Origin of the sequence: Streptomyces griseomycini (assembly GCF_014203535.1) — a bacterium.
Classification (GTDB): domain Bacteria; phylum Actinomycetota; class Actinomycetes; order Streptomycetales; family Streptomycetaceae; genus Streptomyces; species Streptomyces griseomycini.
Genome location: NZ_JACHJI010000021.1, coordinates 1 through 57671 on the forward strand (window position 1 = coordinate 1; position 57671 = coordinate 57671).

A 57671-nucleotide genomic window follows, 5' to 3' on the forward strand; every position below is an offset into this window, starting at 1 on the left:
CGTACCCGTCCTCGGGACAGATCGGCTTCAACTACCTGGGCCGGTTCTCCGCCGCCGACATGCCCGAGCACCTGCGCGGACTCGGCTTCACCCAGATCACCGGCCTGGACCTCGCGGCCGACCTGGACGCCGACATGCCCGCCATGTCCACCCTGGAGATCAACTCCGCGGTCGTCGACACCGACCGGGGCCCCCGGCTCGACGCGGTCGTCGCCTTCCCCGAAGGCGTCCTGACCCGCGCCGAGGCCGAGGAGCTCACCGGCCTCTGGTTCGAGGCGCTCACCGCGCTCGCCCGGCACGCCGAGGCCCCCGGCGCGGGCGGCCGCACCCCCTCCGACCTGCCGCTGGTCGACGTCACCCAGAGCGACATCGAACGCTGGGAGCAGCAGTACCCCGGCCTCTCCGACGTCTGGCCGCTCACCGCCCTGCAGTCCGGGCTGCTCTTCCAGTCCCAGCTGCACGACGACGACGCCGTCGACGCCTACCAGATGCAGATCGCCTTCCACGTCACCGGCGAGGTCGACCCGGCCAGGATGCGGGCCGCCGCCCAGGCGCTGCTCGACCGCTACGCCAACCTGCGCACCGCGTTCGTGCACGACTCCGCGGGCCGCCAGGTGCAGCTCGTCGTCGACGGCATCGACGTCCCCTGGCAGCAGACCGACCTCAGCCACCTGCCGGAGGACGAGCGCGAGGCCGCCCTCGAGGCCTTCCTCGCCGAGGACCACCACCACCACTTCGACCCGCTCGTCCCGCCGCTGCTGCGGTTCGCCCTGCTCAAGCTGGGCCCCGAGCGTCACGAACTGGTGCTGACCGCCCACCACGTCCTGTTCGACGGCTGGTCGTTCCCGATCGTCATGACCGACCTGCTGCGCCTGTACGGCTCGGCCGGCGACGCCTCGGTGCTGCCCCGCACCCGCGGCTACCGCGACTTCCTGGTCTGGCTCTCGCAGCAGGACGAGAGCGAGACGGTCCGGGCCTGGGCGAACGAGCTCGACGGCGTCGACGAGCCCACCCTGGTGGTGCGGGGCGACGCCCGCACCCACGCCGGCGACGACGGCGACACCTCCGCCGCCGGCCAGGTCGACGTGGTGCTCCCCGCCGACGAGGCACGCCTGCTCAACCGGCGCGCCTCCGAACTCGGCGTCACCGTCAACACCCTGCTGCAGGGCGCCTGGGCGGTGCTGCTCGGCGAACTCACCGGCCGCACCGACGTGGTGTTCGGGGCCACCGTCTCCGGACGGCCGCCGGCCGTCACCGACGTCGACTCCATGGTCGGCCTGTTCATCAACACCCTGCCGGTGCGGGCCCGCTACAGCCCCGGCGACAGCCTGGCCGACATGCTGAAGCGGCTGCAGGGCGGCCAGGCCGCGCTGCTCGACCACCACCACCACTCGCTGGCCGAGATCCACCGCGCCACCGGCATGAGCACCCTCTTCGACACCCTGGTCGTCTTCGAGTCCTACCCGGTGGACCAGGAGGGCCTCAGCGAGGCCAACACCGCCGGCGGGATCTCCTTCAGCGGCATCCGGCCGTTCTCCGGCACCCACTACCCGCTGACCCTGATGGCCGACGCCGACCCGCACCTCAGGCTCGCCCTGCAGTACAAGGAGAGCGCCTTCGACCGGGCCACCGTCGAGTCGCTCGCCGACAGCCTGCAGCGCGTCCTGCGGCAGCTGGCCGAGGACCCCGGCCGCCCCATCGGCCAGGTGGAGGTCCTCCGGGCCGCCGAACGCGACCGGCTGCTGCACCAGTTCAACCACGCCGACACCCCCGCGCCGGAGGTGACCCTGCCCGAGCTGTTCGCCCAGCAGGTCGCCGCCACCCCCGACGCCGAGGCCGTCACCTGTGACGGCACCACGCTCACCTACCGGGAACTGGACGCCCGCGCCGACCGGCTCGCCCGCGAGCTGGCCGCCCGCGGCGTCGGACCGGAGACCGTGGTCGCGGTCGCCCTGCCCCGGTCGGCGGACCTGGTCGCCGGGCTCCTGGGCGTACTGAAGGCGGGCGGCGCGTACCTGCCGGTCGACCCGAAGTACCCCAGCCACCGCCTGGCGCACATCCTCGAGGAGGCCGCACCGGCCCTGGTCCTCACCGACACCGGGACCCGGTCCGTGCTGCCGTCCGCCGAGGTGCCGCACCTGTACCTGGACACCCTCGGCGAGACTCCGCCGGACGCCCCGCGGGCGCCCGCGCTGCGGCCCGGCAACCTGGCGTACGTCATGTACACCTCGGGCTCCACCGGGAAGCCGAAGGGCGTGGCCATCACCCACAGCAACGTCGTCAACGGCGTACTGCGGCTGGCCACCCGGATCGGCGCCGCCCCCGGCCGCCGGATGCTCGCCGGCACCTCGGTGAACTTCGACGTCTCCGCGTTCGAGATCTTCACCACGCTGTGCACCGGCGGCACCGTCGAGGTCGTCCGCGACGTCCTCGCACTCGCCGAACGGGACGGCTGGGACGGCGACGTCATCTCCACCGTGCCCTCGGTGTTCGCCGAGATCCTCGACCAGATCGCCTCCACCACCCGCCCCGACACCCTGGTCTTCGCCGGCGAGGCACTGCCCGCGGGCCTGGTCCGCCAGATCCGCGAGACCTTCCCCGGCGTCAGGATGGTCAACGCCTACGGACAGAGCGAGTCCTTCTACGCCACCACCTTCACCGTCCCCGACACCACGGCGGGCGACGCCTGGGACGGCTCGGGCAGCGCCCCCATCGGCTCCCCGCTCGGCCACGTCCGCGCCTACGTGCTGGGCCCCGGGCTCTCCCCGGTGCCGGTCGGCGTGGTCGGCGAGCTGTACATCGCCGGTGACGTCGGCCGCGGCTACCAGGGCCGGGCCGACCTGACCGCCGAACGGTTCGTCGCCGGACCCTTCGGCGCGGCCGGCGAGCGGATGTACCGCACCGGCGACCTGGCCCGCTGGAACAGCGACGGGCAGCTGGAGTACGTCGGCCGCGGCGACTCCCAGGTCAAGATCCGCGGCTTCCGCATCGAACCCGGAGAGGTCGAGGCCGCGCTCACCGCCCACCCCGGCGTCGCCCAGGCCGCCGTCGTCGCCCTGGAACGGCGCGGCGCGGGCAGACAGCTGGTCGCCTACGTGGTCGGCGAACGGGACGCGGCGCCCGACGCGGCGCAGTTGACGGAGTTCGCCACCGAGAAGCTGCCCGCCTTCATGGTCCCGGCCGCCTTCGTGGTCCTGGACCGGCTCCCGCTCACCCCCAACGGCAAGCTCGACCGGGCCGCGCTGCCCGTACCGGAGTTCGCCGGACAGGAGTACCGGGCGCCGCGCACCGAAACCGAGGAGGTCCTCACCCGGCTCTACGCCGACGTCCTCGGCCTGGAGGAGGTCGGCATCGACGACGACTTCTTCGCCCTCGGCGGGCACTCCCTGCTCGCCGCCCGCCTGGGCAGCCGCATCCGCGACCGCTTCGGGGCACCGCTGCCGATGCGGGCCCTGTTCCAGGCGCCCACCGTCGCCGAACTCGCCGGCCACGTCGAGCAGGCGCTGCGAACGGCCCGGGACGCCTCGCGGACGGGCGGGGACGACCCGTTCGCCCGGGTGCTGCCGCTGCGCACCGGCGGCGACAAGGAGCCGCTGTGGTGGATGCACCTGGCCGGCGGCCTCGCCTGGCCGTACCTCAACTACAGCGCCCACCTGCCCGCCGACCGCCCCTCCTACGGGCTGCAGGCCCGCGGCCTGGACGGCACCGGGGAACTGCCGGACCGGCTGGAAACCCTGGTGGACGACTACGTGCGCGAGATACGGTCGCACCAGCCCGAAGGCCCCTACCACCTGGTCGGCTGGTCCTTCGGCGGCGCGGTCGCCCACGCGGTCGCCGCCGCCCTCACGGAGCAGGGGCACCGGGTCGCCCTGCTCGCCCTGCTCGACACCGCCCCCGGCGGGCACTTCGCGAACGACCCGGACCTCGAGCTCGGCCAGGTACGCGCCCTGCTCAGGGACCACGCCGGCGAACTCGTCGGCGACGGCGAGGAACAACTGCTCGCCACCGCCTCCCGGCTCCTGGTCAACAACGTGGAGATGCTCAAGCGGTTCCGGACGCCGGTGTACCGCGGGGACGTGCTGTTCTTCAACGCCACCCACAACCCCGAGGCGCCCTACACCCGCCAGTGGGAGCCGTACGTCACCGGCACCCTGACCGTCCACGACGTCCCCAGCACCCACCACGAGATCTGCGCGCCGCAGCACGCGGCCGCCGTCGCCGGGGAGATCGCCCGCGCGCTCGGCGCACGGCGCCGGTCCTCCTGACCACCCGTCGGGGAGCGCGGCACGCTCCCCGACGGGTCGCCCCGCCCCGCCCTTCACCCGAGGATGTGCACCCGCATGTTCGTACCCGCCCCCTACCGCCGGCCCGACGGTTCCTGGATGACCGACCTGCTCACCGGGAACCCCCTCGCCCTGATGACCTCCAACGGACCCTCGGGGCACGACCCGTACGCCACGCACCTGCCCGTCATCCCCGACCCGGACATGCCGGGCGAGTGGTCCGAGGACCTGGCCGGCGGCCTGCTGCTCGGCCACATGAACCGGGCCAACCCGCACTGGAGGGCCCTCGCCGACGGCGACCCGGTGCTCCTGGTCTTCACCGGCCCGCACGCGTACGTCTCACCCACCGTCTACGGCGTCACGCCCGCCGCGCCCACCTGGGACTTCACCGCCGTCCACGTCCACGGGCGGCTGCACAAGCTGGAACCGGAGGAACCCGGCGACGCCACCCTGGCGGTGGTCAGAGCCACCGTGAGCGCCTTCGAGGGACGGTTCGGCGACGGCTGGGACATGACCGACTCGCTGGACTACTTCCACAAGATCCTGCCCGCCGTGGGGGGCTTCCGGATCGAGGTCACCGGCGCCGAGGGCATGTTCAAGCTCAGCCAGGAGCAGGACCCCCACGTCAGCGCCCGGGTGCGCGACTCCTTCGCCGCCTCCGGCTCCACCCGGCACCGCGAGACCGCCGCCCTCATGGACCGCCTGCCGGCCCGGGGCTGCCCGCACGCCGCCTGACGCACGCCCGCGCACCCTCGATTCCGAGATCTGAATTCCCGGCATTGCACAGGAATTGACGGACCGTCATCGGAGGACGTAATTTCTTGACCGCGCCGGGAAAATCAGACGAGAATCGTCAGCAGGAATTCGCGAAAAACCACCGGACGTCATCGACGGGAGATATCGCATGGGAACCAAGGCTGAGATCTACGACGTGGTGGGCGTCGGATTCGGACCGTCCAACCTGGCGCTGGCCGTGGCGCTCGAGGAGCACGAGAGCACCAGGAACGGGAACCCGCTGAAAGCGGCGTTCTTCGAGAAGCAGCCGGAGCTCGGCTGGCACCGCAACATGCTGCTGCCGTCGGCGAAGATGCAGATCTCCTTCCTCAAGGACCTGGCCACCTTCCGCAACCCGGCCTCCCGTTTCAGCTTCGTCTCCTATCTGCACGCGGCCGGCCGCCTCGCCCAGTTCGTCAACAACCAGGATTTCTTCCCGACCCGCCAGGAATTCCACGACTACCTCGAATGGGCCGAGTCGCATTTCTCCGACCGGGTTTCCTACAGCTCCGAGGTGCTCTCGGTGAAGCTTCCCTCCGGCCCGGGCCGCTCCCCGGCCGGGCACGTGGAGGTCGAGGTGCGCGACCAGCGGCTCGGCGGCCGCACCCGGCTGGTCAAAGCCCGCAACCTGGTGGTCTCCACCGGGCTGGTGCCGAGGATGCCCACCGGCGTCGAACGCGACAAACGGGTCTGGCACAGCTCGGAGTTCCTCGCCAAGTTCCGCGCCCTGGACCCGGCGCAGGTCAAACGGGTCGCCGTGGTGGGCGCCGGCCAGAGCGCCGCCGAGATCGTCCGCTTCTTCTACGACGAGCTGCCCGGGGCCACGGTCTCGGCGGTCATGCCGTCCTACGGCTACTCGATCGCCGACGACACCCCCTTCGCCAACCGCATCTTCGACGCCGACGCGGTCGACGACTACTACGGGGGCACCCAGCGGGCCAAGGACTCCTTCTGGCGCTACCACCGCAACACCAACTACGGCGTGGTGGACGACGAGGTGATCCGCGACCTGCACCAGCGCGCCTACGACGACGAGGTGCGCGGCACCCCCCGGCTGGACTTCCGCAACCTGTCCCGGGTGGACAGCGTGAAGCAGACCGGCGACGACGTCCGGATCACGATGCACTCGGTGCGCGACGACTCGACCCACCAGCTCGACGTCGACGTCCTGGTCTTCGCGACCGGCTACGACTCCATGGAGCCCTCCGGGCTCCTTGGCGACCTGGAGCCCCACTGCCTCCGTGACGAGCAGGGCCGGCTGCGCGTACAGCGCGACTACCGGCTCCTCACCGGCACCGAGGTGAACTGCGGCGTCTACCTGCAGGGAGGGACCGAGCACACCCACGGCCTGGCCTCCTCCCTCCTGTCCAACATCGCGGTCAGGAGCGGGGAGATCGCCGACTCGATCGCGGAGAGGAGGAGCTCCCGGCAGTACGACGCGGCGTGAACCCACGCCGCACGGTTTCTGGAGAGATGGAGTTTGCCCATGAACACCAACCCGTTCGACGACACCGACGGCCGGTTCTACGTCCTGGTGAACGAGGAGGAGCAGTACTCGCTCTGGCCCACCTTCACCGACGTGCCCGCCGGCTGGCGTGTCGCGTACGGCGAGGAAGGCCGCAAGGAGTGCCTGGAGTACGTCGAGCAGCACTGGACCGACATGCGGCCCAAGAGCCTGCGGGAGACCGCCGGCGCGAAGTGACCCCTCCCCCCGGTGCGGACGGCACGGACCGTCCGTACGGCGGGAGCCACCCCGAACGCACGACAGGAGCGACGAGGAGATGACGAGCGTGGGCCCGTACCGGCCGACGACGTCCGGAACGGGCCCGGCGCTCGGCTCCCCGCCCCTGACCCGCACCCCCGAGAACTCCGCAGTTCCCCCCGCACCGCCCCGCCATCCGCCCACCCCTCCCGGAGCCGTCATGACGTCCGTACCGGTGCACGACCGCAGGGCCACCCGCCGCCACTACCTGATGTGCCGCCCCGACCACCTCGGCGACGGCCGCACCCCCGGCCCCGGGACGGACCGGGCCAAGCCGGTCGACCCCGAACTGGCGCTGCTCCAGTGGGAGGACCTGTACTACCTCTACCTGGAGCTCGGCCACCGGGTGGACCTGGTCGCCCCGGTGCCCGGAGCGCCGCGGATGGTCCTCCTCGCGCACGGCGCCACCGTGATCGACGGCAAGGTGCTCGGGACCCGCTTCCGCGACCCCGCGCGGGCCGCCGGGGCGCCCACCCACCTGACCTGGTTCCGGGCCAACTGCTTTCCCGCGGTCCGCGAGGCGGACCACCCCGGCGAGGGCGAGGGCGACTTCGCGGTCACCGCCGACTGGATCCTGGCCGGCCACGCACCGGGGCCCGTCCCCGAGGGACACCGCGAGGCCCAGGAGTTCTTCGGCCGGCCGGTGATCTCCCTGGAGCTGGCCGACCCCCGCTTCCCCCGCCTGGACACCGCGCTGTGCGTGCTCGGCGGCGACGAGATCGTGTACCACCCGCAGGCCTTCACCCCCGCCGCCCGCGCGGTGCTCCTCCGGCTCTTCCCCCACGCACTGACCGCCGGCCGCGACGACGCGGAGGCGCTCGGCCTGAACGCGGTCTGCGACGGCCTGAACGTGGTGCTGCCCGAGTCCGCCCAGCGGCTCGCCGCGCAACTGCGCGCACGCGGCCTGCGCCCCCACACCCTCGACGTGTCGGAACTGCGCAAGGCCGGCGGCGGCATCAAGAGCTGCACCCAGGAACTGCGCTTCTGACCAGCACGCTCCGGCCGCGGCCCGGCCGGGAAGCACGGACCGCGGCGCCACCCGCACGCCGCCCGTGCCCGCGGGCGCCCGTCCCACCACCCCCGGGACGGGCGCCCGCGCACGCCCGTGTTCAACTGCTCAGCCTTGTGACGGCGTCACCGTGACAGCAGGCTGACGCCCATGGACCTGACCCCCTACCTCGACTCCCTGCGGCGCGAGCTGGCCACGGCCGCCCGCGCGGGGGGCGAGGACGCCGAGGCGTGCGCCGGCCGGCTGCTCGCGGCACTGGAACCGGCCACCCGGCTCACCCTGCTGCGCCTGCTCTCGGACGCGGCCGGGGAGATCAGCCGGGACCTCGCGCCCGGCACGGTGGAGGTGTTCCTGCACGGCACCGAACCCCGGTTCGCCGTCACCCGCCCCGACGCCCGGGACCTGCCCCCCGCGCCGCCCCGGGACGCGGACCCGCACCCGGTGGCGAGGGTCAGCCTGCGCCTGCCCGAGCCACTCAAGACCCGGGCCGAACAGGCCGCCGCCCGGCAGGGGAGCTCGCTCAACGCCTGGCTGGTCCGCCTGGCCCGCACCCACCTGGAGCGGCCCGCCCCGGCCCCCGCCCTCATCCGTTCCACCGCCCAAGGAGAGCCATGACCGTCATCGCGCCGGAGACCGTCGAGCTGACCTCCGAGCTGATCAGCGACCCCGAGCGCGGCTACACCGCGCTGCGCCGCCAGGCCCCGCTGGTGCGGGTGACCCTGCCGGGCATCGAGACACCGGTCTGGCTGATCACCCGCTACGAGGACGCCCGCGCCGCGCTCGCCGACCCACGCTTCGTCCGCGACCAGGCCAAGGTCCCCGGGTACGTGCAGGACGGGCCGAGCATCGCCCAGCAGATGATCGACGCCTACGGGCTGCCCGCCGAGTACCGCGACTACCTGGGCATCATGGTCCTCGTCGACGGCGCCGAGCACGCCAGACTGCGCGCCCTGGTCACCAAGTCCTTCACCGCCCGCCGGATCAACGCGCTCCGGCCGCGCCTGGAGCGGATCACCGCGGACCTGATCGCGCCGCTCGCCGCCCGGCGGGAGGCCGAACTCCTCGAGGACGTCGGCTATCCGCTGGCGTCCACCGTGATCTGCGCGCTGATCGGCGTCGACGAGCCCGACGTGGCGGACATGCGCACCTGGATCCGCGAGTACGCCTCCGGCGACCCCGAGCTGTTCGTGCCCGCCCTGCGCAACATGGTCGAGTACGCCAAGGGCCTGATCGCCCGCCGCCGCGTGCAGCCCGCCGACGACCTGGTCTCCGCCTGGATCGCCTCCGGCGACGAGGCGGACGGCGGCCTGACCGAGACCGAGATGGTCGCCCTGGTGCTGCTGCTCGTGAACACCGGCATCACCCCGCCCGCCCTGTTCATCGCGTCCTCCGTCCTGGCCCTCCTGGACCACCCCGACCAGCTGGCGCGGCTGCGCGCCGAACCGGGGCTGATCACCCGCGCGGTGCCCGAGCTGCTCCGCTTCACCTCACCGGTCCCGATGGGCGCGCCGCTGTACGCCACCGAGGACCTGGAGTTCGCCGGGATGCCGGTCCGCAAGGGCGAGGCGGTCACCAGCGCCCTGCTCGCCGCCAACCACGACCCGGAGGAGTTCGCCGCCCCCGAGGAGCTCGACATCACCCGCGAACTCGGGCGCGGGGTCGGCCACGTCGCCTTCGGCCACGGCGCGCACTACTGCATCGGGGCCGCGCTCGCGCGGCTGGAGGCCGAGGTCGTCCTCGACCAGCTCCTCGTGAAGCGTCCCGACCTGACCCTCGGGGTCGCCCGCGACGAGCTGGAGTACTTCGACCTGCCCGGCGAGGGCCGCCACCTGCGCGCCCTGCCCGTCCGCCTCTGATCCCCTCCCCGCCGAACCGGCCCGCACGGCGTCCCCCGCCGTGCGGGTCTTCGCGCTGCCCCGGGCCGGGACCCGAGCGGGCCGGACCGGGATCCCGGCGGGCCGGACGGAGGCCACAGCTCCGGTACAGCGTCCCTTGAACACCCCTGTAGTTCCGCTCGAGTCCTGCGGTACAACCGAACGGACGCCCCGGGGAGGCCCCGCCCCCCGCCCCTCACCCCGCCCCGGCCGCAGCGGCCGCCGGGGACAGCCGTCCGCCGTGACCGCCGCCCCGGTCCGCACCGGTGGCCGGTCCCCGCGCCGCCCCGCCCGCCGCCCCGCGCCGCCCGACTGGGAGGACTCGCCCGTGCCCGAGACCGTGCTGCCCGAGGCACCCCCCGCTCCCGCCGCCCGCCCCCCGGCCGGGGCCTTCGCGCCCCTCCCGGACGGCGCGGGCCCCGGCCCGCTCCTGGTGCTGCTGCTCGGCCCCGCCGGCAGCGGCAAGAGCACCGCGGCGGCCGCCTGGCCGGAGGCGGACGTGGTGACCCCCGGTGCCGTCCCGGGCCCGGCCGCCTGGTGGCCGTCGCCCGGCGCCACGCCCCTGCGGGAGCTGCACGCCCTGGTCACCGAGGTGGAGGGGCGCCTGGCCCGGGGCCGGACCTGCGTCGTGGACGCGGCGCTGACCGAGGGCGCCGACCGGGCGCGGCTGCTGGCCGTCGCCGAGCGGTACGGCGCTTTGCCGGTGGCCCTGGTGATGGGCACCCCGCTGGGGCTCTGCCTGGAACGCAACGCGGCGCGTCCGCCGCACCGCAGGCTCCCCGGGGGCACCGTGCGCGCACAGTACGCCCGCACCCGGGACGCCGTGCCCGGCCTGCGCGCCGAGGGATTCGCCCGGGTCGAGATCCTGCACGGCGGCTCCGCACACGGTTGAACGCTTGGGCGGCCCGCCCCTCCTGACGGACAGTCGTGCCGTCGCCGACCAGGAGGGGAACATGACAGTGCGGGTAGCGGTCGCCGGTGCCAGCGGCTACGCGGGAGGTGAGCTGCTGCGCCTGCTGCTCGGTCACCCCGGCGTGGAGATCGGCGCGCTGACCGGCAACTCCAGTGCGGGAGCACGCCTCGGCACGCTCCAGCCCCAGCTGGTCCCGCTCGCCGGACGGGAGGTGGCACCCACCACCGCCGGCGAACTGGCCGGACACGACGTGGTCTTCCTGGCGCTGCCGCACGGGCGGTCCGCCGCCCTGGCCCGCGAGCTGGGCCCGGACGTGCTGGTGGTGGACTGCGGCGCGGACTTCCGGCTGCGTGACGCGGCCGACTGGGAGAAGTTCTACGGCTCCCCCCACCCGGGCACCTGGCCCTACGGCCTGCCCGAACTCCCCGGCGCCCGGGCCGCGCTGGCCACCGCCACCCGGATCGCGGTGCCCGGCTGCTACCCGACCGCCGTCGCCCTCACCCTCTTCCCCGCCTACGCCGCCCGGCTGGCCGGGCCCGAGGCCGTGGTGGTCGCCGCCTCCGGCACCTCCGGGGCCGGCCGCACCCCGCGCCCGCACCTGCTGGGCAGCGAGGTGATGGGGTCGATGACCCCGTACGGCGTGGGCGGCGGCCACCGGCACACCCCGGAGATCGCGCAGAGCCTGAGCCAGGTGGCCGGGGAGCGGGTCACCGTCTCCTTCACCCCCACGCTCGCCCCGATGTCCCGGGGCATCCTCGCCACCTGCTCCGCCCCGGCCCTGCCGGGCGTGAGCGCCGAGGACGTCCGCACCGCCTACGCCAAGGCCTACGCCGACGAGCCGTTCGTCCGCCTGCTGCCCGAGGGGCAGTGGCCCGCCACCGCCGCCGTGCGCGGCGCCAACACCGCGCTGGTCCAGGTCGCCCTGGACGAGACGGCCGGCCGGATCGTCGCCGTCGGCGCCATCGACAACCTCACCAAGGGCACCGCGGGCGGCGCGGTGCAGAGCATGAACCTCGCCCTCGGACTGCCCGAGTCCACCGGGCTTCCCACGATCGGAGTCGCACCGTGAGCGTCACAGCAGCACGAGGGTTCACCGCGGCGGGCGTCGCCGCCGGGATCAAGGGCGACGGCAGGCCGGACCTGGCCCTGGTGGTCAACACCGGCCCGTGCCGCGCCGCCGCGGGCGTCTTCACCTCCAACCGGGTCAAGGCCGCACCCGTGCGCTGGTCCCGGCGGGTCCTGGCGGACGGCAGGCTGACCGCGGTGGTCCTCAACTCCGGCGGCGCCAACGCCTGCACCGGCCCGGCCGGGGAGCGCGACACCCGGACCACCGCCGAGCACACCGCGCGGCTGCTCGGCGTCGACCCCGACGAGGTGGCCGTCGCCTCCACCGGCCTGATCGGCGTACCGCTGCCGATGGACAGGCTGCTGCCCGGGGTGGACAGCGCGGTCGCCGCGCTCGGCCCGGACGGCGGCAAGGCGGCCGCCGTCGCCATCAAGACCACCGACACCGTGCACAAGACGGCGGTGCTGCGGAAGGACGGCTGGACCCTGGGCGGCATGGCCAAGGGCGCGGGCATGCTCGCCCCCGGCCTGGCCACCATGCTGGTCGTGCTCACCACCGACGCCGTCGTCGAGGCCGGCGAGCTGGACCGGGCGCTGCGCGCCGCCACCCGCACCACCTTCGACCGGGTCGACTCCGACGGCTGCATGTCCACCAACGACACCGTCCTGCTGCTCTCCTCCGGAGCCTCCGGCACCGTCCCCGACCCCGGCGAGTTCTCCGCGGCCGTCCGCACCGTCTGCGCCGACCTGGCCCGCCAGCTGATCGGCGACGCCGAGGGCGCCACCAAGGACATCCGGATCGAGGTCGTCGGCGCCGCCACCGAGGACGACGCGGTCGAGGTCGGCCGCGCCGTGGCCCGCAACAACCTGCTCAAGTGCGCCCTGCACGGCGAGGACCCCAACTGGGGCCGGGTGCTCTCCGCGATCGGCACCACCTCGGCCGCCTTCGACCCCGACCGGCTGAACGTCGCCATGAACGGGGTGTGGGTCTGCAAGGACGGCTCCATCGGCGAGGACCGCTCCCGGGCCGACCTGAGCGGCCGGGAGATCCACATCACCGCCGACCTCGCCACCGGCGCAGAGTCCGCCGTGATCTGGGCCAACGACCTGACCGCCGAGTACGTCCACGAGAACAGCGAGTACTCCTCATGACCGTACTGAGCCCCCTGACCCCCACCGGCCTGGCCGCGGCCCGCAAGCACACCGCGCTGCCCAAGGCCGACGCCCTGGTCGAGGCGCTGCCGTGGCTGGCCCGGCACCGCGGCCGCACCGTGGTCGTCAAGTTCGGCGGCAACGCCATGGTCGACGACCGGCTCAAGGCGTCCTTCGCCGAGGACGTCCTCTTCCTGTACCACGCGGGGCTGCGCCCGGTGGTGGTGCACGGCGGCGGCCCGCAGATCAGCCGCCAGCTCGACCGGCTCGGCCTGGAGTCCCGGTTCACCGCCGGCCTGCGGGTCACCTGCGACGAGACCATGGACGTCGTGCGGATGGTGCTGGCCGGCCAGGTGCAGCGCGAACTGGTCGGCCTGCTCAACCGGCACGGCCCGCACGCGGTCGGTCTGACCGGCGAGGACGCCCGGCTGATGACGGCGGGCAAGGCGTACGCGCGGGTCGACGGCGAGCAGGTGGACATCGGCCGGGTCGGCGAGATCACCGAGGTGGACGCCGGGGTGGTACGGGCCCTGCTCGACGACGGGCGCATCCCCGTGGTCTCCTCCATAGCCCGCAGCGGTGAGCCCTCCGACGCGGAGGGCGGGGGCGTCTTCAACGTCAACGCCGACACCGCCGCCGCGGCGCTGGCCACCGCGCTGGACGCCGAGATCCTGATGTTCCTCACCGACGTCGAGGGCCTCTACCGGGACTGGCCGCACAGCGACGAGGTGATCTCCCGGCTCACCGTCACCGAACTCGCCGCGCTCCTGCCCGGCCTGGCCAGCGGGATGATCCCCAAGATGCGCGGGTGCCTGGACGCGGTGGCCGGCGGGGTGCGCAGCGCCCGGGTCATCGACGGCCGGGTCCGGCACGCGGTCCTGCTGGAGATCCTCGCCGACGACGGCATCGGCACCATGGTCGTCCCCGACGACCCCGCGCCCGCCCGCCCCCGCCCCGCCGCGGACGCCCCCTGCGCGGACGCCCCTGCCCCGGACGCCCCCGCCCCGGCCGCCCCGGGCACGGGTCCGGGCGGCGAGGGCGGTACGGCCGTGATGCGGCGGGAGGCGGCGGCATGAGCGCGCCGTCCTCCCCGAAGGACACGGTCCGCGGGCCGTCGGCGCCCGGGCCCGTGCCCCCGCTGACGGAGCGCTGGCGCGCGGCCATGACGGACGCCTTCGGCACCCCGCGCCTGGCCCTGGTCCGGGGCGCGGGCACCCGGGTGTGGGACGACGCCGGCAAGGAGTACCTCGACCTGCTCGGCGGCATCGCGGTCAACGCCCTCGGCCACGCCCACCCGGCCGTGGTCGAGGCGGTCACCCGGCAGCTCACCACCCTCGGCCACGTCTCCAACCTGTACGCGGCCGAGCCGGCCGTGGCGCTCGCCGAACGGCTGCTCGCCCTGGCCGGCCGCCCGGGCCGGGTCTACCTCTCCAACTCCGGGGCCGAGGCCAACGAGGCCGCCTTCAAGCTGGGCCGGCTGACCGGCCGCCGGCACATGGTCGCCGCGCACGGCGGCTTCCACGGCCGCACCGCGGGCGCGCTCGCGCTCACCGGCCAGCCCGCCAAGCGCGACGCCTTCCACCCGCTGCCCGGCGACGTCACCTTCGTCCCGTACGGCGACGCCGCCGCGCTGCGGGCCGCCGTCACCGAGCGGACCGCGCTGGTGATCCTGGAACCGGTGCAGGGCGAGGCCGGGGTCGTCACCCCGCCGCCCGGGTACCTCGCGGCGGCCCGGGAGATCACCGCGGCCACCGGGACGCTGCTGGTCCTGGACGAGATCCAGACCGGGATCGGGCGGACCGGCCACTGGCTGGCCGCGCAGGCGGAGGGCGTCCAGGCCGATGTGGTCACCCTGGCCAAGGGGCTCGGCGGCGGGCTGCCGATCGGCGCCACCCTCGCCTTCGGACCGGCCGCCGGGCTGTTCACCCCCGGTTCCCACGGCTCCACCTTCAGCGGCAACCCGGTGGTGTGCGCGGCGGCGCTCGCGGTCCTGGACACCCTCGAGCGGGAGGACCTGCTCGCCCACGTCCGGCGCCTGGGCGACCGGCTGCGCTCCGGGATCGAGGAACTGCGCCACCCGCTGGTCGCGGGGGTGCGGGGCCGCGGGCTGCTGCTCGGCCTGGTGCTCTCCCGGCCCGTGGCCGGGCAGGTGCAGCACGCCGCCGAACGGGCCGGGCTCCTGGTCAACGCGGCCGCCCCGGACGTGGTCCGGCTGGCCCCGCCGCTGATCCTCTCCGACGCCGACGCGGACCTCTTCCTGGACCGGCTCCCCGTCGTCCTGGACGCCGCGGCGCCGCGCTGAACCCGCGCCGCACCGAACCGGGGGTTCCGTACGTCCCCGCCCCCGCACACCCCGCCCCGCACGACGGCCGGCTGCCGGACGGCCGGAACGCCAGGACCGGCACCGCCCCGGACGGTCCGGAACAAACCCCTGCGGAACCGGACAGGCGTGCGTCCCGCAGGTCCGGACCGGCCTCAGCGGGACCGGAAAGGGACTAGATAAAAAACCGCGAAGTTGGTTTGATAATTTCTGCGCAGTCCACTCCTGTCGGCTCCGGCTGCCGGAACCATGCCGCTCGAAAGGTTGAAAGATGGAAGAACGACACCCACGCCGCTGGCTCATCCTGGTGGTGCTGTGCCTCAGCACACTGGTACTGGTGGTCGACAACATGGTGCTCACGGTCGCGGTGCCGACGATCACCGAGGAGCTCGGAGCCACCGCCCAGGACATCCAGTGGGTCCTGGAGTCCTACATGCTGGTCTTCGCCGGCCTGCTGCTCACCGCGGGAAGTCTCTCCGACAAGTTCGGCCGCCGGAAGGTCATGGTGATCGGCCTGGTCCTGTTCGGCGCGGCCTCGGCCCTCGCCATGGAGGCCACCACCCCCGACCTGCTCATCGTCGGCCGCGTCCTGATGGGCGTCGGCGGCGCGCTGATCATGCCGAGCACCCTCTCCATCCTGATCACGGTCTTCGACGAGACCGAGCGCCCCAAGGCGATCGCCGCCTGGAGCGCGGTGGCCATGGTCGGCCTGGTCGGCGGCCCCCTCCTGGGCGGCGCCCTGCTCGCCCACTACTGGTGGGGCGTGGTCTTCCTGATCAACATCCCGATCGCCGCGCTCGCCATCGTCGCCGCGCTGGTCCTGATGCCGGAGTCCAAGGGCCCCTGGCGCAAGGCCGACCCGGTCGGCATGGTCCTGTCGGTGGTCGGCATGACCGCCCTGGTCTGGACGATCAACGAGCTGCCCAAGGGCGGTCTGTCCCACACCGGCACCCAGGTCTCCCTGGCGGTCACCGTGGTCGGCCTGATCGCCTTCGCCGTCTGGGAGAAGCGCCACCCCTCCCCGATGGTCCCGCTCGCCCTGTTCCGCGACCGCGTCTTCACCGGCGCCAGCTTCTCCCTGGTCCTGCTCACCCTCGCCAACGGCGGGCTGATGCTGGTCCTCACCCAGTACCTGCAGTTCGTCCTCGGCTACACCCCGACCGAGACCGGCCTGGCCTTCACCCCGCTCGCGGTGGCCACGCTGCTCTTCAACACCATCGGCGCCTCGCTGATCGCCAAGACCGGCAACCGCCCGATGGCCGTCACCGGCCTGCTCGTCATCGCCTCCGGCTTCGCCCTGCTGTCCACGCTGTCCATCGGTGACAGCTGGGTGGTCCTGGCCGGCGCGATGTGCCTGATGGGCGCGGGCAGCGGTCTGGCCATGCCGGCCGCCATGGCCGCCATGATGGGCGCCATCCCCGAGGAGCACGCCGGTGTCGGCTCCGCGCTGAACGACACCATCCAGCAGGCCGGCGCCGCCCTCGGTGTCGCCGCCCTGGGCGCCGTCCTCACCGGCGTCTTCTCCTCCAACCTGCCGGACGGCGCCTCCGAGGCGGCCCGGCACTCCATCGGCGACGCGCTGGCCGAGGCCGGGCAGGACAAGAGCCTGCTCGCCCCCGTCCACGAGGCCTTCACCCAGGGCATGTCCGCCAGCTTCCTCGCCGGTGCCGCCGGCGTGGTGGCCGCCGCGGTCCTCGCCCTCTTCCTCATGAAGGAGCCCAAGGGGCTCGTGAGGGAGCCCCGGCCGACGGACGGCGATCCGGCCGTCGGCACCGCCGGGCGGACCCCGGAGCGGGCGGAGGAGCAGGACCAGGGCAAGGACCTGGCGATGCACTGACCGGCCGCCCCCCGCGTCGCCCGGCGACGCTCCGGGCCGGGCCCACGGGGCCGGGCCCGGAACCGCCGGGAGGGCGGTGCCGCACGATCCCCGAGACACCGAACCTCAGGAATCGTCCGGCACCGCCCTTGTCGTGTTCACACCATGCTGTCCGCCCGTCCCCCGGGGGAGTCCATGACCTTCACACCCGTGTCCGTGCCCGTCCCGCCCGGGCCCACCGCCCCGCCCGCTCCCGCTCCGCCCCGCCCGGTCACCCTGCGCCGGGTGCTCGCCTGGACCGCCGACTTCGCGCTGGTCCTGCTGCTCGCCTGGCTGCTCGGCGGCCTGACCCTGCGCCGGGCGCTCGTGCACTTCGCCGACGCCGCCGACCTCGTCCGGTCGGACGGCTGGGAGCTGCTGACCGGCCGCGGGGACGCCGTCGACCGGATCGAGCACCTGCTGTGGACGACGTGGCGCCGGGTCGCCCTCCTGGTGATCCAGGCCTTCGCCCTGCTGGTGGCCGGCACCTTCCTCTACCACTGGATCTCGCTGGCCCTCTTCCGGCGCACCCCCGGCAAGGCCCTGGCCGGCCTCGAGGTCGCCTCCTGCACCCGGCGCGCGGCCGCCGTGCGCGCGGCCGTCAGCACCACCGCCGACGTCGCCTGCTTCGCGCTCGCCTGCTGCCTGCTGGTCTCCGGGGCGTTCGCCGCCGCCTTCGCCGTCTGGCTGATCTCGGTGATCGTCTTCTGGTCCAACGTCCTGCCGGCCCTGACCGCGTCCCGCCGGTCGATGGCCGACCGCCTGGCCGGGACCACCGTGGTGCGGCGCTCCGGTCGCTGACCCGTTCATCCACAGAAAGAACCGCCGTCCTGGTTTTCAACCGTCCAATCGTGACGGGTTGCACGGGGGGAAGCGATCAGACCCCACCGGAAAGAGCGCGACCGGTCTGTACGGGAAGGGACGGGAAGAGGGCGTGGGAAGAGGGCCGGGGATCCTTCCCCGGCCCTCTTCCCACGCCCTCCCGGAGCCGTCCGCGCTCAGGCCACCTTCGGCGCCGCCCGCATCCCGATGTACACGCACGCCGTGCCGTCCGAGAGCGTGGAGAACACCACGGGCATCCAGTCCGCGCTGTACGCGCCGCTGCCCGGGCCGGCGAAGACGGTGGAGGAGAGCGGCACCAGGTCCATCTCCAGCGGCGGGGAGAAGTCCTTCATCCCGTCGACGAACTCGTACACCAGGTGCGCCGCGCCCTCCCGCTCGGTGACCGTGATGACCACGCCCTCCCGCCGGTAGACGCCGGTCAGCGGCGCCAGGTCCACCGCGGGCGGCTGCTCGGGCGGGGCGAACGCGGCGGGCATCCGCACCCCGGCCAGCGACTGCAGCAGCTCCCCGAACAGGTCCTCGTAGAGCCGGCGCGCGTCCCCGCCGTTGGTGAGCAGCACCAGGGCGACCTTCGCCCCGGGCGCCACCCGCAGGAACCCGTACTGCCCGATCGAGGCGCCGTCGTGGCCGAAGCCGGGCGTGCCCTCCCAGTCGTACAGCGTCCAGCCGAGTCCCCAGCCGTCCGCGCTCACCGTCCACTTGTCGGGGACGTCCACCTCGCGCCGCTGCATGGCGCGGACGGACTCGGCCGAGAGCAGCCGCCCGCCCCCGGGCAGGAGCCCCTCGTCCAGGTGCAGCTTCGCCAGCCGGGCCACGTCGCCGGCGCTGGCGAGCACCCGGCCGTAGGGGCCGGCCGAGCGCGGCATCAGGTCCCAGGCGGGGGCCGGGGCCGGCTCCTCGCCCAGCTCGCCCAGGTGTCCCATGGCCGCCCGGTGCGCGAGCGCCTCCTCGGGCAGCGTCATGGTCCGCTCCAGCCCGAGCGGGGTCAGCAGGCGCTCCTTCAGCGCCGTGTCCCAGGTCTGCCCGGTGAGCACCTCCACGATCCGGCCGAGCACGTTGTAGCCGAGGCTGCTGTAGGAGACCGCGGTGCCCGGCGGGCAGTCCAGGCCCACGTCGCGCGCCGCCTCCACGTACCGCTCCAGGCAGTCGTCACCGCGCCCCGAGTCGTAGGTGAAGTCGCAGGTCAGACCGCTGGTGTGGGAGAGCAGCTGACGGGGCGTGATGGTGCGCGAGGCCTCCTCGTCGGCGACCGTGAAGTCCGGCAGCACGGCGCGGACCGGGGCGTCGAGGTCCAGCCTGCCCTCGTCCACCAGCTGCATGATCAGCGTCGCGGTGTAGACCTTGGCGAGCGAGCCGAGCTGGAAGACCGAGTCGGTGGTGGCCTCCACCCCGGTGCCCCGGTGGAGCACTCCGCTGGCCAGCTCGTACACCGTGCCGCCGACCAGGACGGCCGCGGTGGCGCCGGGGACGTGGTGCGCGGAGCGCAGCTGGTCCAGGCGCGACTGCCAGTGGTCGAGGTAGAGGCCGAGCCCACTGGAGTCCGCCGTCCCCCAGTCGCCGCTGACCGTCCAGTTGCCTTCGGCGTCCCAGGTCATGTTCTTCGGCAAGGCTCCTCCTCCGTTGTGCACACTGTTCCCTCTGTGCGAACACCGTACGCATCCGGGGATGCCGTACGCAACGGCGGGAATCGGACACCCCCGTGCAGCCTCCGGACGCCTTCACGGCCGCCCGCACGAGGGCGGGATCCTGACCGTAGAACGCGGCCTTCCGCATCCGGAAGCCGTTCATACGGGCCGCCCGGGAACTCCTTGCGCACAGCGCCCCCTCCGCGGTGCAGTGTCGGGGCCCGCACCCTCCCTCCCGTCCGGAGAGACCGATGCCGCACCCCCCGCACCGTCGCGCCCGCCGTTGCCCGAGCGCCCCCACGGGCCGCGCCCGGCGCCCGGCCGGGGAGCGCACACTGTACGAACGGTGCGCACACCGTAAGCTGACCCGGCCCGCCACCCCGGAGCCCGAAGAACGCAGAGAGTAGAAGGCGAGGACACGCATGCCGCAGGGCCAGCAGCAGCCGATCCCCTCGGTCTGGACCCGCCCCCGTCCCCGACGCGAGCACCTCACCCGTGAACGCATCGTCACCGAGGCCGTCGGCCTCCTGGACGCCCACGGCATCGAGGCCCTCAGCATGCGCACCCTGGGCACCCGCCTCGGCGCCGGCGCCACCTCGCTCTACCGCCACGTGGCCAACAGGGACGAGCTCATCGAACTCGTCGTCGACGAGGTCTACGGCGAACTGGAGATCCCGGCCGCCCCGGACCGCGCCGCCTGGCGCCCGGCCGTCGTCGAGGCCGCGACCGCCCTGCGCGCGATGGTGCTCCGCCACCCCTGGGTCGCCTCGGTCCTCAGCCAGGTCGGTCTCTCCCACCTCGGCCCCAACGTCATGCGCATGTCCGACCGGATGCTCGCCCTCTTCGAGACCGCGGGCTTCCCCGCCGACGAGACCGACAGCGCCATGAGCACCGTCGTCTCCTACGTCATCGGCGTCGCGACCAGCGAGGCCGCCTACCTCTCCATGATCGCCCGCAGCGGCGGCACCGAGTCCGACTGGCTCCGCGCCCTCCGCCCCGCCGTCGAAGCCGCCACCCGCGCCCACCCCCACCTGCACGCCGCCCACGTCGCCCAGCACGACAAGACCCCCGGCGCCGTCCGCGACGAGACCTTCGACTACGGCCTCCAGCGCCTCCTCGACGGCCTCGCGGCCCGCCTGGAACAGCTCGGCCGCTCCGCGGCGGCGGGGTCGTGAGACGACCCGCGTGAGACCGGACCCGCACGCCTCGACGAGGTCGCGGCGCCGGCGGAGGCCCTGGCCGGGGCGGTGCCGAGCACGTGCTTCCGAGCGCCGGCCGCGACCGGCCGCGGCGGGCCGGTGGCGGGACGAGGCGGGCGGCGCCCGCCTACCGCGCCGTGGCGCAGCGGCCGTCCCGCCGGCCGGCGCCGGTGCGGCCCGCCGTGGGGACCGGCAGCTCGTCGTCCGCGCCCTGGCCGACGGGCCGGAGAAGGCGTCCGCCGCCGCCCGGCCCACGCCCCTGCCCGCCCCGGCAGCGCAGCCGGCGGCCCACGGCAGGCGTTGACGCCGCCGGTGCTCGCCGGGTCGATCGCCGGTTCGCGGTCACTGCGGTTCGCCGCCGGACCGCTCCGCGCGGAGCATGGAGAAGATCACCTGGTCGTGCCACCGGCCCCCGCGCCACTGAGCGGAGCGCAGCACCCCCTCCCTGACGAAGCCCGCCTTCTCCAGCGCGCGCTGTTCGGCGAGGTTGGCGCGGTCCGTCCAGGCCTGGAGCCGTTCGGCCCGGGTGTGGTCGAAGAGGTACTCGGCGAGCAGTCGCTGGGCCCGGGTGCCTATGCCGCGGCCGCGCGCGGCCGGCACCAGGCCGATGGCCAGGCTCCAGCAGGTGGAGGTGGCGGGCCGTCCCCAGGTGCCGGGGAACCACTCGACCCGGCCCACCGTCCGGCCGGCCTCCGCCACGGACAGCATGCCGCCCTCGGGGCCGAGCAGGCCGGTCTCCGCGAACCGCCGGCGCAGGCCGGCCGGTGAACCGAAGCCGAACCACTGGTACGGGCCGGTCCCCTCGGGCCCGCCGAACTCGCGCTCGAACAGGTCGAGGTCCTCAGCGGTCACCGGGCGCAGACCGATCTCATCGGACATGGAGCGACTCCTGACTCTCGCGGCCGGAGGTTCCACCTCGTACGGCCGGCGTGGACAACGCCCCTGAATTCTCCACACGTCACACCGCGCCCCGACGGGATGCCCGGCGGCCGCCCACCCGGAGGAACCCGCCGGGCAGGCCCCAGCCCCTCGCCACGGGGCGCGCCGGCCCGGTTCACCACCCCGCTCGGCACGGTCCGGGTACCCCGGCCGGGCCCGGGACGTCCCCGGACCCGGCCGGCGCACGTCGCCGGTGACCAGGGCTGCAGCTCCAAGGCGATCCCCGCCCGGCTACGGCAGCGCAGTACCGCCCGCACCGTTCCTGAGCGCGCGGACCGGATCGCCGACCGGATCCGGCGCGGCCGTCCCGCAGGCCGCCCGCCGTCGTCCGACGAGCAGCCCCGCAAGCGCCGGAACGTCGCCGAACGGTGCTTCGGCAGGCTGAAGCGGTGGCGCGGCATCGCGACGCGGTACGACAGGACGGCAGGGTGCTGCCGGGCAGTCGTCACCCCCGCCTCGTTCCTCACGCGGGTCCGGTCCTCGACCGCCGGTCCCTAACCGACCAGGCGGCGGCGCCAGTCCAGGGGGGTGACGGTGATGGCCCGGCCGGGGTCACGGTCCCACTCGACGCGGAGACCGACTGCCTCGAGCGCGGCCACGACCTCGTGGCCGATGGCCGCGGTGGTCCCGGGCGAGCCGTCGAAGCCGCCGTAGAGGAGCATCAGCCCGTGCCCGGCCGCGGCGGAGTCCGTGCACTGGGTGTGGAAGTAGACGAAGCCGCGGGCGCCGGGCTCCCCTTCGCCACGGATCTCGGACTGGCCGCAGCTACGGCAGCAGGTGAAGTTCTCGCGGGCCGTGATACCGGCGTCCTGCAGGGCGGTGAACGCGCGGGTCAGCCGCTCAGGGTCCGTCTCGCCCTGCCACACGGCCTGCTCCGCGACCCGCTCCAGCCACAGCCGGTCGGCCAGCGCCTGTGCCTGCTCGCGCGAGACGGGCCGGCGGTCATCGGTGACCAGGTACTCCTCAGCGAGCTCGGCCAGTTCGGCGCGGGAGGCGTAGCCGCCGACCAGCACCTCACGGACGCGCTTCTCCAACTCCTCGCGCTCGTCCTCGTCGAGGTCGAGCGGCGGCACCTCGCGGGCGGGGCCCATGTCCAGGAGCGACCAAGCCGGACCGCCGTCCCATCCGGCCTCCTGGCGCGCCCAGCCGGCAAGCGACGCGATCACGACCTCCGGGCCGTCGACCATCGCCTGGAAATGCCGGTCAGCGGCACCGTCGCGGTACTCCAGCGTGTAGTCACCACCGGCCTCGTGCCACACCTGAGCGAAGACGTCAGGCAGGTCGGGTATCCGCTGGACCACCAGGAACCGGTCACCGTCACCACCGATCCGCCGGACCAGCCCTGCCAGCTCCTCGGCGGACACACGGACGTGCCGCTCCCGGTTCTCCGTCTTCACCACGATCTCGAGCATGCGCAAACTCTGGCATCCCGCTCCGACCGCAGATCTCCCGGGACCCGCGACGCAACCGCTGCTGCGACAGCCCGACCAGCCCTGGTGCCGGACAGCCTCGGCCAGGGTCTGACGACAGTCTCTGGAGCGTGTCCCTTCGATGCGTCGGCCAGTCGATCGGACGTGTCCGTCCGGTCGGTGCTCATTGGCACGATGGGAGACCGGACCGAGGCGCTGGTGCCGGACGATCCGGTCCGCGGGCGGTGGCGGGCCGTCGACGGCACCGGGGAGACGATCCTCTCCGCCGTTCCGGTGGCGGACGCCGACGACGACATCGACCGAATGATCACGATGAGGTGACCGGGACGTCGAAGGAAATGCCGTTGTTCGTACCGGGCCGGCGTCCTACGGTGACTTGATGGGGAGCGATCGACGTGTCCGCCGCCTCGTGGTGGACGGGACCGTCTGGCACTGGACGGTCCGGCAGCGGGTCAGGCCGGACTACGCCGACTGTCGGGTGACGCTTTCCCTCTACCCGGAGGCGTCAGCGCAGAACGGCCGACGCCGACTGTCCCTGGTCTTCGCCCCGGGCCCGGGTCGGATCGTTTCGAACGCGTACTTCGAGGCGGGTACGGTCGTGCGTCTCCCCGATCGCGCCTGGCTCAACCTCTACGAGCCGGGAACGGTCCGGAGCCTGCTCGATGTCGCGGCGCCTGTTCTGGAGATCCCGTCCTCGGCACGGAATCCCGAGGTGGACGGCTGGCCCTGCTTCACCGAAGTCGTGGATCGCGCCGACTCCGGTACCTGATCTCGTGGTGGGCCGTGGAGGGTTGACGGACGTGGCGTGGGAGCGGACGCCCGCTCTGCTGCCGGGGGCTGGGGGGCGGGGTCGCCCGTGGCGGGATCACCGGCAGGTGACCAGCGGGGTGTCGTGGCGGCCGCGGACGGGGGCTCCGTGGCGTGGCCTGCCGGAACGCTGTGGTCCGCGGCCACCGCACGATCTTCGGGAACACACACGATCCCCGATGATCAAGCGGTGGCCTTACCCGTTCTGCACCGGGTCCGCCGCAAGGTCGCGGAGTCGGACCGGAGCACCAGGGGATCGAACCCTCCCGCTGACGCGGCGGTCAGGCGGTGCGGCAGAGCACCGTCGGGCCGACGGGTGCCGCGGTGAGGGTCATGATCGTGGGCACGGGACGGGCGGTGCGGACGGTGGCCGCGGCCTGCGAGTGGTTCCGCGCGAAGACGAGGAGACGCAGCACCACGAACCGCGCGATGCCGGCGAGCGCGGAGGCGGACAGGTAGACGACCTGCTCGAGCACCGCACCGGGTGTCGCCACCGACTGCTGCAGGACGAGCATCGCCGCGCAGGTCACCCCGTACGCGGCCGCCGCGGACCCGGCCGACTGCGCGTGCTGGCGCCAGGTCGCGCGCCCGCCCGCGCCGAAGGTGAAACGGGCGTGCAGCTCGGTGGCCAGGAGCGTGGAGGCCACGGTGATCAGGGCGTTGGCCAGGACCCAGGGGATCCAGGAGGCGAGGGCCGCCACGGCGAAGCTGGAGGCGAGCCCCACTCCGCCGCCGCAGAGCACGAAGCGGGCGAAGGCGGCGAAGGCGCCGGGTGCCGTCTGCCGCCGGCTCTGTGCTGTCTCCATGGTCCGCCCCCTCGGTCACCCGCTCAATGTTTCTTCTGGCGGAAACGCTACGTTGCATTCAGGGAGCGGGCAACGAAGTAATTGCGTATGTCTCCCTTAACCGCAGGTAGAAGGCGTGAAATCGTTGCAATGGCTTCGAATTAACGCAACAAACGAAGCCTTGTTCGTTGCAATGAATTGAGGGTGAACGCTCCGTCGGGAGGGAACGCCGCTCAACCCGCCCCCGATCTATCCGCGCTCCGGGCCCGGCTCGGCGGTGCCGCCCGGGGCCGCCTCGGGTTTCGTGCGGAGGATCTCGCGGGCCTGTTCCGCGGCGCGCGCGGTGCTCTCCGAGACGAAGTCGAGGAAGCGGGCGATGTTCTCCAGGCGGGTGGCGGCCGGGGTGCCCGGGACGAAGACGTGGACGCCCTGCCGTGCGGTCTCGACTATGCGGGCGATGGACCGGGCGCTGTTCATCATCGACTGGTACCAGATGTCGTCGTCGACGACGTAGCGCTCGCGGCGGCCTTCGCCCCGTTCCCGGCGGACGAGGTCCTGGCTCTCGAGGAACGCGATCGCCTTGGAGACGGACGCCGGGCTGACCTGGAGGCGCTGGACGAGTTCGGGCGCGGTGATGCTGCCCGAGTCGGTGAGGGTGAGGCAGGCCAGCACCCGGGCCGTCATCGTGGGCATGCCCGAGGCCATCATGACGGTGGTGAACGTCTCCTCGTACTCGCGCACCGCCTCGGCGTCGCGTCCGTAGGCCTGCTCGGGCGCCCCGCCCCCTCGGGGCGCGGCCTGCCGGCGGCGGTGGGCGCGGCGTTCGGCGGCGCGGTGGGCCAGGTCGGCGCGGTAGGCGGTGGGGCCGCCGTTGCGCATCACCTCACGCGTGATCGTCGAGGTCGGACGCTCGAGACGCCTGGCGATCTCCGCGTAGGCGAGGCCGTCGGCCAGTCCCAGCGCGATCTGCTGGCGTTCCTGCTGTGTGAGCCTGCCTCCCGGCATCACGGCCTCCTTCGTGCCCCACGGCGGTCCCCGGTGCCCCGAGCGTAGCGTTCGGTTCCAGCCTATTGCAACGAACGCGATGACCGTCGTTGCGTTATCCGATAGATCGTTGCAACGATTTTACCGTTCTCACCTGCATGTATCGCGATTATGAGCAACGAATGCGTTGCCAGTTGCGTGAACGCAACGTAGCTTTTCATCCATCGGAAACAGCGAGCCACAGGAGAGCACGATGCAGAAGTTCGACACCCCCGCCCCCGTCTCCGCCGTCCTCGACGTCCAGGCCGGGCGGGTGCAGGTCATCGCCGCCGACCGGACCGACACCCTGGTCGAGGTCCTGCCCGCCGACCCCTCCAGGAGCCGGGACGTGAAGCTCGCCGAGCAGACCACGGTCGAATACGCCGACGGCACCCTGCGGATCACGGCCACGGCGACGACGAGGAACCGGATCCTGGGCCCGTCCGGCTCGGTCGAGGTGACCGTGCGCCTGCCCGCCGGCTCCCGCGTCGAGGCGAAGGCGGCCGGCGCCGAGTTCCGGGGCGTCGGACGGCTCGGCGAGGTCGCCGTCGACGGCTCCCACGGCCAGGTCAAGATCGACGAGGCCGCCGGCGCCCGCCTGGCCGTCCTGGCCGGGGACGTCACCGTCGGCCGCCTCACCGGCCCCGCGGAGATCAGCACCCAGCAGGGCGACATCCGCATCGACGAGGCCGTCCGCGGCACGGTCACGCTGCACACCCAGCAGGGCCGGATCTCGGTCGGCGCCGCCCGCGGCACCTCCGCCACCCTCGACGCCGGCACCTCCTACGGCCGCATCCGCAACACCCTCAGGAACACCGACGGCGCCGCGGCCGACCTGACCATCCACGCCACCACCGCCCACGGCGACATCACCGCCCGCAGCCTGTGACCCGCTTCCGGAGAAGGAGCACTCCCATGACCAGCTTGGCCATCGCGGCGAACGGGCTGCGCAAGTCCTACGGGGAGAAGGTCGTCCTCGACGGCGTCGACCTGTCCGTGCCGGAGGGCACGATCTTCTCCCTGCTGGGTCCGAACGGCGCCGGCAAGACCACCGCCGTGAAGATCCTGTCCACCCTGGTCACCGCCGACGCCGGCGAGATCCGCGTCGGCGGCCACGACCTGGCCGCCGACCCGCAGGCGGTACGGGCCGCGATCGGGGTCACCGGGCAGTTCTCCGCCGTGGACGGCCTGATCACCGGCGAGGAGAACATGCTCCTGATGGCGGACCTGCACCACCTCTCCAGGCGGGAGGGGCGGCGGGTGGCGGCCGAGCTGCTGGAGCGCTTCGACCTGACCGAGGCCGCGTCCAAGCCCGCCGCCACCTACTCCGGCGGCATGAAGCGCCGCCTGGACATCGCCATGACCCTGGTCGGCGACCCGCGGATCATCTTCCTCGACGAGCCCACCACCGGCCTGGACCCGCGCTCCCGGCACACCATGTGGCAGATCATCCGCGAGCTGGTCACCGGCGGGGTGACGGTCTTCCTCACCACCCAGTACCTGGAGGAGGCCGACCAGCTCGCCGACCGCATCGCCGTGCTCCACGGCGGCGGGATCGCCGCCGAGGGCACCGCCGAGGAGCTCAAGCGACTCGTCCCCGGCGGGCACGTCCGGCTCCGCTTCACCGACCCGGACGCCTACCGGTCCGCGGCCGCGGCGCTGCGCGGGGTCACCCGGGACGACGAGTCCCTCACCCTGCGGGTCCCCGGCGACGGAAGCCAGCGCGAGCTGCGCGCCGTCCTCGACCGGCTGGACGCCGCCGGCGTCGAGGCCGACGAGCTGACCGTGCACACCCCCGACCTCGACGACGTCTTCTTCGCCCTGACCGGCACCGGCACCGTCCCCGCCCAGCCCGCCCAGCCCGCCCTGCCGAAGGAGGCCGCCCGATGAGCACCCTGGCCCTCGCCGTGCGCGACTCGTCCACCATGCTGCGCCGCAACCTCCTGCACGCCCGGCGCTACCCGTCCATGACGCTGAACCTGCTGCTCACCCCGGTCATGCTGCTGCTGCTCTTCGTCTACATCTTCGGCGACGTGATGAGCGCGGGCATCGGGGGCGCCGACCGCTCCGACTACGTCGCCTACCTCGTCCCCGGCATCCTGATGCTGACCATCGGCGGCACCGTCATCGGCACCGCGGTGTCCGTGGCCACCGACATGACCGAGGGCATCATCGCCCGCTTCCGCACCATGGCCATCCACCGCGGCTCCATCCTCATCGGACACGTCACCGGCAGCGTCCTGCAGTGCCTCGCCAGCGTCGTCCTGGTCGGCGCCGTCGCCGTGGCCATCGGCTTCCGCTCCACCGACGCCACCGTCCTGGAATGGCTCGCCGCCCTCGGGCTGCTGACGCTGTTCTCCCTGGCCCTCACCTGGATCGCGGTCGGCATGGGAATGGCCAGCCCGAACGCCGAGGCCGCCAGCAACAGCGCCCAGCCGCTGATCCTGCTGCCGCTCATCTCCAGCGCCTTCATCCCGGCCGAGACCATGCCCGGCTGGTTCCGGCCCATCGCCGAGTACCAGCCCTTCACCCCCGCCATCGAGACCCTGCGCGGCCTCCTCCTGGGCACCGGGATCGGCCACCACGGCTGGCTCACCCTCGCCTGGAGCCTCGCCCTGACCGCACTCGGCTACGTCTGGTCCACCTCGCAGTTCAGCCGCGACCCCAAGTAGCCGCCGTGAGCATGCGGGCCGATTCCCGCACCCCCTCCCGCCCCAGGGCGGCGCACCCCGGCACCCCGTCGGCGTACGCCGCCCCGCCGGCGTTCTTGGACGCGGGCCCCGCCGTAGACGTGCCACCGAGCGCTTCCGCCGGTGGATTCCGCCGGCGGAAGCGCTCGGCGGAAGCGCTCGGCCGCGCTCGACGGTCGCCGGTGCGTCACGCCGGTTCGACGGGCAGCCACAGCTCGCAGGTCGCGGTGCCGAAGTCGTCCGCGCGCTCGAGGATCGTGACGATCGAGGGCCCCGGCCGCAGCCGCCACGGGTTGGAGGGGAACCACTCGGTCGCGGTCGCCGCCCAGGTCTCCTGCAGGGCCTGCGGGTGCGGTCCGCTGGTGCGGAAGACCGCCCACCTCCCGGCCGGCACCTCGATGACGTCGAGGTCGTCCGGGGCCGGCGTGTCCCGGACGAGGGCGATCCCGTGCAGGTAGGTCAGTTCGCTGCCCTCCGCACCGTCGGGGTCGAGGTCGTCGCAGACCTGCAGCAGGCCCCCCGGTTCGGTGTCGCCGAGGGCCTTCAGCCGCAGGTGTTCCTCCTGCGGCAGTGCGGCGATGTGCTCCTGGATGTGGGGGTTGACGCCCTGATGGATGAGCGGGACCCGGGCTGCGTGTCCGGCCAGCCGGAACGCGGGGCGGTCGACGAGACGGGTGTCCATGGGGGTGCTCCCTTCGACGGTCAGGCGGAACCTGAGCTGCGGTTGTGTGCGCAGGGGGCCTCCATCGCGGCGCACGTCACCGGGGCCGGCACCGTGGACCGCCCGGAACGCGCGTCCGAACGCCTCACTCGAGCCGTACCCGTGCCGGACGGCGATGCTCAGCAGGTCCCCCTCGCCCCGGACGACGGCTGCGGCGGCCACGGTCATGCGCCGCCGCCGCACGTACTCGGACAGCGGCATGCCCGCCAACGACGAGAACATCCGGCGCAAGTGGTACTCGGTCGTGCCGAGCGCCGACGCCAGGCCGTGGACGTCGGGCTCCTCGTCGAGGTGCTCCTCGACGAGGTCGACGAGCTGGTTGAGTGCCGAGATCACGAGGCCTCCCTTTCGACTCCCACCCTGGCAGCAGGCACCCCGTCCGTACCCGACCGTCGCGGACCGATCCGATCATGCGCCTGGACCGACACGCAGCGGAGGAGGTGGACCCGGACGGCCCTCAGGAGGCGAACAGCGAGGTGTCCCCTGCCCGCACCGCCGTCCTCGGAGGTTCCGCCGAGCGCAGCGCCCGGCCCGCCGACCGGAGCACTCAGCCACGCGTGAGCCGAAGCACGGTAGTGGTCACCAGCGGAGTCGGGTGAGCTGCGAGAGGGGTCGCCCGAAGCGTCCTGGCCGTCACAGTCGAGGCATCCGGCCTGTCACACGACCTCGTTCAGCAGCCCTGCTGTCACCGGAAGCCGTCCCCCCGTGGCCTGCATGACGTTAGCGTCGGCCCATGATCGTATGGCTCAACGGCACCCACGGTGCGGGCAAGACGACGACCGGTGCGCTCGTGCAGCAGATGATTCCCGATTCGCGGGTGTTCGACGCCGAGAAAGTCGGCGAGACACTGATGGACATCAAGCCAGGGCTGCCCGCGACGGACAACTTCCAGCACTGGCCGCCGTGGCGGCCCCTCGTGGTCGAGACCGCCCGGCGCGTCCTCGAGTACACCGGCGGCACTCTGGTGATGCCCATGACGGTCCTGGTCGAGCAGTACTGGCGCGAGATCAGCTCGGGCCTTGCCCAGCACGCCGTTCCGGTCCGGCACTTCGTCCTCCACGCCGACCAGGACACCCTCCGTGCGCGCATCGCGGGCGACACCGTCCTCGGCCCCGACTCCCCGTTCCGTCTCCAGTACCTCGAGCCCTACGCCGAGGCGGCCCGCACGTGGCTGCACGCCGAGGCCGAGGTCGTCGACACCACGCACCTCACACCCGCCCAGGCCGCCCAGCAGATCGCGGAGGCCGTCAAGGCCCGTCCTGCGGCCACCACGCCTGGCTGTTCCGCCGGCTGACGGATGACCTCGCCCACTTCGCTCGCGGCACCGATCCGGCAACTGCCGTGGTTCGGTACGCCCCTTGTCAGACGCTGCTGGCAGCATCCCCGCCATGAACGCCACATTCACCACCCCGCCGCGGCCGTTCGACGTGACCGAGCTCTTCCCCCAGCTGGCTCCGCTGGCGCGCACGGCGACCCGGCTGCACCCGCGGCCCGGGGCGCCGACCGTGCACGACAGCTCCGTCGGCGGACCGCTCCTGTGGCCCGCCGACGAGCCGTGGCCGTACTGCGACGAGCCGCACGACAGCCGCGCGGCCCCGGTGGTCCACTCCCCGGACGACGTCCGGCTCCTCCGTCACGACCGCGCCGCAGCGGCCGAGCGGCGGCGCCTCGACCCCGAGGCACCCCAGTGGACTCCCGAGGAACGGGCGACCTGGGAGCGGCTCGCGGACCGCCCGTGGTGCGACGGCCCGATCCCGCTCCTCCCCGTCGCCCAGCTCTACGCTCGCGACGTCTCCTTCCCGCGCCCGCCCGACGCGGACCTCCTCCAGGTCCTCTGGTGCCCCTTCGACCACGAGACGGCCCACCCTCGGACAGCCCTCTTCTGGCGCTCCTCGGCCACCGTCACCGAAGTTCTCGATGCGCCGCCCGAACCGCCCATCGTCCAGCGGGACTGCTACCTCCCGGAGCCGTGCCTGTTCTCACCGGAGCAGGTCACCGAGTACCCCCACCCCTCGGAGCTGGACAGGGAACTTCAGGACCAGCTGGACGACACGAGCCGCTGGGAGACGATCGACCCCGCGCGGTACAACGCGTACGCGGACGACCCGGGCGAGCTCTACCTGAACCACCTCTCCACCGCCCCCGGCTGGAAGACCGGCGGCTGGACCCGCTGGAGCCTCACCGATCCCAAGCCCCGCCCCTGCCCCGAGTGCGGCACCGAGCAGGTCCCGCTCCTCACCATCGCCTCCCTGGAATGGGACGGCGGCAGCGGGACCTGGGTCGCCGAGGAGGACCGGACGGACCCGTCCCCGCCTCCCCTGGGCGCCCGGGACGGCAACTTCACCCTGATCGACATCGTCGGCGGCTACGACCTCCAACTCCACGTCTGCCCGACGTCCCCGGACCATCCGCACATCGAACTGCTCCAGTGAGCCGTCGCGGACGTCCTCCGCGCCACCGTGTGCACCACGACCGGCACTCCAGCCAGCACCTTGTGCAGCAGGGTCCGAACGATGGGCCCCGGAGGACAACGGTCCTGCCCCGGCCCACCGGTGCGGGCCCGCAGGCTGTCCGGGGACCGCCCCTAAAGCTCGAACTCCAGGTGCTCGATGTCCGTGAAGCGGACCTCCTCCAGCAGGCCGGCGCGGCGGCCGTCGTCCTGGAAGTACGTCTCCCTGAGCCCCTCGGCGGCGATCTGCTGGAGCTGCTGGTCGCCGGCGCCGGCCTCCCGGGCGTCGAAGAGGCGGGCGGCGTACCGCGGCGGCAGGGCGACGGTCAGGTGCCGGATCCGGGCGTCGTCCGTCGACCCGATCGGCGCGGTGTAGCCCATGCGGGCGCGGGTGTCGATGACGATGCCGCCGGTGGTCGCCGCCTTCCGCCGGGCCCTGGCCCGGACCTGCGGCTGCCACCGCTTCTTCACCTCGCGCTCCAGGCGCCCGGCGAGGTCGGGGCGGGGCTTCTTGATCTGGCCCTTCACGTACCGCTCGACGGTGCGCTGGGAGATCCCCAGCAGCTGGGCGACCGCCTTGGTGCCCTTCAACTGCTTGACCAGGTACCGCATCTGCGCGGGCGCGCTCTTGGGCGCCGGGCGGGTGAACGCCTTCTGCACCGCGGCGTCCAGGCCGTCCCCGAACAGGCTCATCGTCGCCTTCCCCTACTCTCCGCTGTCGACGTCGGTGACGGTGCCGTCCTTGATGTAGCGGGCGAGGTTGAGCTCCGGCGCGTCGAACCGCTCGCGGACCTCCTCGCCCCACAGGACGCTCTGGGTGCCCTCGTGCTTGACCAGGCCCGGGTTGACGCCCAGCTTGAACCCGCCGGGCAGCGGCCTGCCGTCCCGGTACGGCAGGAAGTCCAGCGGCGACGTCCCGTCGGCGGCGTAGACGACGCAGTCGGAGAGGATCGCGACCGGGTACTGCCCGGTGAACGCCGCGTGCCTGACGACCTTCCGGTGCAGGTTGATCCGGGTGCGGGAGATGATCGCCGCGCGGATGTCGGGCCGCCACGTCGGGCGGGACAGCGCCCGCCACGGCTGGCCGGGCCGCCAGCCCTCGCCCCTCGGGCGCTCGCGCAGCTTGCCCAGTCCGCCCTTGACCGTCGCCTTGATCGCCGAGACGACGATCGCCAGCTCGGGGTCGCGCTCCTTGTGGCCGTCCATGGCCGCCAGGAAGTCCTCCGGGGCCATGTCCGCGCGCACGCCGAGGTCGGCCATCGTGGCCAGGTAGGCGTCGCGCAGCCGGTTGTACCAGCCGTCCAGGTAGCGGCCGTTCTCGTACCGGACGTACGCCTCGAGCGGGCGCACCTCGTAGCCGAGCTCCACCGCGTAGGCGACGGTGGGCGTGGCGTACCAGGCCGGGCCCTCGGGACGGTCGCCCTTCGGCGTGAACGGGCTGGGCAGCAGACCGGCGTCCAGGTCCGCCCACCTGTCCTTGCCGACCTTCACCCTCGACAGGTCGACGTGGGACAGGTCGACCAGCCAGGAGCCGGGCAGCTTCGGGTCGAACACCGGGGCCTTGACGCGCGTCGGCGCTCCGAGGCCGACGACCAGGCCGTTGGCGCCGGCGGCGAAGGCCATGTTCACGTCGATGCCGACCAGGTGCCGCAGGGTGCATTCGGCGTCCGTCATCGGCCGCGCCCAGTCGTACGCCTCCTCGAACAGCTTCTCCGCGGGCCCCCGGACGTGGAAGCGCGGAAGGTCCTTGAGCAGCGGGTGCCCGTCGGGGGCCTCGCACGGGGCGCAGTCCACCGGGTCCTTGCCCAGCGAGCCGGGGTTGTGCTCGGAGTGCCGCTCGCCCGTCGCGCCGGACCGGGACGCGCGGGTCGGCGGGCACAGGGCGGTCATCAGCTCCAGGCCGGTGACGGCGGTGGAACCGCGCGGCGTCATCACCCGGGACGCGTACACACCCAGCACACGGGCGAGCTCCGCCGGCGGAAGCTGGGCGGCGTCGCCCCAGTGCCGGGAGTCGAGCGCGTCCCAGGACGGGACGCACAGCTGCACGCAGCGGCGTTCCGAGCCCTGCGCCGGGCGGTAGATCCGCGCCCACGGCCCGAAGCCGCGCTGGGTCAGCTTCCAGTCGGCGCGGGCCAGCTGCTTGACGACCTTGTGGTTCTCCGGGATCCGCCCGGCGAGCCGCTCCTCGTCGGTGAGGGTGACCGGCAGGCCGTAGCGCTCCAGCGCGGCCCCGGTGAGCACGATCAGCGGGTCGGCGTCCTTGCCCGGCCCGGACAGCTTCGGCTGCCCCAGTTTCGCTTCCCTCAGCGTCCACTCCACCAGGGACGGAAGGGACTTGGCGGGGACGTCCAGGACCAGGCCGCCGACGCAGTACGCCAGCACCTGCCCGTCCGTGTCGACGTCGACGACGGCGAGCGGCCCGTTCTCGAACCGCGGGTCGGTGCCGTCCGCCGGCGTGTCCGCGGGGGCGGCCTTCCGCACGGCCGGACGACGCGTCGTCGTCGACGTCGACGTCGACGACGAGGGCCCGGCGGTCCGCGCCGGACGCGACGCGGCAGCCGGGGCGGCGGAGTCGGCAGCAGGGCGGGGCCGGGTGTCCTCGGGAACGGTCACGGCCTCGGGCTCGGGCTCGGGGGCCGGGACCGCGGACGGAGTCCGCGCCTCCGTCGGGGCGGGCGCGGCGTTGGACGGGGTCGGCACCGCCGCCTCCCGGACGGGCGGGGCTGTGCGGGCGGGCGCGGGGTAGAGCTCCGCGAGCCGGTTGAGCAGCCGCGCGTACGCCTCGCGCTCCGGGCCGCGCGGCTCGGTCGGCTTCCTGACCGACTCCCAGCCGGACACCGTGGCCCGGCGCACCTTCAGCGCGGCGGCCACTTCCTCCAGCGTCAGGCCGTGCGCGGTGCGCAGCCTCCTGCGCTCCTCCGGCGGCGGCAGCGGAGAGCGGGACGCGACGAGGGCGTCGACCGCGTCGAACAGCTCGGACATCGAATACCTCCCGCTCGACAACCTATTCCACGAACCGTACGGATCACGTCCTTGCGGCGCACGGATCGCGTACGCAACGCGTTTGATGCGTGAGGCGGAGCGTCACGGGGCTGACGGACCGGGCACCGCAGCCCGGCCGGACCGCACGCGGACAAGGGCCGTGACCTCGACCGCCCGCGCAACCGGCTGCGCCACCGGCGGATCGCGCCGCACACCGCTCACCGAGGCGTCGAAACGCCCCCGCCCCCTCGACGGACCCGTGGGGCCGCCGCGAGGACGGTGTCCCGGCTCCACGGCCCCGGCCACCGGCCCAGGAACCGGCTCGCCACCGTTACGGGAGAGCCCTCGGCGCCCCGGGCGCCTCCCGCCGAGGCTGCACGATGATCGGGAGGAGGCGCCCGGGTTCACGGAGCACCAGGGGTCAGGCCGGCTGTGCGTCCTCGTGGAGGCGTGGGAACAGTGGCTGCGCCGGGGGCAGTAGCCCCCCGACCGGTGTCAGCTGTCCGGCGATCCGCGCGGCGGCGTCCGGGATGAACGGGGACAGTTCATCGGCCAGCACGCGGCACGCCGTGACCAGCGTGACGAGGACGGTGTCGAGCTGCCTCGCCGCTGCACCGTTGCCCCTCCGCTCTTCCCGAGCCAGCTCCCAGGGCCGGGTCGCGTCGATACATCGATTGGCCTCCTCCACGATCTCCCAGACAGCGTGGACGGCACGCCGGAAGTCGAAGTCGGCCAAGGCGACGTCGACGAGGCCAGGGGCCTCCCGGCAGACGTCCACCAGCGCCGGTTCCCCGGAACTCACAGGCACGGAGGCGGGGACGACTCCGCCGCGAAAGCGGTGGACCATGGTCACGATGCGGTGGACGAGGTTGCCCAGCCCTCCGGCGAAGTCCGCGTCCGCGCGCGTGGTCAGCCGGTCGGGCGTGAAGTCCGTGTCCCCGACCCGGGGCACGTCGCGCAGGAGCCACCAGCGCAACGCATCGGTGCCGTACGTTGCGGCCAGCGCAGCCGGGTCGACGGTGGTTCCCGCGGACTTGCTGATCTTGCGGCCGTCCACGGTGAGGTAGTCGTGGACCAGGACGTCGGTGGGCAGCGGGAGCCCGGCCGACAGCAGCATGGCCGGCCAGTACACGGCGTGGAAGCGCACCACTCCCTTGCCGACCAGGTGGACGCGGCGCTCGCTGGTCTCCCACCACTGGTCGTAGGTGTTGTCACCGGTGCCGTATCCGAGGCTGGTGACGTAGTTGCCGAGGGCGTCCCACCACACGTAGACGACCTGGCTCGGATCGTCCGGCACGGGGATGCCCCAGCCGTGGGCGCGGCTGTGGGAGCGGGAGACGGAGAAGTCGTGCAGGCCCCGTTCGATGAGGGCGAGGACCTCGTTGCGGCGGACGGCGGGCTCGATGCGCAGGTCGCCGCTCGAGATCAGTTGCCGGAGGCGGTCGGCGTGGCGGGAGAGCCGGAAGAACCAGTTCTCCTCCGCGACGGGCTGTGGTTCGGTGCCGTGCTCGCGGCACCGTCCGCCGACCAGTTCGTCGGGTGTGTAGAACTGCTCGCAGCCGACGCAGTACAGGCCTTCGTACTCCTTGCGGTAGAGGTCGCCGGACGCCGCGCACCGGCGCCACAGTCGCTCGACCCCGACGCGGTGACGTGGGTCGCTGCTGGTGCGGATGAAGTCGTCGAGCGAGAGTGCCAGTGGGCCACGCAACGCGGCGAACGCGTCGGCGTTGCGGTCGACGAACGACCGCACGTCGACGCCGGCCGCTTCGGCGGCCAGGACGTTCTTCAGGGAGTTGTCGTCGGTTCCGCCGAGCAGCCGGACCTGCTCACCCCGTCGGCGGTGGTGGCGGGCCAACGTGTCGGCCTGGACGAGCTCCAGGGCGAAGCCCAGGTGCGGGCGGGCGTTGACGTACGGAATGGTCGTGGTGATGTAGCGGCGTCGTGCGGTCATCGGTCCTCCTACCGGGTGGCGAGGCCTGGTCGCACAACGGTCGAGGCCCCGTCCCGGGGCCTCGGATGCGGTACGCGTCCGTTCTCAGCAGCCCCGTCGACGGGGCATCATCCGGTGCTGAGGCGAAAGCGTGATCACGCATGCGAGCGTAGCAACGGAGCGACGTCGCAGCACGCCTTTTCCGCCCCGCCACGGCAGCCGCGCACCGCGCGCATCCTCGCCGGTGCCAGGACAGTGGTGCTGCTGGTGGCGGGGTTCGGTCAGTCGCCTTCCCGGTAGTTCGTGGACCAGTGGGTGCCGAGGTGGCGGGCCGTCGTGAACGGGTGGTGCGGGTCGGTGAGGATGCGGCGGACGAACTCCGCGGCCCGGCAGCCGAAGGGGGTGCCCTCGCAGCGCGGTGGGTCGGTGGCTCCTCAGCCCTGGCGGGCTTGCGGTGCCCCGCCTCGGTGGTGACCCGCCGCGGGCGGCCTGCGGGTCCGTGGGGGCCTGCGGGGCAGAAGGCGTGGCTGGGACCGGGACGGGGTTGCTGCGGCACACGCGCGCCTGCTCCGTCGACTGCGGGCATCGTCGTGGCGGGCTTTCGGTGGTGCCGGTCCGACGGGCAGGAGAGTGGCACGGGTCCGGGTCAAAGCAACTGCACCGGCAGACCGAGATCCTGGTGCGACGGGAGTCGACGAGCCTTGTCGACCACGCCGGACAGATGACACCCGGCATCAGCTCAAGGACGTCGTCCAGAGACGGACCCGCACTTATAGAGAATAGAGGCGATCGCATCGTCGCAGGTCAGAGGGGGGCATGACGTCTCGGAACATGACTCCCAAGTCATTTTTGGCCTGCGGAAGTTGAGTCCGGCGTCAAGGTGACCCGTATTCATTGCGACCTATGTGCGCAATCTCGCGACGGGTGTCGGAACCCCCGCGAACATGACTCCGAAGTCATGTTCGACGCGCCCAACGCGCAGATAGGTCGCGTCGTTGCTATCTATATGCGCAATCACTACTGTGCTCCGCGTCTAGGTTTCGATCTTGAGGAGCACGCAGCGTCATGTCGGCACAGCCTCAAGGGGATCCCCGCAGGGCCCCCGGCTCATCCCCACCTCGTGCGCCGAGTCCCAGCAGCCCGTACGCCGGAACGCTCGGTCCGAGGAAGAACCTCGTCGAGCTGCCCGTCGGCCACACGGCGGAGGTCAAGCCCCCGGTCACCGCCGGCGACTTCGTCGGCAAGTACTTCGCCCAGGACAGCCTGGAGTTCCTGCGCTGGGCCGCCAGGTACTTCAGGGACGACAACGTCACCCTGTGCGTGCTGCTCTACATGATGGGAAGCCAGGAGGTCGGAGGGGCCGTCGAGCTCAAGCAGACCGAGATCGCGGCCGAGCTGGACATGGACCCCGCCCAGGTGTCACGGGCCCAGACCAAGCTGAAGAGACTGGGGCTGGCCTACTCCCCGAAGAAGGGGTCGATCCAGCTCCAGCCCGCGGTGACCCTCCGCGGGGGCTACCGAGTGGTCCAGAAGCCCGTTCGCGGGTCGGCCGCCAAGAGCGTCAAGGTCCAGGTGGAGCAACTGAGCCTGCTCAATGAGCTGGTGCTCGACCCCAACGTCCCGGAAGAGTTCAGAGGCATGGCCCTTCCGGGTGCGAAACTACCCAAGCCGTCGACGAGGGCGCGCAAGCGTAAGCGCACGGAGAAGAAGCCGGAGGCGTGAGGATGAGGACTGCAGCGTCTGCGAACCCGGAGCCGCCGGAGCTGACATACGGCACCTTCAACGGCTTCGCCTACATGCCCGCGATGCCGGGGATCGCCTACCGGGTGCTCTTCCGGCTCCTGGGGACCCAGGAGCCGGGAGGACGCTGCCTGGTCACCGAGGAGGAACTGGCCGAAGCCCTGGACGTGCACCGCTCCATGGCGGGACGGGGCCTGCAGGCCCTGATCCTCGCCAAGCTGGTGTTCCGCCAGGCCAAAGGCATCTACTTCCTCAACCCGATGATCAGCGGCGCGCGCAGCGTCACCGAGCACCTGGAGGCCATCGGGACACTCGATCCCGAGGACCGTCTCGACGTCGACGACTACCAGGAGCGTTACGACGCAGCCGTCGCCCAGGCCGAGCGGGAGAAGAAGGAGAAGCGCCTGGGCCGCAGGAGCCCGTCCGGCACCTCGAAGCCGGCCAAGGCGGCTCGGGAGGGGACCGCGGAGGTGCTGAGCCTCTCGACGGCCCGTGGCCGGTCGCGGCGGCGGCCGTCCCGTTCGTGACACGACCGGCACAACCATCGAGGCCCCCGCCGGAGCGGGGGCCTCGATGTGTCCAGGTTTCGGCGGACAGCCTACCGCCTGACGTGTGCAGGCACCACAGAGGACCTCGACGTCGGCGCCGTGTCGGTGCCTCCGGGCCGGGCGACCAGCACCCCCGTCTGCCTGCTGCGGGACGAGTCAGACCGTGCCGGACGGCCCGGGACGTGCGCGGAGTCGACCACCTCGCTTCGTCCGCGGCTCCCTGGAAGGTGATGCGGCGGCAGTGATTATCACGCCGTGATAATCCGGCCCCCGTCCTCCGTGAAGCTCCCGAGGCTGTCGCACGGCCACGGGCCGCGGACGGCCGGCAGCCGGACAGGTCGGCCGGCCGTCCGCGGCCCGAACGGAGGCGTGCCCTTCCCCTCCGCCGTCGGCTCCGCACAGGAGAGCGGTGCGGCACCGGGCCCGTGGAGAGGCCGCAGCAGCAGCCGTCGGCCTTCTCCGGGGGTCAGCAGGGTGCCGCGACGGCGCGTGTGCCCGGCTCCACGAACGCCGGTGGCCGGATCCCGGTCCCCGGTCCCGTACTCCTGACGGACGTGGACCGGCGGGACGGGACGGCGTCCCGCTGTGTGGTGCGGTTCGCACGGGGTCGGCACGGGACCGGCCCCCGGTTCGCGGCGGGGAATCAGACCGAGGCGAGGAACGTCCGCACGCGCTCCAGCAGCAGCTCGGACGCCTCCGCGTCGAAGGCCTCGAGAGAGGCGTCGGTGAACAGGTGCTGTTCACCGGGGTAGACGAACAGCTCCGCAGCCGGTGCGGACTTGACCAGCTCGCGCGCCGCGGGCAGGTCCTCGTCGAAGAACTCGTCGCCCTCCTTGCCGTGGATCTGCACCGGCACACCGTCGGGCCAGGACTCCCCGTACTCGCTGACGGGGATGCAGGAGTGCATCAGCAGTGCTCCACGTGCGCCGGGCCGCGTCTGCGCGAGCTTCTGGGCGATCGTCACGCCGAACGAGAGGCCGGCGTACACCAGTTCCGGGCCGAGGTCCTCGGCCGCCGCCGCGCCACGTTCCCTGAGGGTGTCGAACCCGGCCTCCCGCACGAACCCCATGCCCTCCTCGAGGCTGCCGAAGGTGCGGCCCTCGAACAGATCCGGAGTGTGCACGGTGTGGCCGGCCTGCCGCAGGTCGTCGGCGAACGCCCGGACCCCGTCGGTCAAGCCCTGGACGTGGTGGTAGAGCAGGACCTCAGTCATGTTCCGCGGTGCCCCTCGCCTGTTGGTCGACTGTTCCGGAAACGCACCGGAACGCTGGTGCCTCACCCAGCACCCGACCATCTCACAGCTCATGAGCGCGCGGCAGGCAGTTCGCCTCCACGCCTCCACGCCTCGCGGACGAGCGGCGAGAGGGACCACCGCCTCGTACGGGGTGGCGGTCCCGCCGTATCCGGTCGCGATGCCGCGGAAGCCCGTGAGCCGGTTGAAGCGGCGTCCGACGATGCCGCGGCGGCGGCAGGCCCCGGTCCAGCCGGTGGCGCCGCCGGTCGGCCTTCTCCGGGACGGTGTGTGCGGTGCCGCGTTCGCGGAGGTGATCGCGGAGGTCGCGGAAGGTGTGGACCATCCCGTTGATCACCCTGCGGCCCTCCACCCGCGGCCGGCCAGGGGCCGCCCGCGGTATCGGCGGAGCGGGCAACTCCCCCTTCTGGTGGGTGGGTTCGTGACGGCGTGCCACCCCGCCACGAGCCGCCGTCCAGCGATCCTCGAAGACGGACCCCAGGGGGCCGGTGGAGGGCGATGCCGGCCGTCCCGGGCCGGAAGGTGCCGAAGCGGTCCTCGGCCGGAGCGCCCCGGCCGGGCTCCGCTCGCGGTCCTTGAGGAGCGGCATCGGCGAAGGGCGCCTAGCCTTTATGGGTGAGAGCCGCTCTTCGGGCACCCCCGCCGATCGGCGAGGCACTGTCCACCTACCCAAGCGGTGACACCCACGACCGCGCCGCAGGTTTGCCGCAGCGGACGCGGCCATCGTCTCGAGCATCGGCGATGCGCGAGGGATGGAAGGAAGTCAGATCATGAATGCACAACGTGTGAGGCGCTTCTTCGCGGTCTCCGCCGTCGGGGTTCTGATGGCCGGTGGTGCCACGATCGGCGCAGCAAGTACGGCCTCGGCAGCCGCCCCGGCCAGTTCTCCCGCCCTGGTCAGCCGTGACTCGTGTGGTCCCTACGGCTTGCAGGGCCACAACTGCCACTTCCACGACGGCTTCAACAACAACAACGACGTCGTCGTAGTCGTCGTGGTGGTCTGAGCGGTTCGACGGAGCACGGCCGGGGGCCGCCACCCGCACCGCGGGTGGCGGCCCTCACGGCGTCCACGGGCCTGCCGATCAGGCAACAGCCATGCCGACGCCGCCTTCACCGGCCCCGATCACCTGGTGCGCACCCTCCGGCACGGCATCGTCGGACGCTGCTTCAACCGGCTCACGGGCTTCCGCGGCATCGCGACCGGATACGGCGGGACCGCCATCCCGTACGAGGCGGCGGTCCCTCTCGCGTCGTTCCTGCTCCGGGCAGGACCTGTTCGGAGCAGGACCCTGGATCCCCGCCCCAGAAGGTCGCTGGAGCCCGTTCCCGTGGGCGCTGCCGCGCCGGACGGCGATTATCACGGCGTGATAATCCAGCCGGGGCGCCCCTCAGGTGTCCCGTCCCGGGCGAGTACGGGCAGCCTCGTCCTGGACGTGTGCCGGTCAGCCGCGTCGCGACCACGATCGTCGACGAGCCGGTGGGGCCGGGACGCGGGCAGGCGGAGAGCGATGTCCACCTCGTCGTGCGGGTCCTCCCCGTCGGCTTCCCGGGTTCCGCCGAGACCGTGCCGGGCTGTCTCACCGACGTAGGCACCGAGGGCGGACAGGCGCGGCCCCGGGTCGGTTGCGAGGAGGCCGCCGGCCACCGCGGTCCCGTGGACGCTGTGCTCGGTCAGGAAGCGCTCGGTGTCCGGCGTGCTCTCGGGCGTGAAGTCCGCGCGGTGGCCGGAGCCGTTCCCGGAGCCGTTCAGGGCGCGGGCGATCCAGGCCGCGACCGGGTCACCTGATCTCTGCGCTGCCGCAGGCGAACGTGGTTCCTCGGAGCAGTTCCGGTGTGATGCGGACGCCGGTCAGATGCTCGGCCAGAGCGAACGCCGCCGGTGCGGACAGGTCCTCCGCCGTGTCGGAGGTCCCCTCCCAGAACGGGAAGCCGATGTCGTGCATGGCCGGCAGGAGTTCGTCGGGGGTCGTTCCTCGTCGGCTGTCGGGGAACCCGGGCTCGAAGGCCAGGCGGTTCGTCGTGTCCTCGGCCCAGAGGAACGAGTCGACGCCGTTGATGTTGACGAAGTGCGAGACCCAACGGGTGCCGGCGGATGCCGGCAGGGCCTTCTCCTCGGTGACGCCGAGATAGCCGTTGGGCTCGACCAGCAGCGTCCAGTCCCCGATGGTCGTCATGGCGATCAGCTGCCGGGTGTCGTCGGAGTCCGAGAGGCCGAAGGCCGCCTCCACCACCTGCTCCGCCCCGGTCCGCGGGGACTCCTCGCGCCCCCGGAGACGGCGGAGGACCTCTGACGGCGGCAGGCGGTGCACCAGGGTGAAGCAGTACGCCTCTGCGAGCTCGGGAAAGCGCTCCTCGAACCACACGTAGTCGGCAGCGGTCGACGTCATGTCCGAGATCCTCGCCGATGCCACTGACATCGGTGGCCGAGGCCGGCCCGGCGGATCATGGTGACGGCAGAGTGCGCCCGTAGGCCACAGCGTCTTCCTGCTCCGGCTCGTGGACGGCGGGGCGCCGCCCCGGCCGCCGAACGCTTCCTGCGGGGGACGGAGCCGTACGGGGTGCCAGGCGGGCGGGGGAAGGCTTCTCCGAACTCCGCGCGGAGGACGGGACGAGCCGTGGCCGTGCGGGCCTGCTCGATCCGCACGCCCCGAGGACCCGCGCGGCCGTCGTCGATGTCACGGCCTGCCCGGCAAGCCGGTCAGACCCGGTCCAGGGGCCGGTGCGGTCCGCTGGGAAGTTCCACCTCGACGGTGTCGCCGGGGCGCACCACACCGCCTTCCCTCACGACGCTCATGATTCCGGCTTTGCGCACGACGTTCCCCGTCTCGTCACGGCCGACGACCTGCTTCAGCAGCCCGTCCTGGAAGTTGTCGATCTGCAGGCAGGGGTTGCGGAGGCCGGTGACCTCCAGGACCGCGGAGTCGCCGATGCGCAGCAGCGCGCCGACCGGCAGACCGAGCAGATCGATGCCGCGCGTGGTGACGTTCTCGCCGAGTTCGCCGGGCGCCACCCTGAACCCTTCTTCGCCGACCTCGTCGAAGAGCTCTTCGTGGATGAGGTGAACCTGGCGCAGGTTCGGCTGGGTGGGGTCCTGCGCGACGCGCGAGCGGTGTTTGACCGTCACACCGGCGTGCACGTCCCCCTCCACACCGAGCCCGGCGAGCAGTCTGACGCTGTCCCGGTTCGGCTTGGTGAACGAGTACTCCCCGTTGCTGCTGACCGCCGTCACTCTTCCGCTCATGCCCCGGAACCCCCCTCGTCGGTGACCGTGTCCCGCCACGAGCCTAGGGCCCGTCTTCAGACGATGGTGTGGTTCACCTGCTGAGGTTTGCCTGGCGCAGGACGCGAGGTGCGGACACGTGACCATCTCGAAGAACCGAGGCCTCTACAAGCACGGCGACATCAGCGGCCAGGGAACGACTGGCGCCGTTCTCGGCCAGCCAGCGGGCTGCGGCCACGGTGCCATAGGTTGACCAGCCGCCGATGAGCACGACGCGCCTGTCCGGGTTTAGGGGGTTCGCAGCTCGGACGATATAGCCGCAATCACGTACGACTTCTCCGTCTGCAGCGTCTCCGGTGTAGGCAGTCCCCTCCCAGGTGATCGCTCCTCCTCCCAGCCGGAACGGCAACGCCTCCGTCATGACCTCCAGGATTCGGCGGGCTGCCTCGTTGTTCTTCGGTCCGCCCAAGATGAGCAGGTCGTGCTCCATCTCGCTGCCCGGCAAGTGTGCCGACAGGCGGACCTTCTCCAAATCGAGGTCCCGATAGGCGTGGGTGAGAGAGGGAACGAGCACGGACAGCGCCCGGACCTGTCCCAGACCGGCTACAGGTCGCTGGTAACGGCCGGTGTCGACGTAGGAGGTGTCCAGAACGATGGAGAGTTCGCTTGCGTTCAGATAGCGCCACGTACGACGTGCGGGCAGCCGCTTGACCACGAGCCAGCGCACCAGGGTGCCGATCCCGGTGAGCACGGCGGCCACCACTGCACTGAGAATCTGCGAGCCCACAGCCCCCGCAATAACATCCATGGCGATCTCCCCCCCTCCGCGCGCCCAGACCTTGCCTGGGCCGCCCCATTGGATCATGGGCCGAACTGCCGCTCAGCCAGGGCAGAAAGAACAGGACGATCACGCCCTCGGTCGGTCCCGCGGAGGACTGACCACCAAAATTCACCCGGTCTGCGACGGCCGTGGTCGCCCCTGGCCGTGCTGCTCAGCCCGGGCCAGCACAACGACAGCCCGTGCGCCCACCCCTTACTGGAACGTATCCGCGTGCCGCGAATCGGCACGGCCGCCCCCGCTGCCGCCCCGACCACCTGATCGCGGACAGGGCCTACAGCTCCCGGGCCTACCTGCGCCGACGCGGGATCGCCCACACCATCCCCGAACGCTCCGACCAGAAGGGCGACCGCCTACGCCGTGGCAGCGTCGGCGGTCACCCGCCGAGCTTCGACCAAGAGATCTATCGGCGCCGCAATACCGTCGAGCGGTGCTTCCACCTGCTCAAAGGCTTCCGTGGCATTGCTACCCGGTACGACAAGACCGCCACCAGTCATGAAGCAGCGGTCTGCCCGGCCTCGTGCCTGCTCTGGGCAAGATCTCTTTGAAGACGGGCCCTAGACCCGGCCCCTCAACACACAGCAACGATCCATCGCGGGTAGGGCCGTCAGCCGACCAGCCACCGCACGTTCGCCGTCAGCACCACATCCGGCGTGCCCGCCCGTTGGACGTCCCGGCCCACCGCTCGTCAGACCGCCGCCGTCACAGCGCATCACGCCGCGTCCTCCGGCCCGTCCCACGACAGCCGGAACGGCTGCGAAGTCGTGCCCGTCACCGGCGGATCGAAGCCGAACGGCACCAAGGGGTCGCGCTCCGGCCACGATTCGTGGCCCCATGTCCGGCGCACGTCGCCGACCCGTACCAGCCTTACCAGCCGCACCGGTTGCCCTGACCGCGGAACGCCGGGAACCGGCGCCCGAGCAGTACGGAGCAGTACGGACTCGAACCGGACCGGCCACAGGCGCCCCGAAGACCCCCCGCTCACGGAGGAACCCGCCCACCCGTGACCGGGACGGAGCCGAGCAGGCCACAGAACGGCGGGACCGCCCACACACCGCGGAGACGGGACGGCCACGCCGGACGGCAACTATCACGGCGTGATAATCCAGCCGGGGCGCCCATCGGGTGAAACCGCGTCAGGACCTGCAAAGCGGGTGTCGTCACCTCTTCAGGAGTCAGTATGCTGACGTCATGGCTTCCCCTTACCCCGACGGAGACCGGGAAAAGGTAGCGTCCAAGCTGCCCTCGGCGCTCCAACAAGCACTCAAGGTCCGCGCCGCCGAGCTCAGCCTGGACATCCAGGACGCCGTCGAGGCGGCCATCAACGACTGGCGCGGCAGCACGAGCGGTGGCGCCGAAGTGGACACCGCCGGTGCGAAGTCGTTCTCCACGTGGCTTCCGCCAGGGCTGTACGAGCAGTTCAAGGAGACCTGCACCGACCGCGGCGTCTCCTACACCCAGGGCCTCGCCCAGTCGATCCGCGACTGGCTCGACGCGAACCCCTCCCCCCGGCACGGTGCCCGCGGGACCGATCCCGAGCGGAAGATCGTCGGCAACCAGAAGGGCGGGGTCGGCAAGACCGCCATCTCCGCCGGCATCGGCCAGGCCTACGCCGAGGCGGGCAAGCGCGTCCTCGTCGTCGACTTCGACCCGCAGGGGCACCTCAGCGAACAGCTCGGCGTCCCCCAGATCGAACCCAACCACGACAGCCTGGTCTCCCACATGTGCGGTGAGGGCAGCGGGGACCTGCGCGACCTCGTCGTGGAGATAGACGATCCGCGGTTCGAGAAGCGCCTGCACGTCCTGCCCGCCTGCTTCGACGGGTTCCTCCTCGACGCGAAGATCGCTGTCGTGGCGACGCAGAAGCGCGGCTTCCAGAAGGAAGCGGCCCTCGAACTGGCCCTGCGCCCCCTGGAAGCCGACTACGACGTCATCATCGTCGACTGCCCGCCCAGCCTCGGCATCGCCATGGACGCCGCCCTCTACTACGGGCGCCGGCGCCGCGGCGAAGCCGCCGGCGTCTCCGGGGTCATCATCCCCGTGCTCGCCGAGGACTCCTCCGCCACCGCCTACGGCATGCTCGCCCAGCAGATCGAGGACCTCTGCGAGGACCTCTCCCTCGAGATCGACTACCTCGGCCTGGTCGTCAACCTGTACGACTCCCGCCGCGGTTACGTCGCCACCTCGTCCCTGGACAACTGGAAGTCGCTCGGCGACCCGAAGGTCCTCGCCGTCATCGGCGACCTGAAGGAACAGCGCGAGGCGGTCCGCAAGCGGATGCCGCTGCTGACCTACGCGCCCCACAGTGACCAGGCCGAAGCCATGCGCCAGGTAGCGAGGGGAGCCACCCGTTGAGCAAGGCGGACACCCTGGGATCGGCACCCGCGTTCGGCGCGGCCCGCGGCGCCCGGTCCTCCCGGCGCAACCTCATCGACAAGACCATCGCCGGCGAGGAGGCGACCACGGCGGCCATCACCGAGCTGCCGGTCACCCTCATCAGCGACAACCCCGACAACCCGCGCAACCACCTGCGCAGCCTCGACGAGACGGTGCAGACCGTCCGCGAGCTCGGCATCATCATCCCCATCGCCGTCGCCACGGTCGACGCCTACCTGCGCAACCGGCCGGACCGCGCCGACGACCTCGACGACGGGGCGCAGTACATCGTCGTCGACGGCCACCGCCGCCTCGAGGCCGCTCGCCGCGTCGGCATGGCCACCATCCCGGTCCGCGTCGACAACGGACGGGTGGCCACCGACGAGTCCCTCCTCGAGGCCGCGTTCGTCGCGAACTACCACCGCGACGACATGACGGACCTCGAGGAGGCCCACGCCCTCAAGACCCTGGTCGACTACTACGGCTCCCAGACCAAGGCGGCCAAGCGGCTGGGCATCCCGCAGAACACCATCTCCAGCAAGCTGTCCCTGCTGAAGCTCACCCCCGAGCTCCAGAAGGACCTGGTGACCGGGGCGCGGAAGGTGGAGCACGTCCGTAACCTCGGCAAGCTGTCCCCCGAGGAGCAGAAGGCCAAGGCGGACGAACGGGCGGAAGCGGCCCGGAGGAAGGCGGAGGCCCGGCCGCAGGAGGCCGTCGAGCGCGTCGAGCGCGTGGAACGTGTCGAGCGTTCAGCGGGCCCCGCCGATTATCACGGCGTGATAATCCCGGAGGCGCCCGCCGGACCGGCCGCTCCGCCGACTCCCCCGCCCCGGCCCGGCGCGGCCGCGCCGTCCGCCGGGCGCGAGCAGGCCCCCGAGCCCGTCCCGGAACCGCGCACCGGCGGAGGGGGACCCGGGACGGTGAACACAGAAGCAGCGCAGCCCAAGCAGCCGAAGCGACTCCCCTACGACGACGCCTTCTACTGCGTACATCATCTCCACCAGAAGATGACGCCCGAGACGTTCGTCCAAGGGGCCCGGGTATGGATGGACATCCTGCGGGAGCAGCACCCGGACGAGTACAAGGCCCTGCTGACCGAGCTGGAAGCCCGGTAGCGGAGGCGTCCAACAACCCCGCTCGCCTCCCTTCACGGGGGCGAGCGGGGTTGTGCGAGGTGCTACGAAGAGACGGCCTCGGCAAGTGCCACGCTCGCTGATGAGGATCCGTGAAAAGGCTCTGACCGTAGTTCCGTGAAGCCGCAGGTCGGGCTCCGGGGAACGCCCATGCCCTGGAAGCCGGCCGGAGGAAGGGGGCCACGCTAGAAGGGAGGCTGCCAGTCGCCCCAGCGCGGCTTGTGGCCGGGCGGGGGCCAGGATCCCGTTTCACCCGGATGGAGCCACAGGCGGCCCTCCCGTTCACGCTCCGGAATCGCGCCTTCCCAGTCGTCGGTGCACCGGTCGGCCCAGGTCCGGCCCACCATGACCGGCCGGGTCACCACGCCGCCGGCGACCTCCTGCACCCGCACCACCAGACCGAGCCCGTCGACTCCGGGGTTCCCCCGCGGACCGTAGGACACATCGAGCACCTCACACCCATGAGCGTGAGAGAGGAACCGTCCCAGATCGGCTGGGACGCAGGCGGTTAATTTTCTCCCCCAGAGCGTCACCTGCGGTCCGTGGACCGCGTCGGCCGCGACGCAGAACAACCAGCCGTCGACGAAGTAGGCGTACACGGCAGACTCCGCACGCCTCGTGCCGAACTCCACGCCCCGGGTCTTCCGAAACGGGTCAGCGCGGAACCGACGCAGCGACCAAGCGACATCGATGTTCATCGACATCGATCATGAAGAATCGGTGTCCGTTGACTCTTGAGACGACGTCGAAACGACATCCCCGGAGAGCGACACGGCCAGCTGGCGACCCTGCGGATCGTGGATCCGTCGGGAGGCGTGCCCTGATCGATGACCGTCCAGTGGTCCCGGCAGCCCCTGGCCGCGGTCCGCCCGCAGCCCCGAGTATCTGCTGACGACGGCAGGCTCCGGGCCGGAGAGCAGCCCTGCGAGGTACGACTCGCGGAGGCCGTACCGCACTGAGAGACACTTTGGCGGGCTCTGCGTCACCACCCGGCGAGACGCGAACCAGATGGGGTGGGAGAACTGGCGGCGGCAGCAGAGCATGCCGGTTCCGTGAACCGCCGCCCTCTGCCCGCTGTCAGCCGGCCGCAGGCCTCTCCTGGCGGACATCCCCCGCCGCAGCGCGCCCCGAGAAGCCCGACGGCAAGTGAAACCACGGCACACGGCGTCATGCCGACCGCCAGAACGGTCCGGCACACGGGGCCCTCCTGTACCAGGGCGATGAAGAACACCGAGCGCCATGCGGTCACGGTGCCGGTCACCACTGTGGCGAGGAGCAGAGGGACGGTCAGATGCCGAGGGCTGATGAACCGGAACACGCGGTGATGGCTGGTGGGAACGGACAGGGGGAGTGAGGGCGTGGCAGATCCGTACGAATTCCGCCATCGCGTCCACGGCACCGCCTGCGAGGAGAAAGCCGGTAACGCCGAACAGCTGAATCCGGTTAGGGATGCGGGTGCGTGAGGATCCCCGCCGGATCCCGCCCGGTTCGGTGATGCGCACGGAGGGGGTGGGGAAGCGTGTACGCCACGTGTCTGGCCGCAGTGAGTTCCCCTGATGCGGAAGTCACGACGACGAGGAGGGACCGGGTGCCCAAGGTGCAAGCCGCTCACGCCCCACATGACCGTGCCGGACACCTCCACCCACGCACAGGCCGGTGGTGGGACGACCCCGAGCAGACCGAACCGATCAGCCCCCGCACCCGGCACGCCGGTGAACAGATCCTGGCCGGTCACCCGTACTCCGAGAGGGGGCGGTGAACAGGTGACCTCCCCGAACACCGGATCCGCTCATACCGCCCCGGCTTTCGGGAGCCCGGCACGAGCCGAAGGAACCACAGCCGCGCCGCCGAGCCGCATGCCGGACCCTGCTGCAGCGCGGGCCGCGATGGTCGATCGACTCGAGACCGAAGGCGCTCTGCATCCGGGTCCGGTCCGCGAAGCCCTGGCGGTGCTCCCGAGGGAGGTGCTGATGCCGCAGGCCTACGTGCGGCGCAGTGCCGTCGGCGAGACACCGCGGTGGGACCTGCTGGACTGGTCGGACCCGCAGGACCGCCCCGAACTGCTGGAACTGCTGTACGGCGGGGGCAGCGTGCTCGTCCAGCACGACGGCGAGCCGCTCCTGGGCCGGGCGCGCGGGTCGCGGACGGGAGCGTCGATCACGTCGATGTCCACGGTGATGAGCCTGACCGCCTCGCTGCTCGAGGAGCTGGGTCTCGGGCCCGGGAAGCGAGTCCTGGACGTGGGCACGGGCACGGGGGTGACCGCTGCGGTGGCCTGCCAGGTCTGCGGCGACGGTTCGGTGGTCACTCTCGACCGGGACCGGCCTCTCACCGAGGCGGCCGCGGTGCGACTTGCCGACCTCGGCTTCCGGCCGACGGTGGCATGCGGACCGGGCGAGGAAGGTTTCCCGGACCGGGCCCCGTACGACCGGATCTTCGTGTCCTACGCGGTGGAGCACGTGCCGGCCGCTCTCGTCGATCAGCTCGCTCGCGGGGGGCGACTGCTGGTGCACGTCACCACCGCGTCCCCGTCGTGGCCCGCCCTCGCCGTCGTCGAGCGCACCCTCGACGGGCAGTTCCGCGCTGAGCTACGGGCGGGGGGGTTCGCGCACTGCGCGGGGCACGGCCTGGAGCGGATCCTCCTCACCGAGGAGTTCCGCAGCCACCTCGCCTCCGAACCGGGCACGTGGACGCAGCAGAGCACGCTGGCCCTGCCCGCGGACACCGACCGGGGTTTCTGGGTGGCGGCCGATCACCTCCTCGGCGGCAGCCTGGTGCGGGACTTCGCAGCCGAGCACCTGGTGATCGGCGCGCCCTCCTGCGGTTCATGGCTGCGCGTCGAGCCGGCGGGCCACCGACGCTGGAACGTCACCGTTCGCGGGCCACGGGACATCTGGAAGGAGCTTCAGGACCTTGCCGCTCTGTGGCGGGCAGTCGGTTCTCCCGACCGCTACCGTCTCCTCTTCGCGCCGGACGGCGGGCAACGGGCGGCGTCGGAGTGCGGACGTCTGTCCTGGCAGCTCCTGGAACCCCCGCTGCCCTATGAAGGAGCCATCTTGTGATCTCCCCCGCCGATCCTCTGGCCAGCTCCCCGCCGGGGCGGGAGACCTTGTCGTCCACGACCGTGTGCTCGGGTGCCGTGGCAGAGGCCCACCGACCCTGTGGAGCCGTCCGCTTCGACACCCGGAATCGAGGGACCGAATGAGCGGCAGCGTCGTGTTGATGTCCGACCGGAGGGTGGCGGCGATCCCCGTCCAGGAGTGCGGCGAGGTCCTCGTCGACGTCCGTGTGCGCGGCCTGCGGGCCGACGCCCGCAAACAGGACCCGGCCGGAGCCTTCGCCCACGTGCGGCGAGGAGTCCTTACCCGACTGCTGCACGCGCAGTCGCTGCTGCCCGCCGGGGTGTTCCTCCTCTTCGTGGAGGGGTACCGGCCGCCGTCCCTGCAAAGGCGGTACTTCGAGGAGTACTCCGACAAGCTGGCCCGCAGCCACCCGGACTGGCGGGCCGCGCAGATCCGCGAGGCCGCCAGCCGTTTCGTGTCGCCCCCGGAGATCGCCCCGCACTCCGCCGGCGCGGCCGTCGACGTGACACTGATCGACCACTCGGGCCGCGAATTGGACATGGGCACGCGTGTCAACGCCTCCCCCGAGGAGTCCGACGGCGCCTGCTACACCGACGCCCCCGGCCTCAGCGACCGGGCCCGCACGAACCGGGCCACGCTGGGTGCCGCGCTGTCCGCGGCTGGACTGGTCAACTACGGCACGGAGTGGTGGCACTGGTCGTACGGCGACCGGTACTGGGCGCTTCAGACCAAGCAGCCGGTCGCCCCGTACGGGCCCGTCGAACTGTCACAGCAACACCGCCGCACCGGCAACCTCTGACACACGAGGAGCGATCCGTGGGATACACCCGGACCGACTGGTCCGAGCACTACAACGCCGGCCGCGACTTCCGGCAGCTCGGGAACGAGGAGAAGAGCTTGCTCGTCAAGCATGCTCCGGCTTCCGTGGGAGGCAGGGCGCTGGACGTCTGCTGCGGCACCGGTGAGCTGGTCGCCTTCATGGCCTCGCTGGGCTACACCGTCGACGGCGTCGATTTCGCCGAGGGCGCCCTCGTGCGTGCGCGCACACAGCACGCCGAGACGGAAGGGGTGCGCTGGCTCTGTCTGGACATCGAACACGACGACTTGGACGACCTCGCCGAGGACGGCTACGACCTGATCACCCTCCGCCTCTGCATCGCCTTCATCCACGACCGCACCCGCCTCCTGCGCCGTCTGTCCGCGCGGCTGAGCGAAGGCGGAACGCTTGTCGTCGTCACTCCCGTCGTGGCGCACACACCCGAGGAACGACGTCACATCGCCCTGGACGACAACGAGCTCGCCATGCTCACGGACGGGTTCGGAAAGGCCGAGCGGTTCGACGCCCAAGGCCTGGCAGTGCTGCTGTTGGAGAGCCCGGAAGGGACGTCCCCTGCCGGGGAGAAAGGGCAACCCGATCCGCTGCCCTGACCGTCCTCGGCTGTCGTTGGACATGAGAACGCCGGCGGTTCGGACACGAGGACCGTCAGTGGTCAGGCCGCGTCCGCCCTGCAGTTGACTGCTGCGCGATTTCCTCCGCAGTGCGAGATCACACAGTTCGGCTCCGTCTCCGCCCCGCTGACTGACTGGATGGCTGCCTGCCGCCTCGACGTGAAGAACCTCACCGACTGAGGGAGCCGCACTGTGACCAGCTACTACCGGCCCCCGCGTCACCCGGGTCGCGGCCGGGGCGCGGAACTTCGCCGCCGTCGACACCACGCTGGCGTGGTTCGCCTGGGAACTCGCCGACCTCCTCGGCGTCCACGAGACCGACATCAGCCTGGGCGTCCTGCCCCGCTACCGCGACAAGCGGAAAACCCCCGAGCCCGCTCCGGGGACCAACATCGACGCCCTCGCCCACGCTGGCCGCCTGCTCACCGCCGACTTCCTCGCCGAGTCCCTCGGCCGGGACGCCGACCGCGTCACCGACGCGATCGAACACGTCTGGACCCACCCCCACCTCGCTGACCCATGTGCTCTGCGGCGTCCTCCCACTTCACCCTCACCTCGAGGACCGACGTCCTCACCGACCGGCAGACGAACTGGATCCACCCCGACAACCACACCGAGTCGTGGCGGCATCCCAACGACGCCCACTACTGGCCGCTGCAACGCGGCGTTCTCAGCGAGCGGGACAGCCGCCGTGCTGTCCCGGGCGTTCTACGAGGGCTCCGTCTCCACCGACGCCAAGGAGCCGACCGCGGCCACCGTCGCCGGCCTGCTCGATGCCGGGCTCCTGGTCCGCGCAGACGACGGGACCGCCGTGCTGGCCGACGGCGTCCGGTACGGCCCCCGCCTCACCGACGCCGGTCCCTGCTGACATACCTCACGGCAAAGCCACTGACATCCAGTGGCAGACTCCACCGACCTCTCCGTGGCAGACGACACTCGAGCCTCGGTCCGGCCCTTCACCGTTGACTCCTCCCGCCCACCGCTTTATCGTCGCTACTCAGTCAAGATCAAAGTCGAATGGACAAAGGTACGTCTCTTACGGGAACGTACGCGGCCGTCGGCCGCCGAGGACCGAGGGGAGGGGCGGCAGCCGATGGCCTGGGTCACCGGGATCGTGGACGACGGGCAGGTCGAGTACCGCCTCACCGGCCATGCCGGCTGCTACGTCCGGCACGACGGCGAAGGCCTCGCCGGGCAGTCCCGACCGGATGTCGGCGACCAGGTCGACTACCGCATGGACGCCACCGAGGACGGCACCCTCGTGTGGATCGGCGAAGGCCTCACCGAAGTCGGCCAGATCCCCGGCACGGTCCTCGACGAGGCGGGCAGGCATGCCGCACGGGCCCTGGCCAAGGGCGTCCACCCCCTCACCGGTGAGCAGCTGGTGCGTACCGAGCTGCGCGCGCACCCGCGTGCCAAGCTGACCGGCGCCCGGTTCGTGGCGGCGGTCGAGGCGGCGGCCGAGGCCGCCGGGTGCGAGCCTGCCGATCTGTTCGCCGGCAAGCCCAAGCAGGCGAAGAAGTGGGCGACGCTCACGCGGATGGTGCACCGGAAGGGCGAGCGGCACCGGCTGCAGATCGATTCCCTGCACCGCCTCGCCCGCGCGGCCGGACTCGCCCTGGAGGACGTCTACGACGCCGACGAGCTCGCCGAGGCCCGCGCCCACGAGGGGGAGCGGGTCAGCGTCCGTATCCGTGCCTACGACCTCGTCGCCGACCTGCCCAAGAGCGACTCCACCCTGTGGGCACTGCTCGCCGAGCGGCACGAGAAGGAGTTCCGCGCCCTGGTCCACCGGGCCAAGCGGGAGGCCTTCGCCGAGCTGGAGCGGTGGATCGGCTACGGCCTGGCGGGCGAGAACGGCGAGCTGCACCGCATCGCCACCGGCGGACTGCTCGGCTGGAGCGTCGAGCACCAGTCCGCCCGCCCGGTCGACGACACCCCCGGCGACCCCCACCTGCACGTACACATCGTGATCGTCAACATGGCCCGCTGCGAGGACGGCCGTTGGCGAGCCATCGCCAACGGCGGCATGGACCTGCACCGACACGCCAAGGCCTTCGACGCCCTGTTCAAGGCACGCGTGCGGGCGCTGGCCCACGAGCGGTTCGGCGTGCTCCGGACCCGCTCGCCGCGCACCGGCGCCTGGGAGGTCGAGGGCATCCCCGAGCCGCTGCGCGACCACTACTCCCGCCGCGCCGCCCAGGTCGACGCCCTCGCCGGCGCCGACGCCAGCCGCGAGGAGAAACTGAGGGTGTCGACCGAGACCCGGCACGCCAAGCACGACACCGGCCTCATCGACCTGCGCGCCACCTGGCGTCGGCGCGCCGAGGACCTCGGTCACGACGTCGACGCGATGGTCGCGGCAGCCGCTCCCGGACCGCCCGGCCCCGACGGGCCGCTCGCCGTGGCCGGGCCCGACGGCCCGCGCATCCCGTCGCCCGAGCGGATCGCCGCCGAGGTGTTCGACCCGCAGCACGGGCTGACCGCGTTCGACAAGGAGTTCAGCAGAGCCCAGCTGCTCGCCCGGGTCGCGGACGCCTGCCCGCTCGGCCTGGAGGCGAGCGAGCTGGAGGCCCTGGCGGAGCGGGTGCTCGAGGTCGAGGGGTACGCCCAGGCGCTGCCGCCGCGCGGCTCACAGCTGATGGCGCACACCGAGCGCTACACCACCCGCGACATCATCCGGGCCGAGCAGACCGTCGTGGACCAGGCACGGGTTCGTCACGCCGACGGTTCCGCCCGCCTGAGCCCGGGCCAGGCGGCGGCCGCCGTCTCCGTGTTCGAGGTGGCCGCCGGGTTCACCCTCGCAGCCGAACAGCGGCGCGTGGTGGAACGGCTGCTGACGGCAGGGCACGGCGTGGACGCCGTCGTCGGCGTGGCCGGATCGGGCAAGACGAGCCTGATGGAGGCCTGCCGGATCGGCTGGGACGGAGTCGGCCTGACGTACGCCGGCGCCTCTCTGTCGGCGGTCGCCGCACAGAACCTGTACGAGGGGTCAGGCATCCCCTCCCGCACCGTCGCCGCCTGGCTGCAGCGCATCCACGACGGTGACGGGCTCACGGGCATCGACGTCCTGGTCCTGGACGAGGCGGCGATGACCGACGACCGGTCCCTGGCCGCGCTGCTCACCGAAGCCGCCCGCACCGGCACCAAGGTCATCGCGATCGGCGACCCGCAGCAACTGCAGGCCATCGGCCCCGGCGGCGGCTTCGCCGAGGTGCACCGCCTGGTCGGCGGCGAGACGCTCGTGGTCAACCGGCGGCAGAAGGACGCGGGTGAGCGGGCCGCGCTGGAGATCTGGCGCACCGGAGCCCGCGAGCAGGCTCTGAACCTGCTGGCCGACCGTGGCCGCGTCCACGCCACCGACAGCGCCGACGACGCCCGCCGCTCCCTCCTCACCGCCTGGGACGAGGCCCGCGCCCGCTACGGCGACGTGTACGACATGCTCGAGAACCTGGTGGTGCTGGCGGCCCGCAACCACGATGCCGCTCTGCTGAACGCCGGTGCGCAGGCCCTGCGCCGGGCGGCCGGCGAACTCGGCCGCGCCCACCGCTACGCTCTGCCCGGCGGCGACCACCTCACCCTGGCCGTCGGCGACGTCGTCCGGGTGCGCACCAACGACTACCGGTCCCGCCGCGGCGCCGGCCCCGACATCCTCAACGGCTACCGCGCCGTCGTCACCGACATCGCCGACGACCACCGGGTGCAGATCACCTGGCGGCGCGAGAACGGCGACGGCACGACCCGCACCGACCAGGCCTGGCTGACCGTCGATCAGGTCGCTGCCGGGGCCCTCTCCCTAGGCTACGCCATGACCATCGCCGCATCCCAGGGCCTGACCACCGACACCGCCCTCGTGTACGGGCTGGGCGCGAACGCCTACGCCCTCTACCCCGGCATCACCCGCGCCCGCACGGCCAACCGTCTGTGGCTGCCCACCGCCGCCCTGGAGGCCCCGGAAACCCGGGCCCGGCTCGGTGAGCCCCACGACGAGACCGAGCTCCTGGAACGCGCCCTGCAGGCATACGCCGCGCTGCTGCGCCAGGACCGCGCCGACACCATGGTCGGCGACCGGCTGCGCGCCGCCCCCGAACCGGTCGCCCCGTCGGCGCCCGCGGCCGACGAACCCGCCTTCCCGGCCTGGAACGACCACGACGCCCGCCCGTACGGAGCACTGCCCGCCGCCCAGCTGGAGGCCCGGCTGGCGAAGACGCTGCGGGCGGCCGCGACCACCGAGGACGCAGCCGAGGAGCGGACCCGCCGGGCCCGGGAACTGGCGGCCGCCGCGGCGGAGGAGCCCAGCGCCGGTCAGCGCACCGCGCAGGCCGCGGCCGCCGTCCTCGCAGCGGCCGACCGGCTCGCCGTCCGGGCCCAGCAGGAGGACGGCATGGCGCACCGCGCCGCGGCCACCGCCGCACAGGCCGAGAGCGTCAAGGAAAAGATCGAGGCGGCCTTCGGCCGCAGTCGGCTTGCCCTGCGGCTGGCCGGCACCTCTCGCGCCGAACAGCAGGCCCTGCTCACCCAGTACACGCGGCAGCTGGCCGAGGCGCGCGAGGAACAGCAGCGTGCCGAACATGCCGCCGCCGCTGCCCGCCGGCAGGCCTGGCAGACGCTGCGCACCTCCCCGTACGCCGAGGCCCTCCGCGCCCACGGCGCGCTCAGCGAGGCCCCCGACGATCCGGCGGTCATGCGGCAGCGGTTCGCCGCGATGCACGCCCACCTGCCCACGCTGGCCGCACAGATCGACACGGCCCGCGCCGAAGCCGCCCAGCAGGCCCGCCTCGAGGCCGTCGCGCTGCACACCAAGGCCCGCGATCTGCGCGAGGCTGCCGAGCAGCTCCAGGCCGAGCAGCAGGTGCGCCGCCACACCAGCGCCCAGGCCCCACAGCGGCACGCGGCCGACGAGGCGGCCCGCACTGCGGCGCTGCAGCAGGAGCAGCGACAGAGCGCACTGCGAGCCCGGCAGACCCGTGAACAGGCCGGGCACCGGCAGCCGGGCGACGGTGTCCGTACCGGTATGTGACCTAAGGCCGAACAGGCTCAGAGCCCCGCGTCCGAGGGTCCGGCGAAGACCAGGGAGACCACGTCGGGCGCGACTGGTTCGGGAGCCATCCCCGCGGGCGCGGGGAGCAGTACCGGTGGGACATCAACCAGACCGGTTGGGCGGGACCATCCCCGCGGGTGCGGGAGCAGACCGGCCTGTACCCGCCCGGCGGACTGCGGCAGGGGCCATCCCTGCGGGTGCGGGGAGCAGTTCCTCGCCCACCCCGAGCACGTGCTGGGCACGGGACCATCCCCGCGGGCGCGGGGAGCAGGGCACGAAGGCCGAGGACACACAGAAGGCGTTGGGACCATCCCCGCGGGTGAGGGGAGCAGGCCGGGGGCCGCGCCGCCGGTGTTGTTGACGTGGGACCATCCCCGCGAGCGCGGGGAGCAGTGACACACGGCTACGGACGGCACGGTGACGCAGGGACCATCCCCGCGGGTGCGGGGAGCAGGGGGGCACGCTCAGCGAGTCGACGCGCCGTTGGGGACCATCCCCGCGGGTGCGGGGAGCAGAGCACGAAGGCCTCTCAGAAGGTGCTTGCGGACCACAAGGGACAGG

General features: G+C 72.5%; 47 protein-coding genes, 2 pseudogenes and 1 CRISPR repeat array (1 of these 50 running past the window's edge). Of the genes and pseudogenes, 35 read left to right on the forward strand and 14 right to left on the reverse strand.

Annotated features, from left to right (window positions below; translation table 11 throughout):
• The 14 genes from FHS37_RS34760 to FHS37_RS34825 all read left to right on the forward strand — a co-directional run.
• Window positions 1-4265: non-ribosomal peptide synthetase (locus FHS37_RS34760; RefSeq protein WP_184828661.1), on the forward strand; the 4265-nt coding region annotated here is incomplete at its 5' end.
• Window positions 4266-4340: 75 nt separating this feature from the next.
• Entirely contained in the window at window positions 4341-5018 is a 678-nt protein-coding gene (locus FHS37_RS34765) for an FMN-binding negative transcriptional regulator (protein ID WP_184828663.1), read from the forward strand.
• 169 nt (window positions 5019-5187) lie between these two features.
• Window positions 5188-6504 carry a lysine N(6)-hydroxylase/L-ornithine N(5)-oxygenase family protein gene (locus FHS37_RS34770; protein WP_184828665.1) on the forward strand — a complete coding sequence of 439 codons (1317 nt, stop codon included), beginning with the start codon at window positions 5188-5190 and terminating at the stop codon, window positions 6502-6504.
• 39 nt (window positions 6505-6543) lie between these two features.
• Complete coding sequence (locus FHS37_RS34775; protein ID WP_184828667.1) at window positions 6544-6759, forward strand: MbtH family protein; 216 nt, start codon at window positions 6544-6546, stop codon at window positions 6757-6759.
• Window positions 6760-6979: 220 nt separating this feature from the next.
• Window positions 6980-7807, forward strand: a complete 828-nt coding sequence (locus tag FHS37_RS34780; RefSeq protein ID WP_184828669.1) for a dimethylarginine dimethylaminohydrolase family protein — start codon at window positions 6980-6982, stop codon at window positions 7805-7807.
• 171 nt (window positions 7808-7978) lie between these two features.
• Window positions 7979-8443 (forward strand): hypothetical protein, encoded by a 465-nt coding sequence (locus tag FHS37_RS34785; protein WP_184828671.1) that lies wholly within the window; start codon window positions 7979-7981, stop codon window positions 8441-8443.
• The gene (locus FHS37_RS34790; protein WP_184828672.1) at window positions 8440-9684 is read left to right on the forward strand and encodes a cytochrome P450 family protein; all 1245 of its coding nucleotides are present in this window, start codon (window positions 8440-8442) and stop codon (window positions 9682-9684) included. The genes FHS37_RS34785 and FHS37_RS34790 overlap by 4 nt, the downstream gene beginning before the upstream one ends.
• 259 nt (window positions 9685-9943) lie before the next feature.
• Window positions 9944-10594 carry an AAA family ATPase gene (locus tag FHS37_RS34795; RefSeq protein ID WP_184828674.1) on the forward strand — a complete coding sequence of 217 codons (651 nt, stop codon included), beginning with the start codon at window positions 9944-9946 and terminating at the stop codon, window positions 10592-10594.
• A gap of 61 nt (window positions 10595-10655) precedes the next feature.
• Window positions 10656-11684 (forward strand): N-acetyl-gamma-glutamyl-phosphate reductase, encoded by a 1029-nt coding sequence (gene argC / locus FHS37_RS34800; protein ID WP_184828676.1) that lies wholly within the window; start codon window positions 10656-10658, stop codon window positions 11682-11684.
• Window positions 11681-12832 (forward strand): bifunctional glutamate N-acetyltransferase/amino-acid acetyltransferase ArgJ, encoded by a 1152-nt coding sequence (argJ, locus tag FHS37_RS34805; RefSeq protein WP_184828678.1) that lies wholly within the window; start codon window positions 11681-11683, stop codon window positions 12830-12832. The genes argC and argJ overlap by 4 nt, the downstream gene beginning before the upstream one ends.
• Window positions 12829-13908 (forward strand): acetylglutamate kinase, encoded by a 1080-nt coding sequence (argB, locus tag FHS37_RS34810; protein WP_184828680.1) that lies wholly within the window; start codon window positions 12829-12831, stop codon window positions 13906-13908. Before argJ ends, argB begins: the two co-directional genes overlap by 4 nt.
• A gap of 86 nt (window positions 13909-13994) precedes the next feature.
• A complete protein-coding gene (locus FHS37_RS34815; protein WP_229890189.1) occupies window positions 13995-15134 on the forward strand; it encodes an acetylornithine transaminase in 1140 nt (379 codons plus the stop codon).
• Window positions 15135-15423: 289 nt separating this feature from the next.
• On the forward strand, window positions 15424-16989 hold the full coding sequence (locus tag FHS37_RS34820; protein WP_184828684.1) for an MFS transporter: 1566 nt from the start codon (window positions 15424-15426) through the stop codon (window positions 16987-16989).
• A 174-nt stretch (window positions 16990-17163) separates the two neighbouring features.
• Complete coding sequence (locus FHS37_RS34825; protein WP_184828687.1) at window positions 17164-17808, forward strand: RDD family protein; 645 nt, start codon at window positions 17164-17166, stop codon at window positions 17806-17808.
• Between the two features lie 197 nt (window positions 17809-18005).
• Here the strand turns inward: FHS37_RS34825 and FHS37_RS34830 are convergent, their stop codons facing one another.
• The gene (locus FHS37_RS34830; protein WP_229890186.1) at window positions 18006-19457 is read right to left on the reverse strand and encodes a serine hydrolase domain-containing protein; all 1452 of its coding nucleotides are present in this window, start codon (window positions 19455-19457) and stop codon (window positions 18006-18008) included.
• 440 nt (window positions 19458-19897) lie between these two features.
• Between FHS37_RS34830 and FHS37_RS34835 the strand changes: the two genes are divergently transcribed.
• A complete protein-coding gene (locus FHS37_RS34835; RefSeq protein ID WP_184828688.1) occupies window positions 19898-20650 on the forward strand; it encodes a TetR/AcrR family transcriptional regulator in 753 nt (250 codons plus the stop codon).
• Between the two features lie 366 nt (window positions 20651-21016).
• On the opposite strand, the gene FHS37_RS34840 is transcribed toward FHS37_RS34835, so the two are convergent.
• Window positions 21017-21553, reverse strand: coding sequence for a GNAT family N-acetyltransferase (locus FHS37_RS34840; RefSeq protein ID WP_184828690.1), 537 nt, complete (start codon window positions 21551-21553; stop codon window positions 21017-21019).
• A gap of 554 nt (window positions 21554-22107) precedes the next feature.
• The gene (locus FHS37_RS34850) at window positions 22108-23025 is read right to left on the reverse strand and encodes a DUF6891 domain-containing protein (RefSeq protein WP_184828694.1); all 918 of its coding nucleotides are present in this window, start codon (window positions 23023-23025) and stop codon (window positions 22108-22110) included.
• Between the two features lie 192 nt (window positions 23026-23217).
• On the opposite strand from FHS37_RS34850, the gene FHS37_RS34855 reads away from it, so the two are divergent.
• From FHS37_RS34855 to FHS37_RS34865, 3 genes and pseudogenes are all read left to right on the forward strand, one after another.
• Window positions 23218-23364: a hypothetical protein gene (locus tag FHS37_RS34855; RefSeq protein WP_184828696.1), complete on the forward strand. Its 147-nt coding sequence runs from the start codon at window positions 23218-23220 to the stop codon at window positions 23362-23364.
• Window positions 23365-23422: 58 nt separating this feature from the next.
• A complete protein-coding gene (locus tag FHS37_RS34860) occupies window positions 23423-23812 on the forward strand; it encodes a hypothetical protein (RefSeq protein ID WP_184828698.1) in 390 nt (129 codons plus the stop codon).
• Between the two features lie 4 nt (window positions 23813-23816).
• Window positions 23817-23990, forward strand: a pseudogene (locus FHS37_RS34865) (transposase); the annotation flags it as partial.
• 141 nt (window positions 23991-24131) lie between these two features.
• Here the strand turns inward: FHS37_RS34865 and FHS37_RS34870 are convergent.
• Together FHS37_RS34870 and FHS37_RS34875 are read right to left on the reverse strand one after the other, a co-directional pair.
• Entirely contained in the window at window positions 24132-24656 is a 525-nt protein-coding gene (locus tag FHS37_RS34870; RefSeq protein ID WP_184828699.1) for a GtrA domain-containing protein, read from the reverse strand.
• A gap of 228 nt (window positions 24657-24884) precedes the next feature.
• Window positions 24885-25640, reverse strand: a complete 756-nt coding sequence (locus tag FHS37_RS34875; protein ID WP_184828701.1) for a GbsR/MarR family transcriptional regulator — start codon at window positions 25638-25640, stop codon at window positions 24885-24887.
• A 232-nt stretch (window positions 25641-25872) separates the two neighbouring features.
• Here FHS37_RS34875 and FHS37_RS34880 point away from each other — a divergent pair, with 232 nt between their 5' ends.
• Genes FHS37_RS34880 through FHS37_RS34890 form a run of 3 tightly spaced genes read left to right on the forward strand, consistent with a single transcriptional unit; the run spans window position 25873 to window position 28330 of the window.
• Window positions 25873-26547, forward strand: coding sequence for a DUF4097 family beta strand repeat-containing protein (locus FHS37_RS34880; RefSeq protein ID WP_184828703.1), 675 nt, complete (start codon window positions 25873-25875; stop codon window positions 26545-26547).
• 26 nt (window positions 26548-26573) lie between these two features.
• On the forward strand, window positions 26574-27548 hold the full coding sequence (locus FHS37_RS34885; RefSeq protein WP_184828705.1) for an ATP-binding cassette domain-containing protein: 975 nt from the start codon (window positions 26574-26576) through the stop codon (window positions 27546-27548).
• On the forward strand, window positions 27545-28330 hold the full coding sequence (locus tag FHS37_RS34890) for an ABC transporter permease (protein ID WP_184828707.1): 786 nt from the start codon (window positions 27545-27547) through the stop codon (window positions 28328-28330). Before FHS37_RS34885 ends, FHS37_RS34890 begins: the two co-directional genes overlap by 4 nt.
• A 205-nt stretch (window positions 28331-28535) precedes the next feature.
• Here FHS37_RS34890 and FHS37_RS34895 read toward each other — a convergent pair whose 3' ends face one another.
• A complete protein-coding gene (locus tag FHS37_RS34895; RefSeq protein WP_184828709.1) occupies window positions 28536-29405 on the reverse strand; it encodes an AraC family transcriptional regulator in 870 nt (289 codons plus the stop codon).
• A gap of 397 nt (window positions 29406-29802) precedes the next feature.
• Between FHS37_RS34895 and FHS37_RS34900 the strand changes: the two genes are divergently transcribed.
• Both FHS37_RS34900 and FHS37_RS34905 read left to right on the forward strand, forming a co-directional pair.
• Window positions 29803-30363 (forward strand): AAA family ATPase, encoded by a 561-nt coding sequence (locus tag FHS37_RS34900; protein ID WP_184828711.1) that lies wholly within the window; start codon window positions 29803-29805, stop codon window positions 30361-30363.
• A 94-nt stretch (window positions 30364-30457) separates the two neighbouring features.
• A complete protein-coding gene (locus FHS37_RS34905) occupies window positions 30458-31501 on the forward strand; it encodes a hypothetical protein (RefSeq protein ID WP_184828713.1) in 1044 nt (347 codons plus the stop codon).
• Between the two features lie 152 nt (window positions 31502-31653).
• On the opposite strand, the gene tpg is transcribed toward FHS37_RS34905, so the two are convergent.
• From tpg to metG, 3 genes are all read right to left on the reverse strand, one after another.
• On the reverse strand, window positions 31654-32211 hold the full coding sequence (gene tpg / locus FHS37_RS34910; protein WP_184828715.1) for a telomere-protecting terminal protein Tpg: 558 nt from the start codon (window positions 32209-32211) through the stop codon (window positions 31654-31656).
• Between the two features lie 12 nt (window positions 32212-32223).
• Window positions 32224-34500 (reverse strand): telomere-associated protein Tap, encoded by a 2277-nt coding sequence (gene tap, locus FHS37_RS34915; protein ID WP_184828717.1) that lies wholly within the window; start codon window positions 34498-34500, stop codon window positions 32224-32226.
• Between the two features lie 421 nt (window positions 34501-34921).
• Window positions 34922-36451 carry a methionine--tRNA ligase gene (gene metG, locus FHS37_RS34920; RefSeq protein WP_184828719.1) on the reverse strand — a complete coding sequence of 510 codons (1530 nt, stop codon included), beginning with the start codon at window positions 36449-36451 and terminating at the stop codon, window positions 34922-34924.
• Between the two features lie 1044 nt (window positions 36452-37495).
• Here metG and FHS37_RS34925 point away from each other — a divergent pair.
• Together FHS37_RS34925 and FHS37_RS34930 are read left to right on the forward strand one after the other, a co-directional pair.
• The gene (locus FHS37_RS34925) at window positions 37496-38152 is read left to right on the forward strand and encodes a hypothetical protein (protein ID WP_184828721.1); all 657 of its coding nucleotides are present in this window, start codon (window positions 37496-37498) and stop codon (window positions 38150-38152) included.
• 2 nt (window positions 38153-38154) lie between these two features.
• On the forward strand, window positions 38155-38697 hold the full coding sequence (locus FHS37_RS34930; RefSeq protein WP_184828723.1) for a hypothetical protein: 543 nt from the start codon (window positions 38155-38157) through the stop codon (window positions 38695-38697).
• 664 nt (window positions 38698-39361) lie between these two features.
• Here the strand turns inward: FHS37_RS34930 and FHS37_RS34935 are convergent.
• Entirely contained in the window at window positions 39362-39931 is a 570-nt protein-coding gene (locus FHS37_RS34935) for a dienelactone hydrolase family protein (RefSeq protein WP_184828725.1), read from the reverse strand.
• Between the two features lie 809 nt (window positions 39932-40740).
• Here FHS37_RS34935 and FHS37_RS34940 point away from each other — a divergent pair.
• Together FHS37_RS34940 and FHS37_RS34945 are read left to right on the forward strand one after the other, a co-directional pair.
• Complete coding sequence (locus FHS37_RS34940) at window positions 40741-40974, forward strand: hypothetical protein (protein ID WP_184828727.1); 234 nt, start codon at window positions 40741-40743, stop codon at window positions 40972-40974.
• 431 nt (window positions 40975-41405) lie between these two features.
• Complete coding sequence (locus FHS37_RS34945; RefSeq protein ID WP_184828729.1) at window positions 41406-41756, forward strand: hypothetical protein; 351 nt, start codon at window positions 41406-41408, stop codon at window positions 41754-41756.
• Here the strand turns inward: FHS37_RS34945 and FHS37_RS34950 are convergent.
• The 3 genes from FHS37_RS34950 to FHS37_RS34960 form a co-directional block, all read right to left on the reverse strand.
• Window positions 41749-42357 carry a DUF6461 domain-containing protein gene (locus FHS37_RS34950; RefSeq protein WP_184828731.1) on the reverse strand — a complete coding sequence of 203 codons (609 nt, stop codon included), beginning with the start codon at window positions 42355-42357 and terminating at the stop codon, window positions 41749-41751. The two genes, FHS37_RS34945 and FHS37_RS34950, sit on opposite strands and share 8 nt — an antisense overlap.
• A gap of 311 nt (window positions 42358-42668) precedes the next feature.
• Window positions 42669-43211 carry an MOSC domain-containing protein gene (locus FHS37_RS34955; protein WP_184828733.1) on the reverse strand — a complete coding sequence of 181 codons (543 nt, stop codon included), beginning with the start codon at window positions 43209-43211 and terminating at the stop codon, window positions 42669-42671.
• Between the two features lie 73 nt (window positions 43212-43284).
• Window positions 43285-43998, reverse strand: a complete 714-nt coding sequence (locus FHS37_RS34960; RefSeq protein ID WP_221500687.1) for a hypothetical protein — start codon at window positions 43996-43998, stop codon at window positions 43285-43287.
• A gap of 103 nt (window positions 43999-44101) precedes the next feature.
• Between FHS37_RS34960 and FHS37_RS34965 the strand changes: the two are divergent.
• From FHS37_RS34965 to FHS37_RS34975, 3 genes and pseudogenes are all read left to right on the forward strand, one after another.
• A pseudogene (locus tag FHS37_RS34965) lies at window positions 44102-44576 on the forward strand (IS5 family transposase); the annotation flags it as partial.
• A 643-nt stretch (window positions 44577-45219) separates the two neighbouring features.
• Entirely contained in the window at window positions 45220-46383 is a 1164-nt protein-coding gene (locus FHS37_RS34970) for a ParA family protein (RefSeq protein ID WP_184828739.1), read from the forward strand.
• Window positions 46380-47519 carry a ParB/RepB/Spo0J family partition protein gene (locus tag FHS37_RS34975; protein ID WP_184828741.1) on the forward strand — a complete coding sequence of 380 codons (1140 nt, stop codon included), beginning with the start codon at window positions 46380-46382 and terminating at the stop codon, window positions 47517-47519. Before FHS37_RS34970 ends, FHS37_RS34975 begins: the two co-directional genes overlap by 4 nt.
• 203 nt (window positions 47520-47722) lie before the next feature.
• Here FHS37_RS34975 and FHS37_RS34980 read toward each other — a convergent pair whose 3' ends face one another.
• Window positions 47723-48241 (reverse strand): hypothetical protein, encoded by a 519-nt coding sequence (locus FHS37_RS34980; RefSeq protein WP_221500688.1) that lies wholly within the window; start codon window positions 48239-48241, stop codon window positions 47723-47725.
• A 1266-nt stretch (window positions 48242-49507) separates the two neighbouring features.
• Here FHS37_RS34980 and FHS37_RS34985 point away from each other — a divergent pair.
• From FHS37_RS34985 to mobF, 5 genes are all read left to right on the forward strand, one after another.
• Window positions 49508-50599 (forward strand): protein-L-isoaspartate O-methyltransferase family protein, encoded by a 1092-nt coding sequence (locus FHS37_RS34985; protein WP_229890184.1) that lies wholly within the window; start codon window positions 49508-49510, stop codon window positions 50597-50599.
• A gap of 160 nt (window positions 50600-50759) precedes the next feature.
• The gene (locus tag FHS37_RS34990; RefSeq protein WP_184828747.1) at window positions 50760-51419 is read left to right on the forward strand and encodes a M15 family metallopeptidase; all 660 of its coding nucleotides are present in this window, start codon (window positions 50760-50762) and stop codon (window positions 51417-51419) included.
• A gap of 17 nt (window positions 51420-51436) precedes the next feature.
• The gene (locus FHS37_RS34995; RefSeq protein ID WP_184828749.1) at window positions 51437-52048 is read left to right on the forward strand and encodes a class I SAM-dependent methyltransferase; all 612 of its coding nucleotides are present in this window, start codon (window positions 51437-51439) and stop codon (window positions 52046-52048) included.
• Between the two features lie 712 nt (window positions 52049-52760).
• Window positions 52761-52937: a hypothetical protein gene (locus tag FHS37_RS35000; protein WP_184828751.1), complete on the forward strand. Its 177-nt coding sequence runs from the start codon at window positions 52761-52763 to the stop codon at window positions 52935-52937.
• 225 nt (window positions 52938-53162) lie between these two features.
• The gene (gene mobF / locus FHS37_RS35005) at window positions 53163-57089 is read left to right on the forward strand and encodes a MobF family relaxase (RefSeq protein ID WP_184828753.1); all 3927 of its coding nucleotides are present in this window, start codon (window positions 53163-53165) and stop codon (window positions 57087-57089) included.
• 202 nt (window positions 57090-57291) lie between these two features.
• A CRISPR array of direct repeats spans window positions 57292-57671; the repeat unit is 29 nt; unit sequence GGGACCATCCCCGCGGGTGCGGGGAGCAG (it continues 1430 nt past the right edge of the window).

Bases quoted from the DNA above. Each gene is read 5' to 3' on its own strand.
- FHS37_RS34940 (WP_184828727.1), top strand. From the start codon at position 40,741: ATGAATGCACAACGTGTGAGGCGCTTCTTCGCGGTCTCCGCCGTCGGG.
- FHS37_RS34885 (WP_184828705.1), top strand. From the start codon at position 26,574: ATGACCAGCTTGGCCATCGCGGCGAACGGGCTGCGCAAGTCCTACGGG.
- FHS37_RS34835 (WP_184828688.1), top strand. From the start codon at position 19,898: ATGCCGCAGGGCCAGCAGCAGCCGATCCCCTCGGTCTGGACCCGCCCC.
- FHS37_RS34815 (WP_229890189.1), top strand. From the start codon at position 13,995: ATGACGGACGCCTTCGGCACCCCGCGCCTGGCCCTGGTCCGGGGCGCG.
- argB (WP_184828680.1), top strand. From the start codon at position 12,829: ATGACCGTACTGAGCCCCCTGACCCCCACCGGCCTGGCCGCGGCCCGC.
- FHS37_RS34770 (WP_184828665.1), top strand. From the start codon at position 5,188: ATGGGAACCAAGGCTGAGATCTACGACGTGGTGGGCGTCGGATTCGGA.
- FHS37_RS34985 (WP_229890184.1), top strand. From the start codon at position 49,508: ATGCCGCAGGCCTACGTGCGGCGCAGTGCCGTCGGCGAGACACCGCGG.
- FHS37_RS34990 (WP_184828747.1), top strand. From the start codon at position 50,760: ATGTCCGACCGGAGGGTGGCGGCGATCCCCGTCCAGGAGTGCGGCGAG.
- FHS37_RS34860 (WP_184828698.1), top strand. From the start codon at position 23,423: ATGGGGAGCGATCGACGTGTCCGCCGCCTCGTGGTGGACGGGACCGTC.
- argC (WP_184828676.1), top strand. From the start codon at position 10,656: ATGACAGTGCGGGTAGCGGTCGCCGGTGCCAGCGGCTACGCGGGAGGT.
- FHS37_RS34970 (WP_184828739.1), top strand. From the start codon at position 45,220: ATGGCTTCCCCTTACCCCGACGGAGACCGGGAAAAGGTAGCGTCCAAG.
- FHS37_RS34890 (WP_184828707.1), top strand. From the start codon at position 27,545: ATGAGCACCCTGGCCCTCGCCGTGCGCGACTCGTCCACCATGCTGCGC.
- FHS37_RS34935 (WP_184828725.1), bottom strand. From the start codon at position 39,931: ATGACTGAGGTCCTGCTCTACCACCACGTCCAGGGCTTGACCGACGGG.
- FHS37_RS34855 (WP_184828696.1), top strand. From the start codon at position 23,218: ATGGGAGACCGGACCGAGGCGCTGGTGCCGGACGATCCGGTCCGCGGG.
- FHS37_RS34980 (WP_221500688.1), bottom strand. From the start codon at position 48,241: ATGTCGATGAACATCGATGTCGCTTGGTCGCTGCGTCGGTTCCGCGCT.
- tpg (WP_184828715.1), bottom strand. From the start codon at position 32,211: ATGAGCCTGTTCGGGGACGGCCTGGACGCCGCGGTGCAGAAGGCGTTC.
- FHS37_RS34925 (WP_184828721.1), top strand. From the start codon at position 37,496: ATGTCGGCACAGCCTCAAGGGGATCCCCGCAGGGCCCCCGGCTCATCC.
- FHS37_RS34850 (WP_184828694.1), bottom strand. From the start codon at position 23,025: ATGCTCGAGATCGTGGTGAAGACGGAGAACCGGGAGCGGCACGTCCGT.
- mobF (WP_184828753.1), top strand. From the start codon at position 53,163: ATGGCCTGGGTCACCGGGATCGTGGACGACGGGCAGGTCGAGTACCGC.
- FHS37_RS34930 (WP_184828723.1), top strand. From the start codon at position 38,155: ATGAGGACTGCAGCGTCTGCGAACCCGGAGCCGCCGGAGCTGACATAC.
- FHS37_RS34780 (WP_184828669.1), top strand. From the start codon at position 6,980: ATGACGTCCGTACCGGTGCACGACCGCAGGGCCACCCGCCGCCACTAC.
- FHS37_RS34950 (WP_184828731.1), bottom strand. From the start codon at position 42,357: ATGACGTCGACCGCTGCCGACTACGTGTGGTTCGAGGAGCGCTTTCCC.
- FHS37_RS34875 (WP_184828701.1), bottom strand. From the start codon at position 25,640: ATGCCGGGAGGCAGGCTCACACAGCAGGAACGCCAGCAGATCGCGCTG.
- FHS37_RS34825 (WP_184828687.1), top strand. From the start codon at position 17,164: ATGACCTTCACACCCGTGTCCGTGCCCGTCCCGCCCGGGCCCACCGCC.
- FHS37_RS34900 (WP_184828711.1), top strand. From the start codon at position 29,803: ATGATCGTATGGCTCAACGGCACCCACGGTGCGGGCAAGACGACGACC.
- FHS37_RS34790 (WP_184828672.1), top strand. From the start codon at position 8,440: ATGACCGTCATCGCGCCGGAGACCGTCGAGCTGACCTCCGAGCTGATC.
- tap (WP_184828717.1), bottom strand. From the start codon at position 34,500: ATGTCCGAGCTGTTCGACGCGGTCGACGCCCTCGTCGCGTCCCGCTCT.
- FHS37_RS34955 (WP_184828733.1), bottom strand. From the start codon at position 43,211: ATGAGCGGAAGAGTGACGGCGGTCAGCAGCAACGGGGAGTACTCGTTC.
- FHS37_RS34785 (WP_184828671.1), top strand. From the start codon at position 7,979: ATGGACCTGACCCCCTACCTCGACTCCCTGCGGCGCGAGCTGGCCACG.
- FHS37_RS34820 (WP_184828684.1), top strand. From the start codon at position 15,424: ATGGAAGAACGACACCCACGCCGCTGGCTCATCCTGGTGGTGCTGTGC.
- FHS37_RS34880 (WP_184828703.1), top strand. From the start codon at position 25,873: ATGCAGAAGTTCGACACCCCCGCCCCCGTCTCCGCCGTCCTCGACGTC.
- FHS37_RS34960 (WP_221500687.1), bottom strand. From the start codon at position 43,998: ATGGATGTTATTGCGGGGGCTGTGGGCTCGCAGATTCTCAGTGCAGTG.
- FHS37_RS34905 (WP_184828713.1), top strand. From the start codon at position 30,458: ATGAACGCCACATTCACCACCCCGCCGCGGCCGTTCGACGTGACCGAG.
- FHS37_RS34840 (WP_184828690.1), bottom strand. From the start codon at position 21,553: ATGTCCGATGAGATCGGTCTGCGCCCGGTGACCGCTGAGGACCTCGAC.
- metG (WP_184828719.1), bottom strand. From the start codon at position 36,451: ATGACCGCACGACGCCGCTACATCACCACGACCATTCCGTACGTCAAC.
- FHS37_RS34870 (WP_184828699.1), bottom strand. From the start codon at position 24,656: ATGGAGACAGCACAGAGCCGGCGGCAGACGGCACCCGGCGCCTTCGCC.
- FHS37_RS34765 (WP_184828663.1), top strand. From the start codon at position 4,341: ATGTTCGTACCCGCCCCCTACCGCCGGCCCGACGGTTCCTGGATGACC.
- FHS37_RS34775 (WP_184828667.1), top strand. From the start codon at position 6,544: ATGAACACCAACCCGTTCGACGACACCGACGGCCGGTTCTACGTCCTG.